This is a genomic window from Rhizobium indicum, assembly GCF_005862305.2.
In the GTDB taxonomy this organism is placed as follows: domain Bacteria; phylum Pseudomonadota; class Alphaproteobacteria; order Rhizobiales; family Rhizobiaceae; genus Rhizobium; species Rhizobium indicum.
The window spans coordinates 2,247,291-2,303,217 of sequence record NZ_CP054021.1; the positions used below are offsets into that span (position 1 = coordinate 2,247,291).

The following is a 55,927-nucleotide window of genomic DNA, read 5'->3' on the forward strand; positions in this document are numbered from 1 at the left end:
GGGAGGCCGACGCGCTTGCCCGTATTCCGCAGCAGGGCCGCGCCGATTCACTGAACCTCGCCGTCGCCACCGCCGTCATGCTTTTCGAGGCACGCCGCCATCTCCTCTCACTTGCCGAGGGCAAATGACCGAACAGACGCATGCACGCCCGGCGCTGTTTTCGCGGCCGGCACCGATCCTCTTCTTCATCGTCGTCGCCGTTCTCATCGACCAGGTCGTCAAGATCGCCGTCGATCACTACCTGCCGCTGCAGGAGGTTGTGCCGGTCATTCCGATGCTGGCGCTCTACCGCACCTACAATCTCGGCGTCGCCTTTTCGATGCTATCAGGCATGGACGGCTGGTTCATCGTCGGCATGCGGCTCGTCATCGTCGCCTTCGTCATCTGGCTGTGGTACCGCACGGCGAAGGATCGCTGGATCGCCCATCTCGGTTATGCGTTGATCATCGCCGGCGCGATCGGCAATCTCGTCGACCGCTTCGCCTATGGGCATGTGATCGATTACATTCTTTTCTACACCGAGAGCTGGTCCTTCGCCGTCTTCAATCTCGCCGACAGTTTCATCACCATCGGGGCCGGCTGCGTCATTCTCGACGAGCTGCTGTTGCCGAAAAAGGCCGGCCGCTAAAATCTTATCGAAATCCTGAAGGCATTCGGAACGGGCCTCATGTTAGCTAGATAGCATGCAGAACCTGGGACAGTTGCAGGAAAGATTGTCCGCCGCCTTCGGTGGACCCGCCGCCAAGCCGCTTGAGAAGCGGATGGAGGTGTTTTCCCCACGGCCGAACGCAGCGGCACCCCGGGGCGCCGATGACCGCCAGGGCGGGCCTGCACCGACACGGCGCCTGCTGTTCTACTGGCTGGGCGGCGCCGGCCTTCTGGCCGCAACAATCCTGATGCTGCTAGCCCATGCCGGCGATCCGCTGCTGCTTTCGGGCGGTCTCGTCGTTCTTGGCCTTGCCGTCATCGCCAGTTATGCCCTGCTGATGGTTCGCTCGCGCAGGGCCGGGCAGCGCCCCGGTCAACCCATGCCGGATTGGAACGCCGGCGCAAAGCTGTTCGCCGACGTGCACGACGTGCTCGGCGACATCACGGTCAGCCGCACCATGGACCGGCGCATCATCTCCGCCAACGACACTTTTCGCCGCCTGACCGGACGGTTGCGTCCGGAAGGACGCAGCTGCGAGGAGATCGGGCTTGCTTTCCGCCCCGGTCCGATACCGCATTGCTACGATGTCGAGATCTCGACACCGGAGGGCCAGCGCATCTTCCTCTGGCGCGATGTCGTCACCCGCGACCCGGCGAACGGCCGTCTGCTGCTGCAGAGCGTTGCCCGCGACGTGACCGATGAGCGGCTGATCGCGCAGGGCCGCGAGGAGGCCCGCCAGAAGGCCGAATATAACAGCGCCGCCAAATCGAGGTTGCTTGCCACCGTCAGCCACGAGGTGCGCACGCCGCTTTCCGGCATCCTCGGCATGACGCATCTGATCGCCGAGACACGGCTGACGCAGGAACAGCAGAACTATCTTGCGAGCATCCGCCAGTCCGGTCATGCATTGACGCAGCTCGTCGAGGATCTGCTCGATTTCTCCACCATCGAGGTCGGCCGCTTCGCGCTGCACCCGCGCTCGGAATCGCTGCGCAAGCTTCTCGAAAGCGTCGTCGAGATGCTCGCCCACCGGGCGCATGAAAAGGGTATCGAGATCGGCGCCACCGTGTCATCCGACGTGCCCGAAAATATGAGCTTCGACCCGGCGCGGCTGCGCCAGGTTCTGTTCAACGTTATCGGCAACGCCGTGAAGTTCACCCAGGTCGGCGGCGTCTTCATCCGCGTGTCGCTCGACGGCGACGACCTCTCGATCACCGTGACCGACAGCGGTCCCGGCATGACGGCGGAGGAGCAGGCGCGCGTCTTCGGCGAGTTCGAGCAGGGCGGGAGCGTTGCCGACAAGAGCAGCGGGACCGGGCTCGGCCTTGCCATCTCCGCCCGCATCATGCGCGAATTCAACGGCGCGCTGACGGTTGCCAGCGAAAAGGGCAGAGGCAGCGAATTCACCATCCGCTTCCCTGTCGATATCGCCAGCGAGCGCCCAGACCGGCGAAACACGCTGCTTGCCGGCAACAGCGTCGTGTTGCTGGCGCCGGCAGGTGCGGCGCGCACTGCTATCGCCGAAACGATCACTACGCTCGGCGGCCTCTGCCATCTCGTCGGCGACGGCGAGACGGCGCGGGCAACACTGCTCGAGCTGGCAAAGGGCGGACGGCGGCCGACCGACATCATCATCGACCATCGCATGTCCGCGGAATTTTCTGCCCATCTTGCCGACCGCACCGAAATCGCCGCACTTGGCCTGCGCAAGGTGCTGCTCGTCAATCCGGAAGAGCGCAGCGCCCATCCGCTCGACCTCTTCGATGCCTGGCTGATCCGGCCGCTGCGCGAACAGTCGCTGATCGACGTGCTGCGCGGGCGCATGCGCGGCATGGAGAAACGCGACGCGCTGAACGACAACCAGCCGGGCTTCGGCCTTTCGGTGGCTGAGACGCTGGTTGCCGCCAGCGGGCTCAGCATCCTGCTCGGCGAAGACGATCCGATCAATGCCATGCTGGTGCGTGTCGTTCTGGAAAAGGGCGGACATAAGGTGCGCCATGTCGAGGATTTCGAGACCCTGCTCGACTACGCGCTCTGCGAGGCGAATGATCGGCCCGATATCATCATCAGCGACCTCTCGATGCCCGGCGGCAACGGCATCGACATGCTGGGACGCCTGCGCGGCCACGAGCGGCGGCTCGATCTCGCCTCGGTGCCAGTGATCGTGCTCACCGCCGACAAGAGCGACGAATCGCGCCGCCAAGTCTTGCTCAACGGCGCCAACCGCGTCATGATAAAGCCGGTCGATCCGGTGCGGCTGCTGACCGAAGTTCAGGCGGTGGCCGCCCTTTCCGCCCGTCGGGCAGAGGCGCGGTGAGCGCCTCAGAAACCGGCACGCTTCTTGCGCCTGGAAATTCAAAATGTCACTTTCCTGTCGTAGAGAAGTGTTTTATGGCGTCGATAAGCCGGCAACGGGAGAATCGTCATGTCCGCCATCGACATCCTGAATCGTGACACCACGGCGGAGGCTGCACGGCCCTCGACGGCTGCCGTGCAGAAGGACGGCGATATCCTCGGCCGCATCGGCAATCTGGAGACCCGCCTTGCCCGCACGGCACGCGAGATCGATGCCGCCCAGGCCGTGCGCTACCGCGTCTTCGTCGACGAAATGAAGGCGCAGCTGCCGCTGGACGCCATGCGCCGGCAGCGCGATGTCGACGCCTATGACGCCGTCTGCGATCATCTTCTCGTTCTCGACCGCTCGATCGAGGGCGACCCGGAAGACCAGATCGTCGGCACCTATCGTCTGCTGCGTCAGGATGTCGCTATCGCCAATGGCGGTTTTTACTCGGCTTCCGAATTCGAAATCGAGGGCCTCATCGCCAAACATCCGGACAAGCGTTTCATGGAGCTCGGCCGCTCCTGCGTGCTGCCGGAATACCGCACCAAGCGCACCGTCGAGCTCCTGTGGCAGGGCAACTGGGCCTACGCGCTGAAGCACGGCGTCAGCGCCATGTTCGGCTGCGCCTCTTTCCCCGGCGTCTACCTCGAAAGCCACGCGCTGGCGCTGTCCTTCCTCTACCACAATGTGCTGGCGAAGAACGAATGGGCCGTCGGCGCCCTGCCGCATCTTGCCCGCAACATGGACCTGATGCCGGTCGAAGCCATCAATCCGAAGCGGGCGCTGATGGCCCTGCCGCCGCTGATCAAGGGCTATCTGCGCCTCGGTGCGATGGTCGGCTCCCACGCGGTCGTCGATCATGCCTTCAACACGACCGACGTGCTGATCGTGCTGCCGATCTCCAGCATTTCGGACCGTTATCTGAATTATTACGGCGCCGACGCCGGCCGCTTCGCGAGCTAAACGCCGAGGATCGTCGGCAATTCAAAGTGTTGCAGCGTCCTTTTGCGCGTCTGAAAAAACGCGCGGCGCTGTAAGGCTTGACGATCCCCCGCCATCCCTTCATCCTGACATCGCGTTTTCCGTGGGGCGCATCGGCATTGTGCCGGCTGGGCTATGCCCGCCCACACATCTCAACCATGCGCCATGTCGAATTTCGAAAACCTCCGCAAGAGAGCCAAGCTCTATAAACGTTGGCATCAGAACAGGTATCATCCTGTCGCCGCCGAAATCCGGCGGTGGCTCCCCCGTTACAGCGGCCTGAACGATCGGCAGATTCTCGACTGCGCGTTCAAGCTCGCAGATGCGCAGGAGCTCGTTGCGGCAAAGGAAGGTTTCGAAAGCTGGACGGCGCTGAAACAGGGACTGACCTTGATGAACACGCCTCAACAATCGAAAGCTTCGACACCGGCATTCATCGACGCGCAACCGCAACTCTTCGTCCGGGATATTGGCAGCTCCTGCGATTTCTATATCGGCAAGCTCGGCTTTGAGCTTGCCTTCACCTATGGCGAGCCAGCCTTCTACGCTCAGGTCTTCCGGGGTGCGGCGCGGCTCAATCTTCGCTCAGTCGACATGCCTTTTCTCCATCCGGATTTCCGGCTTCATGAGGAAGACGCGCTTTCGGCGACCATCACGCTTGACGACGCCAAAGCACTGTTCCTGGAATATGCGAGAGCTGAAGTTCCGCTCCATCAGGGCTTGAGAATCGAGCCATGGGGTGCCCAGACCTTCATTGTTCGCGACCTCGACGGCAACCTGATCGCCTTCGCCAGCTAGCGCCGCGCCGTCCGGCCGGACTGGACGGGCGCTAACGGAAGAGCCGGATCGAACCGGGATAGAGCGCGACGGTCTCATCCGTCGTCAGCAGTTGGATGCCTTCGACGATCGACTGTGCGACGAGGATCCGATCGAAGGGGTCGGCGTGGATCGCCGGCAACCGATCCACCGCCAGCGTATGCATGACGGTGATCGGCAATTCGCTATAATCGTTGTCGATGAGGGCACGGTAGAAGAGCGGCGGATCGAGATTGAAATCGTCGCGGCCGACGGCGTGCTTGGCGCTGAGTTCGCCAAAGCTTGCGGGACTGAAGAACAGCTGGTTGAGCGGATCGGCGACCAGCTCCCTTGCCACGGCCGGCAGTTTCGGCGAATCCTCCGCAAGCCAGATCAGCAGCAGCGTGTCGAGAAGGAGCTTCATCGCGGCTCTGAAAACCTTGCGACGTCCTGCAGATCCATGCTGTCGAAATCATCCGGCACGGAGATCCGCCCCTTCAGGAAACCGACACGCCGGATCTGCTGCGCACCGCCGGCATCGAGCGGCACCACCTTGACCAGCGGCTTGCCGGCCTTGGCGATCACGAAGACCTCACCGTTCGCCGCGTTTTCGACGAGCCGCGACAGATGAGTCTTTGCCTCATGGATGTTGATGATTCGCATCTCGCTTCGGCATCCATAAACTTAGTTCAATCAACTTAGTTTATGGATGTCGATTTCGCAAGAAACAATAAGGACGCTGAATCACTTCATTATCAGCAGTTTAGCCTAAACCGCCGCTTATGAGAAGCCGGGTAAGGATAATCCACAAAAACCGGTGCCCGGCCGACGCACGGTCGGCCGGGCACAAAATGCCGTTTCACAATGTCGCCCCGGAGGAGTTTACGAACCGCCGTAGGCGGCGATCGCCGCCATGTTGACGATGTCGCTGTCCTTGGCGCCCATCGAAGTGATCTGCACCGGCTTGTCGAGGCCGACGAGGATCGGGCCGATCACCGTGGAGCCGCCGAGCTCCTGCAGCATCTTGGTCGAGATCGAGGCCGAGTGGAAAGCCGGCATGACGAGGACGTTGGCCGGGCCGGAGAGGCGGCAGAAGGGATATTGCTCCATCACCTTGCGGTTCAGAGCGACATCGGCCGCCATCTCGCCGTCATATTCGAAATCGACGCGGCGCTTGTCGAGGATCTTTACCGCCTCGCGCACCCGCTCGGAGCGTTCGCCCGAGGGATGGCCGAAGGTGGAATAGGCAAGCATGGCGACACGCGGCGGATAGCCCATGCGCCTTGCGAGACCGGCGGCCTCCTCGGCGATGTCGGCAAGCTGCTCGGCCGTCGGCATGTCGTGAACCGCCGTATCGGCAACGAAGACGGTGCGGCCGCGGCAGAGCGCCAGGGACACGCCGATGACGCGGTGGCCCGGCTTCTCGTCGATGCAGCGGCGCACATCGTCGAGCGCCGTCGAATAGTTTCGGGTGATGCCCGTCACCATGCCGTCGGCGTCGCCGAGCGCCACCATGGTGGCGGCGAAGTGGTTGCGGTCGTTGTGGATCAGCCGCTGGGCGTCGCGGTGGAGATAACCGTGCCGCTGCAGCCGGGCATAGAGATAGTCGATATAGGCCTCGACCCGCGTCGAAATACGGGCATTGACGATTTCGAGGCCGGGCCGGTTGAGATCGATGCCGGCGCGTTCGGCCGTCGCCCGGATCAGGTCCTCACGGCCGAGCAGGATGGCCGTGCCAAGCTGCTGGTTGGCGTAGGACAGTGCGGCGCGCAGGACCTGTTCTTCCTCGGCCTCGGCAAAGACGATCCGCTTCGGATGCCGGCGGACACGCTCGTAGAGCCTGGCGAGCGTCGAGGCGATCGGATCGCGGCGCGCCGAAAGCTCGCGGGCATAACCGGGCATGTCGGTGATGACCTTGCGGGCGACGCCGCTTTCGATCGCAGCCTGCGCGACCGCGACCGGGATCGCCGAGATCAGCCTGGGATCGAAGGGAACGGGGATGATGTATTGCGATCCGAAACGCGGCCGGTTGCCCTGATAGGCGGCGACCACGTCATCCGGCACGTCCTCGCGGGCCAGGTTTGCCAGCGCGTTGACGGCGGCGATTTTCATCGCGTCGTTGATTGTGGAGGCACGGACATCGAGGGCGCCGCGGAAGATATAAGGAAAGCCGAGGACGTTGTTGACCTGGTTCGGATAGTCCGAACGGCCGGTCGCCATGATGGCGTCGTCGCGGATGCGGGCCACCTCTTCCGGCGTGATCTCGGGATCGGGATTGGCCATGGCGAAGATGATCGGCCGCTCCGCCATCGAGCGGATCATCTTGGCCGAAAACGCGCCCTGCTGCGACAGGCCGAAAACGACGTCCGCGCCTTTCATCGCCTCTTCCAGCGTGCGCGTGTCGGTCTTTGCCGCATGCGCCGACTTCCACTGGTTCATGCCCTCGGTGCGGCCCTGGTAGATGACGCCCTTGGTATCGCAGAGGATGACGTTCTCAGGCGCAAAACCCATCGCCTTGATGAGTTCGACGCAGGCGATCGCCGCAGCACCCGCGCCGTTGCAGACGAGCTTCGTCGTCTTCAGGTCGCGGCCGGTCAGCTCCAGCGCGTTGATCAGGCCGGCGGCGGCGATGATCGCCGTTCCATGCTGGTCGTCATGGAACACCGGAATGTCCATCAGCTCGCGCAGCCGGCTTTCGATGACGAAACAATCCGGCGCCTTGATATCCTCGAGGTTGATGCCGCCGAAGGAAGGACCGAGGAAGCGCACGCAGTTGATGAACTCGTCGACATTTTCCGTATCGATCTCGAGGTCGATGGAATCGACATCGGCAAAGCGTTTGAACAGCACCGCCTTGCCTTCCATGACGGGCTTGGACGCCAGCGCGCCGAGATTGCCGAGGCCGAGGATCGCCGTGCCGTTGGAAATGACGGCAACCATATTGCCGCGTGCCGTATAATCGTAGGCCGTCTGCGGATCGGCGGCGATCGCCTTCACGGGCACGGCAACACCCGGCGAATAGGCAAGCGAGAGGTCGCGTTGCGTCGCCATCGGCTTGGTCGGGTTGATTTCCAGCTTGCCGGGCCGGCCCATTGCGTGAAAATCGAGCGCCTCCTGGTCGGTAACCGAGGTCACCGGCCGGTCCTTCTTATCGATATCGGGCATAAATCCTCCAACGTCCTGTGGGCGACGCTTTGCTCTTCCTCAAATGCTGTTGTCATCTATAGCGGCGCGCGGATAGGGTTGGCACCTGTTTTTTTGGGAAAAACTCCACCTCCGTGAACGCACGAATAGACACAGGGAATGAAGCCTTTTCGGCTGCCGAGCTCGCCACGGCGGAAAGCCGTGCCTCGGCGACGCCGATGATGGAGCAATTTATCGAGATCAAGGCGAACAATCCGGGTTCGCTTCTGTTCTATCGCATGGGCGATTTCTACGAGCTGTTCTTCGAGGATGCGCTGGAAGCCTCACGCGCGCTCGGTATCACGCTGACCAAGCGCGGCCAGCACATGGGCCAGGATATCCCGATGTGCGGCGTTCCGGTGCATGCGGCCGACGATTATCTACAGAAGCTGATTTCACTCGGCTTCCGCGTCGCCGTCTGCGAGCAGATCGAGGATCCGGCGGAAGCAAAAAAACGCGGCGCGAAATCCGTCGTCAAGCGTGACGTCGTTCGCCTCGTCACTCCAGGCACGATCACCGAGGAAAAGCTGCTTTCGCCCTCGGAATCCAACTATCTGATGGCGCTGACCCGCATTCGCGCCAGCGGCGAGGCCTTGCTGGCGCTTGCCTGGATCGATATTTCCACAGGCGTCTTCCGGCTTGCCGAGACCGAAGCCTCCCGATTGCTTGCCGATATCCTGCGCATCGATCCGCGGGAACTCATCCTGCCCGACACGATCTTCCACGATCCGGAACTCAAGCCGGTCTTCGACGTGCTCGGCCGCACAGCCGTGCCCCAGCCTTCCGTGCTCTTCGACAGCGCCAGCGCCGAAGGCCGGATCGCGCGGTATTTCGGCGTCGCGACGCTCGACGGCTTCGGCACCTTCTCACGAGCCGAGCTGGCTGCCGCCGCCGCCGCAGTCGCCTATGTCGAGAAGACGCAGATTGCCGAGCGTCCGCCGCTTGGAAAGCCGGAGCGGGAAAGTGCCGCTTCGACGCTGTTCATCGATCCCGCCACCCGCGCCAATCTCGAACTTGCCCGCACGCTTTCGGGCGATCGCAACGGTTCGCTGTTGAAGGCGATCGACCGCACCGTCACCGGCGGCGGCGCCAGGCTTCTTGCCGAGCGGCTGATGTCGCCGCTAACCGACCCCGCCCGCATCAATGCGCGGCTCGATTCGATCGGCTTCCTGATCGACGAACCCCTGCTCTGCGGCAATCTGCGCGACACGCTGAAACATGTGCCCGACATGCCGCGCGCCCTGTCGCGCCTGGCGCTCGACCGCGGCGGCCCGCGCGATCTCTGGGCGATCCGCCAAGGCCTTGACGCGGCGGGCGGAGTTGCCGCCATGCTCGGCAAGGCGATGCTGCCCGAAGAGCTCGGCCAGGCGCTATCAGGGCTGCAGGCCCTTCCCGCCGCACTGGAAAAGCTGCTTGCCGAGATGCTTGCCGACGAATTGCCGCTGTTGAAACGCGATGGCGGCTTCCTGCGCGACGGCGCCAACGCCGAGCTCGACGAGGTCCGGGCACTGCGCGACCAGTCGCGTCGCGTCATCGCCGGCCTGCAATTGCAATATGCCGAGGAAACCGGCATCCGGTCGCTGAAGATCAAGCACAACAACGTCCTCGGTTATTTCATCGAAGTGACCGCCGGCAATGCCTCGCCGATGACAGAGACGGCGGACGCGAAGGCCCGCTTCATCCACCGCCAGACGATGGCGAACGCCATGCGCTTCACAACGACCGAACTTGCCGACCTCGAAAGCCGCATCGCCAATGCCGCCGACCAGGCGCTTACGATCGAACTCGAAGCCTTCGACAGGATGACGGCGGCCGTCGTTGCGGAAGCCGAGGCGATCAAGTCGGGCGCCCGGGCGCTTGCCGTCATCGACGTCGCCGCAGGCCTGGCGCTTCTCGCCGAGGAGCAGGCCTATTGCCGCCCGCAGGTCGACGGTTCGAAGATGTTTGCCATCGAGGGCGGGCGCCATCCGGTCGTCGAGCAGGCGCTGCGGCGGCAGGCGGGCGGCCCCTTCGTCGCCAATCATTGTGATCTCTCGCCGAGGACCGGCGACCGGGACGGTGCTATCTGGCTGCTGACCGGCCCGAACATGGGCGGCAAGTCGACCTTCCTGCGCCAGAACGCGCTGATATCAATCCTGGCGCAGATGGGCTCCTTCGTGCCGGCGACATCGGCCCATATCGGCATCGTCGACCGGCTTTTCTCGCGCGTGGGCGCCTCAGACGACCTGGCGCGCGGGCGCTCGACCTTCATGGTCGAGATGGTGGAAACGGCGGCGATCCTCAACCAGGCAAGCGACCGTTCCCTCGTCATCCTCGACGAGATCGGTCGCGGCACCGCCACGTTCGACGGTCTATCGATCGCCTGGGCCGCCGTCGAGCACCTGCATGAGGCCAATCGCTGCCGCGGCCTCTTCGCCACGCATTTCCACGAGCTGACCGTGCTTTCGGAAAAGCTTGGCCGGCTGTCGAACGCGACGATGCGCGTCAAGGAATGGGACGGCGACGTCATTTTCCTGCACGAGGTCGGGCCGGGTGCGGCGGACCGCTCCTACGGCATCCAGGTCGCGCGCCTTGCCGGGCTTCCGGCCTCGGTCGTGGCGCGCGCCCGCGACGTGCTCACCCGCCTGGAAGATGCCGACCGCAAGAACCCGGCGAGCCAGCTGATCGACGACCTGCCGCTTTTCCAGGTGGCGGTGCGCCGCGAGGAAACCGCCCGCGGGGCCTCCAAGGTCGAGGAGGCGCTGAAGGCGATGAGCCTTGACGACATGACGCCGCGCGAGGCAATGGATGCGCTTTACGACCTCAAGAAAAAGCTGAAATAGGAGCGGCGTGCCATGTTCATGGAAAAACTGGTTCGCGAAACCGAGCGCCTCTCGCTCATCTGTTCCATGCTCGACACGATGCGGCGCGCCGATAAGGACCGCAATGCCCGCGGCTGGACTTCGCCGATCGGCATGCTGAAAATCACCCGCTGCTGCGCTGTGATCTCGGAACTCGGAACCTCGATCGCCAAGGCCGGCTATCGCGAATGCGACAGGCAGGCGCTCGAGGAGATCATGCGCGAGACACGGCAGGTGCTGCATTTGCTGAATGCGCGGGCCGCCGGCTGAGGATTCCGGGAAAGCCGGCGCCTTGCGTCAAGCGCTCTCGTCTCATGCGGCGAACCAACACCATTTCGCCAAATTTAAAGGTTCTTGCAGTATGAAAGCCCGTGTCAATCGCCGGGCAAAGGGGCTATAGCGCATGCAGACGAAACAAGCGGCAGGCCGTGAACCGGCAGTCCGGCATGAACAGGAAACCGCCCCGGCGACAGCGATGCGCGACCTCGATTTCTCCAATATCCTCGACGTCGAGCTCTTGCAGAAGCAGTGTGACGCCGTTGCCGAGGCCAACCGGAACCGGCCAGACGTCCTGCGCGCCGATCTTCTGGCGGTGCTGAAGAAGGCGAGCACCGAAGGCCGGCAGAAGGCGCGCGAGGCACTGATGGCCGACGGCGGCGGGCTCAATTGCGCCTACCGGATTTCCTGGCTGCAGGACCAGATCACCACCGTCCTCTACAATTTCGCCACCGCCCATATCTTTCCGCAGCAGAAGGACAAGTTCGCGGTCACCGCCGTCGGCGGCTACGGCCGCGACACGCTGGCGCCGGGCTCGGATATCGACCTGCTGTTCCTCTTCCTGCCGAGGCCGGCGGAAGAGACGCACAAGGCGGTCGAATTCATGCTCTACGTGCTCTGGGATATGGGCTTCAAGGTCGGTCACGCCACCCGCACGGTGGAGGAATGCATTGCGCTTTCCAAGTCCGACATGACGATCCGCACCGCCATCCTGGAGATGCGCTATATCTGCGGCCTGCAGCGGCTGGAGACCGAGCTCGAGACCCGCTTCGACAAGGAGATCGTCACCGGCACCGGTCCCGAATTCATCGCCGCCAAGCTTGCCGAGCGCGACGAGCGCCACCGCAAGGCGGGCGACACGCGTTATCTCGTCGAACCGAACGTCAAGGAAGGCAAGGGCGGGCTTCGCGACCTGCATACGCTGTTCTGGATCTCGAAATATTATTATCACGTGCGCGACCAGGCGGAGCTGGTCAAGCTCGGCGTGCTCTCCAAGCACGAATACCGCCTGCTCGAGAAAGCCGACGGTTTTCTCTGGGCAGTGCGCTGCCATATGCACTTCCTGACCGGCAAGGCCGAGGAGCGCCTGTCCTTCGATATCCAGCGCGAGATCGCCGAAGCCTTCGGCTATCACACCCGCCCGGGCCTTTCGGCCGTCGAGCGCTTCATGAAGCACTATTTCCTTGTCGCGAAGGATGTCGGCGATCTCACGCGCATCCTCTGTGCCGCACTTGAAGACCAGCAGGCGAAGTCGATCCCCGGCCTCACCGGCGTCATCAGCCGCTTCACCCATCGCAACCGCAAGATCGCCGGCAGCGTCGAATTCGTTGAAGACCGCGGCCGCATTGCGCTGGCCGACCCTGACGTCTTCAAGCGTGATCCGGTCAACATCATCCGGCTCTTCCACGTCGCCGACATCAACGGGCTGGAATTCCATCCGGACGCGCTGAAACGCGTTACCCGTTCCCTTGCCTTGATCGATAACAGCCTGCGGGAAAACGACGAGGCCAACCGGCTGTTCATGTCGATCCTGACGTCGAAGCGGGATCCGGCGCTCATCCTGCGCCGGATGAACGAGGCCGGCGTGCTCGGCCGCTTCATCCCCGAATTCGGCAAGATCGTCGCGATGATGCAGTTCAACATGTACCACCACTATACGGTCGACGAACATCTGATCCGCACCGTCGACATTCTCTCCGAGATCGACAAGGGGCGCGCCGAGGATCTGCATCCGCTCGCCAACAAGCTGATGCCCGGCATCGAGGACCGCGAGGCGCTTTATGTCGCCGTTCTCCTCCACGACATCGCCAAAGGCCGCCAGGAGGATCATTCGATCGCCGGCGCCCGCGTCGCCCGCAAGCTCTGCGCCCGCTTCGGCCTGTCGCAGAAGCAGACGGAAATCGTCGTCTGGCTGATCGAAGAACATCTGACCATGTCGATGGTGGCGCAGACCCGCGACCTCACCGACCGCAAGACGATCACCGATTTCGCCGACCGCGTGCAGTCGCTGGACCGGCTGAAGATGCTGTTGATCCTGACGATCTGCGATATCCGCGCCGTCGGTCCGGGTGTGTGGAACGGCTGGAAGGGCCAGCTTCTGCGCACGCTCTATTACGAAACCGAGCTGCTGCTTGCCGGCGGCTTTTCGGAGGTCTCCCGCAAGGAGCGGGCCAATGCCGCCGCCGAGGCGCTGCATTCAGCACTCGCCGACTGGAGCCAGAAGGACCGCAATACCTATACCAAGCTGCACTACCAGCCCTACCTGCTCTCCGTGCCGCTGGAAGACCAGATCCGCCACGCTGATTTCATCCGCCAGGCGGATAAGGCGGGCCAGGCGCTCGCCACCACGGTGCGCACCGACAGTTTCCACGCGATCACCGAGATCACCGTGCTGTCGCCCGACCATCCGCGGCTGCTTGCCGTCATTGCCGGCGCCTGTGCCGCGGCCGGTGCCAACATCGTCGACGCGCAGATCTTCACGACATCGGACGGGCGGGCGCTCGACACCATCCATGTCAGCCGCGAATTTACCGACGATGCCGACGAACTGCGCCGGGCTGCGACGATCGGCCGGATGATCGAGGACGTGCTGTCCGGCCGCAAGCGCCTGCCCGAGGTCATCGCCACACGCGCGCGCAACCGCAAGAAGAGCAAGGCCTTCGTCATTCCGCCGTCGGTCAACATCACCAACAGCCTGTCGAACAAGTTCACGGTCATCGAAGTCGAATGCCTCGACCGGCCGGGGCTGCTGTCGGAGATCACCGCCGTCCTTTCCGATCTGTCGCTCGACATCCAGTCGGCCCGCATCACCACCTTCGGCGAAAAGGTGATCGACACCTTCTACGTCACCGATCTGGTCGGCCAGAAAATTTCCGGCGACAGCAAGCGCGCCAACATCACCGCCCGGATGAAGGCCGTCATGGCCGAGGAAGAAGACGAGCTGCGCGAGCGTATGCCCTCCGGCATCATCGCACCGGCCGCCACCGCCCGAACCCCGCCCGCCAGCGAAAAGAAGGCCGGTTCCCCCATATGAGCTTGAACGCATGAGTCCCCACGCATGAGCCCAAACGCATGAGCCTCGTCAAGAAATTCGCGACCGTCGGCGGCGCCACCCTCGGCAGCCGCATCTTCGGCTTCGCCCGCGAAACGCTGATGGCTGCGGCGCTCGGCACCGGACCGATGGCCGATGTCTTCTACGCCGCCTTCCGCTTTCCGAATCTCTTCCGCCGGCTGTTTGCCGAAGGCGCCTTCAACGCCGCCTTCGTGCCGCTCTTTGCCAAGGAGATCGAGGCGAACGGCACAGATGGCGCCAAGCGCTTTTCCGAAGAAGTCTTCGGCGTGCTGTTTTCGGTGCTGCTCCTCATCACCATCGTGATGGAGCTTGCCATGCCGCTCTTGGTGCGCTTCGTCATCGCGCCGGGCTTTGCCGACGATCCCGAAAAATTCTCGATCACCATCCGCATGGCGGCGGTGATGTTTCCCTATCTGATGTGCATGTCGCTGACGGCGATGATGAGCGGCATGCTGAATTCGCTGCATCATTTCTTCGCCGCCGCCATCGCGCCCGTCTTCCTCAACGTGGTGATGATCGGGGCGTTGTTTTATGCGCTTTACACCGGCGCCGATCCCCTGGCGACCGCCTGGTACCTCTCCTGGGGCGTTCTTGCCGCCGGCGTCCTGCAGCTTGCCGTCGTCTATGTCGGCGTGCTTGCGGCCGGCATGAGCATCGGCTTCCGTTTCCCGAAGATGACGCCGAACGTCAAGCGGCTGCTGATCCTGGCGGTGCCGGCGGCGGTGACCGGCGGCATCACCCAGATCAACCAGCTGATCGGCCAGGCGATTGCGTCGTCCCGCGACGGCGCGATCGCAGCACTGCAATATGCCGACCGCATCTATCAGCTGCCGCTCGGCGTCGTCGGCGTCGCCGTCGGCGTGGTGCTTCTGCCGGAACTTGCCCGGGCGCTGAAGGGCGGCAACCTGCGCGAGGCCGGAAACCTGCAGAACCGCTCGATCGAATTCGTGCTGTTCCTGACGATCCCCGCCGCCTTCGCGCTCTGGATCCTCTCTGACGAGATCATCCGCGTGCTCTACGAGCGCGGCGCCTTCCATCAGGAAAACACCGCCGTCGTCGGCTCGATCCTGGCGATTTACGGCATCGGCCTGCCGGCCTTCGTGCTGATCAAGGCGCTGCAGCCCGGTTTCTATGCCCGCGAGGACACCAAGACGCCGATGCGTTTTTCGGCCATTGCGGTTGCGACCAACTGCGCCACGGCGCTGACGCTCTTCCCCTATATGGGCGCGCCCGGCATCGCGGTTGCCGAAGCCACGGCCGGCTGGATCAGCACCGTACTGCTGTTCGCCACGCTTTTGCACCGTGGCCACCTGACATGGGAATGGGCGCTGGCAAAGCGCACCGCCCTGCTGATCGTCGCCGCGGCCGTCATGGGTGCGGCCATCGTCTTCCTCAAGCAATATTGGGCGCCGTGGCTTGCTTCCGGCGCGCCGCTTCTCACCAAGATCGGCACCCTCGGGCTGCTGATTGCAATCGCCATGCTGATTTATTTCGCCGCCGCCTTCCTGGTCGGCGGGGCAAATCTCGGCATGATCCGACGCAATCTGAACCGCAAGCAGGCGCCGGCTAAGGACGGGTGAGGCCGGTCGTAACCACCGTGACGCTGGCTACTTTATGGCTGTGGCTTGCGACCAGACAACCATCCATCGTTCGTCATGCCGCTCATACGTGTCAGTGTGCCAGTAATCGTTGAGAGCGACTTTGTGGCCACCGAAGACAACCTCCAGCTGAGCACGATACCGAAGAACGGCGACCCCGTCATAAAGGCGCACGGCAATGTCAGCGGGCCGCCAGATCAGGTATTTGATCTGCCCGGAGGCGATCGCACCGAGATATTCTTCCTTTGAAAGCGTGGTACCGATCGGCGTTATCAACTGGAAGTCCGGAGCGTGAAGCTGTTGTGCCCGAACAATATCGGCGTTGACCAGGGCGCGCAGCCTCGCGTGCTCCGTTTCGCGAAGAAGGTTGGCCTCACTGGCCGGTGAGGATGCGTCGGCGGTCGGGATGGTCATGTCCGTTCTCCAATTGAAAGCTAAGGATCAATCGATTCTCCCGGGATAGGCGGCGACGTGGCATCATAGTCACGGGTATCTCCTGACTGCGCACCGATGTGCTCTCATCGATTTAGACAGATAAACACTATTTGTCTACTCGTCTTTTGACAGAATGGTCACGAAATGCCAGTCTGTCCAAATGATGCAGAATGATCGGAAAATCGCCCAAATCCTGGATGCTGCCCTGCCGGTGTTCGTGCGTTTCGGCTTTCGAAAAACTTCCATGGCCGACATTGCGCGCGCCGCAGGAATTTCGCGAGCATCGCTCTATCTGAGCTTCAACAGTAAGGAAGAGCTTTTCCGAGCCGGTTCCATGCGAGCGCATACTCGCGCGCTGGATGAGGTGGGAGCGGCCCTGGCAGGACAGGGGAACACCTTTGACCGCATGGAAAAGGCCATAGCGGTGTTTCAGCGGGAGTTAATCGCCCCTTTTGGCGGCAGTTCCGATGCGGAAGAACTGTTTGCCGCCAATATGGCCTTGGCTGCGGATATCACGCTCGACGCGCGGACACGGCTATCGACGATGCTGACACAGACGCTGAATGCCGCCGCGGCAACCAGGGAAATTGATCTCGAACCGCTGCAGGCCTCGCCTGTTCAACTGGCCAGTATCATGATGGCTGCAATGGATGGGATCAAACACGCGCAATGGAATGGTTCCAGCCTCGATGACGATACAAAACTATTCATGCGTCTCCTGCGGGTGGCGGTGACGCCGCGGAGCGGCCAATAGAGGTGGTCGCGGTAGGTCTTTTCGCCGCCACTGAATCGGCGATCCTTAAACCGGAATGGGAAAAGGCGGACCGGATGATTCCTCAGCAATCCACCCATCGTCGCTGCGGTCCGACGTCGACATGGATGATGCCGTTGCAATAGCTGCCGATGCCGCCGATGCCCGGCGCGCTTCTTGCGGCAGCAATGATCGTGCGCTCCGACAGGCCGGGCATCCTGATATCGGCCGCCAGACATTTCCCATGCAGGGACCCATGGCGGCGGGGATGCGGCCTGTGGCCCGAGGTTATCACAGGGCGTCGGCCGGTCTTCGCAGCAATATGCGACAGGATCGCTCGCAGGCGCCCCGGAAAGCAGCTGGCACGAACGCTGACGGTCTGGACCGTGTAGGCGAGACGTGCCTGATGTTTTGCAAGATGAACGGCATGCCTTTTCATGTCTTGACCGACGGCACCCGTTGCTGATTGAAAGGCGAAAAGGCCTGCCATGGCGAGCAAAATTGCGTTCTGCATGGTCGTTCCGATCGGCTATCCCAGCGACCCCAACGGCGCCGGCACCATGCGCAGGATTTTCGGTTCAAAAAAAGCTTTTTTGTGAAATTTTATACTCAATTATGAGTAAGTCGATTGATCAATTCGGCTTAAAATCCGGGAATTGCCGCCCAAAACTGGAATAAACATCTCAAACGCGAGGCAACACATGGTGATCCAGTCTCTTTTCCTCGTCACCCTCGTGGTCGACGACTACGACCGCGCCAAGGCTTTTTATTGCGATAGTCTCGGTTTCGATTGCCTTCAGGACGAGCTGCAGCCGGAGGGCAAGCGCTGGGTGGTGGTGAAGCCGAGGGGTGGGGATGGAGCCGCCTTTTTGCTGGCGCAGGCGGCAGACGAGACGCAGCGCGCGGCCGTCGGCAATCAGACCGGCGGGCGTGTCGGCTTCTTTCTGAAGACCGACGATTTCGCCCGCGACCATGGCGCGATGCTGGCAGCCGGCGTGCGTTTTCTGGAAGAGCCGCGTCACGAGGTTTACGGCACGGTGGCGGTGTTTGCGGATCCCTACGGCAACACTTTCGATCTGATCCAGCACACGGCCGCCTGAACCCCTTGATTGCGACCGGTTGCCCGTGCATAAGCCGCGGCGTTAACAACATGGGCGAAAAGCCCTGCTGCATTCTGCAGCAATTTAAACTGTGACAGCGTGGGCCCTCCACCAGCCTATTGAGGACGACATGAGCGAATTCAAGAAACTCGTATTCTCCGGTGTGCAGCCGACCGGCAATCTGCATCTCGGCAATTATCTCGGCGCGATCCGCCGGTTTGTGGCGCTGCAGGAAGGCAATGACTGCATCTACTGCGTCGTCGACATGCACGCGCTCACCGCCCAACTCGTGCATGAGGACATGCCGAGCCAGACGCGCTCGATCGCCGCCGCCTTCATCGCCGCCGGCATCGATCCGGAAAAGCATATCGTCTTCAATCAGTCGGCCGTGCCGCAGCATGCTGAACTCGCCTGGATCTTCAACTGCGTCGCCCGCATCGGCTGGATGAACCGGATGACCCAGTTCAAGGACAAGGCCGGCAAGGACCGCGAGCAGGCCTCGCTCGGGCTCTATGCCTATCCGAGCCTGATGGCCGCCGACATTCTCGTCTATCGCGCGACCCATGTGCCTGTTGGTGAGGACCAGAAGCAGCATCTGGAGCTTGCCCGCGACATCGCGATGAAGTTCAACCTCGACTATGCCGAGCATATCAGCAGGACCGGTTACGGCGTCGACATCACCGTCGGCAACGAGCCGGTGCATGCCTATTTCCCGATGGTCGAGCCGCTGATCGGCGGGCCGGCGCCGCGCGTCATGTCGCTGCGCGACGGCACCAAGAAAATGTCGAAGTCGGACCCCTCCGATCTCTCGCGCATCAACCTGATGGACGATGAGGACGCGATCTCGAAGAAGATCCGCAAGGCCAAGACCGATCCGGACGGCTTGCCGAGCGAGATCGACGGGTTGCAGGGCCGTCCGGAAGCCGACAATCTGGTGGCGATCTATGCCGCACTCGCCGACAAATCGAAGGCGGACGTGCTTGCCGAATTCGGCGGCCAGCAATTCTCCGTCTTCAAGCCGGCGCTGGTCGACCTGGCAATCAACGTGCTGGCGCCGATCACCGGCGAAATGCGCCGGCTGATGGACGATACCAGCCATATCGACGCTATCCTGCGCAAGGGCGGCGAACGCGCAAGGGCCCGCGCCGAGGTGACGATGCAACAAGTGCGCGACGTCATCGGCTTCCTCTATTGAGATAGATCTCCCCTTTTTCCCGCCAGGGGAGAAGGGGACCTTCCCCTGGAGAGAAGGGGATTTCTTCTCGGGCATCAGGGCAAAAACTGGGCTTGCAAATTTTCCGCTTCGGGTGTCAGAGTCCGCGCCATGGTATCGAAGCGACTCTCACGGCTCGAAGGTCACCGCCGCAAATTCATGGCGGTAATCGACGGTACACCCGAATGCCAACGCGCCGTTCATTATGCCGGCCGGCGCGCGAAGAATTCCAATGGCGGGCTGGTGCTGCTCTACGTGATCCCGGATGGGGATTTCCAGCAATGGCTCGGCGTCGAAGAAATCATGCGGGCCGAAGCGCGTGAGGAGGCCGAGGCGGTGGTTGCCAAGATCGCCCAGATCGTGCGCGAGACCATCGGCATCGAGCCTGAGGTCGTCATCCGCGAGGGCGGTGCTGCCGAACAGATCAACGCCGTGATCGAGGAAGACCGCGATGTGGCGATCCTGGTTCTGGCCGCCGGTTCGGCAAAGGAAGGTCCAGGGCCGCTGGTCTCCTCGGTCGCCGGTCGCGCGGCGGCGTTTCCGATACCGGTCACCGTGCTGCCGGATACGTTGACCAACGAGGAAATCGATGCTCTCTGCTAGAGCATGATGCCGAAAACTGTGAGCGGTTTTCGGACGACATCATGCTCTAACTGTAGCATTTCTTGAGTACAAGTCTCTTGATTAGAGCCGTCAATCGGCTTATCTTCTTTTGAAGAATTCTAAAGACGGCCGAGACCATAGGCCGGCCGCATGGAGAACCAGATGTTCATTCAGACCGAAGCCACGCCGAACCCCGCCACGCAGAAGTTCCTGCCGGGCAAGGTGGTGATGGAAAACGGCACGGCCGAGTTCCGCAGCACTGAGGAGGCTCAAGCCTCGCCGCTCGCTGCCCGCCTGTTCGAAATATCAGGCGTTACCGGCGTCTATTTCGGCTATGATTTCATTTCCGTCTCCAAGGATAATGCCGACTGGCAGCATCTTAAGCCGGCTATATTAGGCTCGATCATGGAGCATTTCATGTCCGGCAAGCCGGTCATGGGCGATGCCTCCATCCTTTCCGAAGACGCCGATGCCGGCGACGAATTCTTCGACGAAGGCGATGAATCGATCGTGCTGACCATCAAGGAGCTTCTGGAGACGCGCGTGCGCCCGGCCGTTGCCCAGGATGGCGGCGACATCACCTTCCGCGGCTTCAAGGATGGCAAGGTCTATCTGAACATGAAGGGTTCCTGCGCCGGCTGCCCGTCTTCGACGGCAACGCTGAAGCACGGCGTCCAGAACCTGCTGCGCCATTTCGTTCCGGAAGTGCAGGAAGTGATTGCCGCTTAAAAATCCTGAATTCGTCCCGCCGTTCATCTCAGGTTCGGCCGAACGGATTTATCGATAGGCGACACTGGTTTATTCGGAAATTGATGGCATGATCATTCTGGCGCTCGACACGGCGGGTGTGGACTGCGCTGCCGCTGTCTATGACAGCGGCAGGGATACGGTGCTGGGGGAGGCATCGGACATGATCGGCAAGGGGCATGCTGAACATCTGATTGGTATCGTCGATCGCGCGCTCGATCAGGCGGGAGTGGCCCTTTCGGATATCGACCGCCTTGCCGTCACCATCGGTCCCGGCTCCTTTACCGGTATCCGCGTCGGCGTTGCCGCAGCCCGCGGTTTCGCGCTTTCCCTCAATGTGCCGGCCGTCGGCGTCACCACGCTCGAAGTCATGGCATCAGCCCAGCGCGACAAGACGCCTCATCGCGCCGTGTTGGCGGCGATGGATGCCAAGCGGGACGAAATCTACCTCCAATCCTTCGCGGCCGACGGTTCGCCCCTCGACGCGCCACGGGCAGTCGGCGTTGCGGAAGCGCAGGCATATGCTGCCGGCTTCGACGGCGAGATTATCGGTTCGGCGACGCCCCTCCTCAAGGCCGACGCCGGCGACGATCACACCAACAGATTCCCGATCTCCGTCGTGGCGCGCCTGGGCGCTGCCGCCTCCCCCGATGCCGGAAAGCCGAAGCCCCTTTATCTGCGCGGACCCGATGCCAAGCCGCAGGCCGGGTACGCGATTGCGCGACGAGTATGACGATGCTGGAAGCCTATCTGACGCTGAAACCGGAATTCGAGATCATCGCCATGGAGCGCGAGGATTGCCGCGATGTCGCCGTCCTGCACGGCGAGCGCTTCGCCCGGCCCTGGGGCGACGGTGAATTTCACGGCCTGCTGATGCAGGATACCGTCTTCGGCTTCGTCGCGCGCCAGACCAATGCCATCCTGAAAAAGCCGCTTCCGGGGTTCATCCTCGCCCGCCATGTCGCCGGCGAGGCGGAGATCCTGACCATTGCCGTGCAGGCGAAGGTCGCCCGTGCCGGGCTTGGCTGGCGGCTGATGCAGGCGGCGATGCGGGAAGCGCGGTCGCGCGGCGGCGAGAGCATGTTTCTCGAGGTCGACAACGGCAATACGGCAGCGCTTGGCCTCTACCGCAAGCTCGGCTTCGAAAAGGTCGGCGAACGTCAGGGTTACTACAAACAAGAAAACGGCGCCCTCTCCACGGCGCTTGTCATGAAGCGCGTTCTTCGGTAGTTCCCTGGCAGCGAGATAACATGCAGGCCGGCGCAAATGCCGTGCGGCGTTGTCGAAACACGAATATCTCTATAGGCCGGCGATGACTGATGTAGCCAAGACCCTTGAGGAGCTTTGCACCGAACGCGGCATGCGCATGACCGAGCAGCGCCGCGTGATCGCGCGCATCCTGGAAGACTCGGAAGATCATCCCGACGTCGAAGAACTCTACCGCCGCTCGGTGAAAGTCGATGCGAAGATCTCGATCTCGACCGTCTATCGCACCGTGAAACTGTTCGAGGATGCCGGCATTATCGCCCGCCACGACTTCCGCGACGGGCGCTCGCGCTACGAAACGGTGCCGGAAGAACATCACGACCATCTCATCGACCTGAAGACCGGCACGGTCATCGAATTCCGCTCGCCGGAGATCGAGGCGCTGCAGGAGCGCATCGCCCGCGAGCACGGCTTCCGACTGGTCGACCACCGGCTGGAGCTCTATGGCGTTCCGCTGAAGAAAGAAGATCTCTGACGCAATGGCAGCCCGGGAGACCAGCATTTGATCGCCTGGTTGCGCATCGCCTTCGCCGCGGTCGTCATCCTTGCCGTCAGCATCGTATTCATGCCGCTGCAGGTGCTGGCGTTGCGTTTCGACTGGCGGCTGCGGCGCCGGCTTCCGCGCGTCTGGCACCGGATCGTCTGCTATTGTCTCGGCATCCGCGTCCGCGTCATGGGCAAGCTCGAAGACCGCCGGCCGCTGATGCTCTGCTCCAACCATTCCTCCTGGCTTGACATCATGGTGCTGTCGGCCGTTGCCGACGTCGCCTTCATCGCCAAGATCGAGGTCAGCGACTGGCCGATCTTCGGCACGCTTGCCAAGCTGCAGAAGAGCGTCTTCGTCGTGCGCGAGGAGCGGCGCAAGACCGGTCACCAGGCAAACGAGATCGCCGGGCGCATGGCAGACGGCGAGATCGTCGTGCTCTTCCCGGAAGGGACGACCTCGGACGGCAACCGGTTGCTCGAGGTCAAGTCCTCGCTGTTCGGCGCCGCGGCGATGGCGGTGCCTTATTCGCCGACGGGAACCGTCGTGGTGCAGCCGGTGGCGGTTGCCTATACCAGGGTGCACGGCATCGCCATGGGGCGCTATCACCGGCCGCTCGCCGCCTGGCCGGGTGATATCGAGCTGCTGCCGCACCTCCTCGACATCGTGCGCTGCGGCGCCATCGACGCCGAGGTTTCCTTCGGCGAGGCGGTCGATTATCGCGCCAAGACCAGCCGCAAGGAGGTGAGCGCGACAATCGCCTTGCGCATCCGCAACCTCCTGAACAGCCGCTTGCGCGGGCGAGAAATCTCCTGAAACAAGATTTCGATTTTCTCCGGCGGCAAAAACCACTAAATAGCGCGCCATGACACAGGACAGCGCCCTTCTCCAGGCCCCGGCGGCAATTCCCAGCGAGAGCCTCCGCGACGGCAGCAACAGCCGCAAGGTTTTCATCAAGACCTACGGCTGTCAGATGAACGTCTACGATTCCATGCGTATGAGCGATGCGCTCGCCCGCGACGGCTATGAGCCGACGGAAGATATGGAAGAGGCGGACCTCGTTCTCCTCAACACCTGCCATATCCGCGAGAAGGCGGCCGAGAAGGTCTATTCGGCGCTCGGGCGGCTGCGCGATATGAAAAAGAAGAAGGCGGCGGACGGACGGGAGATGATGATCGGCGTTGCCGGCTGCGTCGCCCAGGCCGAAGGCGAGGAGATCCTGCGCCGCGCGCCCGCCGTCGACGTCGTCATCGGCCCGCAGACCTATCATCGCCTGCCGGAGGCGCTACGCCTGGCCAAACAAGGCCAGCGCGTCGTCGACACCGAATATGCGATCGAGGACAAGTTCGAGCATCTGCCGATCGCCGAGAGCCGGAGGATCCGCGCCCGCGGCGTCACCGCCTTCCTGACGGTGCAGGAAGGCTGCGACAAATTCTGCACCTTCTGCGTCGTGCCCTATACACGCGGCTCGGAAGTGTCGCGGCCGGTTTCCCAGATCGTCGAGGAAGCCGAAAAGCTCGCCGACAGCGGGGTGCGCGAGATCACCCTGCTCGGGCAGAACGTCAACGCCTGGCACGGCGCCGGGAGCCATGGCGAGGCATGGAGCCTCGGCGACCTGCTCTACCGGCTGGCCGAGATCCCCGGCCTTGCGCGGCTGCGCTATACCACAAGCCATCCGCGCGACATGGACGACCGGCTGATCAATGCCCATCGCGACCTCAGCGCACTGATGCCCTATCTGCACCTGCCGGTGCAATCGGGCTCGGACCGCATCCTGAAAGCGATGAACCGGCGCCACACGGCGGCCGAATATCTGGCGCTGATCGAGCGCATCCGCACGGTGCGGCCCGACATTGCGCTGTCGGGCGATTTCATCACCGGCTTTCCGGGGGAGACAGATGAGGATTTTAAGGATACATTGAGACTTGTGGAGGAGGTCCGTTATGCACAGGCCTTCTCGTTCAAATACTCGACACGGCCGGGCACGCCCGGCGCGGAGCTGAAGGATCAGGTGCCGGAAGAGATCAAGGCAGAACGGCTGGAACGCCTGCAAATGCTTCTTCTGAAGCAGCAGCAGGAATTTGCCGAATCCTGCATCGGCAAAGAGATCGACCTGTTGCTCGAAAAGCCCGGTCGCATGCCGGAACAACTAATCGGACGTTCTCCCTGGCTTCAATCAGTGAATGTTGATGCAAAAGCATCGCAAATCGGTGACATTATTAAAGTGCGAATCACAGGGACCGGAACAAACAGCCTGTTTGCCGAACGCGCAGAGGCTGCGGTCTAACCCAAGGAGCCCGACCGCTTGAACGGACAAGAATTGGTTTCTTCTTCACCGCGCCACCCCCGCACGCCGAGCGATACCAATCACTTCGTCCTGACGTTCGAGAACAACCGGTTCGCCAGCGAGCTCTTTGGTCAATTCGACCAAAACCTCAAGCTGCTCGAGCAACGGCTGAACATCGATGCGCGGGCACGCGGCAATTCGGTCGTCATCACCGGCGATATCGTGACCACCAATCAGGCGCGGCGCACGCTCGACTATCTCTATGAAAAACTTCAGAAAGGCGGCAGCGTGGAACGATCCGACGTCGAGGGTGCAATCCGCATGGCGGTCGCCGCCGACGATCAGCTCAGCCTGCCGACCATGGAGCGCAAGGCCAAGCTGACGATGGCGCAGGTTTCCACCCGCAAGAAGACGATCATCGCCCGCACGCCAACCCAGGACGCCTATATCAGGGCGCTGGAACGCGCCGAGCTTGTCTTCGGCGTCGGCCCGGCCGGTACCGGCAAGACCTATCTCGCCGTCGCCCATGCCGCCCAGCTCTTGGAGCGCGGCGCGGTCGAAAAGATCATCCTGTCGCGCCCGGCCGTCGAGGCCGGCGAGCGCCTCGGCTTCCTGCCCGGGGACATGAAGGAAAAGGTCGATCCCTATCTTCGCCCGCTTTATGATGCGCTCTACGACATGATCCCTGCCGACAAAGTCGACCGGGCGATCACTGCCGGCGTCATCGAAATCGCGCCGCTCGCCTTCATGCGCGGCCGCACGCTCGCCAATGCCGCCATCATCCTCGACGAAGCGCAGAACACGACGTCGATGCAGATGAAGATGTTCCTGACGCGTCTCGGCGAAAATGCGCGGATGATCGTCACCGGCGACCCGAGCCAGATCGATCTGCCGCGCGGCGTCAAATCCGGCCTCGTCGAGGCCTTGCAGCTTCTGAACGGCGTCGAAGGCATCTCGATCGTGCGCTTCACGGATACCGACGTCGTCCGCCACCCGCTGGTCGGGCGCATCGTCAGGGCCTATGATTCCACGTATGCCGTCGCCGAAGACGTCAGCCGGCAGGGCTAATGGCCGAACTCGACATCCAGATCAGCGTCGAGGACATCGGCTGGCCCGGCGAAGAGACGCTGCTGTCGTTTTGCGAACGCGTGCTCGGCGCAGCAGTGGTCTATCTCCGCGACAGCGAGAAGCAGCCCTTCCCGACGATGCCGCCCGAGGTTTCGCTTGTTTTCACCGACGATGCCTCGATCCAGGACATCAACGCCGAATGGCGCGGCAAGGACAAGGCGACCAACGTGCTCTCCTTTCCGGCCTTTCCGGTTCAGCCCGGCAAGATGCCCGGCCCGATGCTCGGCGACATCATCATCGCCCGGGAGACGCTGGAGCGGGAAGCGGCCGAGCTCGAAAAGAGTTTCGACGACCACCTGACCCATCTTCTGGTGCACGGTTTCTTGCATCTTCTCGGCTACGACCATATGAATAGTGCCGAAGCCGAAATTATGGAGGGGCTGGAGACTCGCATTTTGGCCCAGCTCGGCCTATCTGATCCCTACGAGGGTCAAGACCTTAAAATGGAACCATGAGCGACTTTACGACGAAGCCGGCGGCAGACGCCAAGGACTCCGAGCCATCCTCCTCTTCGGACGAGGCAGGCAGTAGTAGTCGGCCATCCGGCCGATCGCAATCCTTCTGGTCGCGCGCCGCGCGCATCCTTCGCCCGCAGCAGGGCTCGCGACTGCGCGAGGATCTCGCCGACGCGCTGATGACCGATGCGGCCGGCGACGACGCCTTTTCGCCCGACGAACGGGCGATGCTCAACAACATCCTGCGCTTTCGCGAGGTTCGCGTCGCCGACGTGATGGTGCCGCGCGCCGATATCGAGGCGGTCGATCAGAACATCACCATCGGCGAACTGATGATCCTCTTCGAGGAATCCGGCCGCTCGCGCATGCCTGTCTATGCCGATACGCTCGACGATCCGCGCGGCATGGTCCATATCCGCGACCTGCTCTCCTATGTCGCCAAGCAGGCGCGCAACAAGCGCCGCGGCCCGACGAAACCGGCCGCTGTCGTGCCGGCGATCGAGGTTGCGCCCGAAAACATCCAGAAGACCACGCGTTCGGCCAAGCAGAATTTCGATCTCGGCCGCGTCGACCTGCAAAAGACGCTGGCCGAGGCCGGTATCATCCGCAAGATCCTGTTCGTGCCGCCGTCAATGCTGGCGTCCGACCTGTTGCGCCGGATGCAGGTGAACCGCACGCAGATGGCGCTCGTCATCGACGAATATGGCGGCACCGACGGGCTTGCCTCGCATGAAGACATCGTCGAAATGGTGGTCGGCGACATCGACGACGAACATGACGACGAAGAGGTGATGTTCAAGCGCGTCGCCGAGGACATGTTCATCGCCGACGCCCGCGTCGAGTTGGAAGAGATCGCCCAAGCGATCGGGCCGGATTTCGACATCAGCGAGCAAGTCGACGAGGTCGATACGCTGGGCGGCTTGATCTTCTCCGCACTCGGCCGCATCCCGGTGCGCGGCGAGGTCGTCCAGGCGTTGCCGGGCTTCGAATTCCACATCCTCGACGCCGACCCGCGCCGCATCAAGCGGCTGCGCATCACCCGCAAGCGCCACGCGATCCGCCGCCGCGCCAAGGCGGATGGCGGCTCCGAGACCGGCGACGATCGGCCGGCGAAATCGACCGCCAACTGACGGGACCCAACTGACGGGACAAAGAGCCGCTTTTTTGAAAGACTGCGAATGGGTTGATTCGCGGTTTGATGGGAGTGCGCATGGAGCGGCTTGCGGACAGGGTTATCCTCGTCTGGGGTTTCAAACGGTCGCTGCTGGCCATCGCCGCCGGGGCATTCGCGGTTCTGGCGCTGCCGCCTGTCGGCTTTTTCGCGGCGATGTTCGTTTCCTTCACGCTGCTCGTCTGGCTGATCGACGGGGCGGCGGCTTCGCCTGAAAGCGGCCTGATCGGCAGGCTGTGGCCGGCGTTTGCCACCGGCTGGCTTTTCGGCTTCGGCTATTTCGTCGCCGGCCTCTGGTGGCTCGGCCATGCGCTGCTGGTCGATCAGGAAGAATTCGCCTGGGCGCTGCCGCTGGCAATCCTCGGGCTGCCGGCCTGTCTTGCGATCTTCTACGGGCTGGCGGCCGCTCTTGCCCGCATCGTTTGGTCTGATGGCATGGGGCGGATCGCCGCGCTTGCGGCAGGCTTCGGGCTGATGGAATGGCTTCGAAGCGTGATCCTCACCGGCTTTCCCTGGAACGCCATCGGCTACGGCATCATGCCGGTTCCGCTGATGATGCAGTCGGCGCATGTGATCGGGGCGATGGGCGTGACGGCCCTTGCCGTCTTCGTCTTTTCTGCGCCTGCCCTTGCCGGGACGCGGCAAGGGGCACGGACGGGTATCGCGCTCGCCGTCCTGCTCTTTGCTGCCCATCTCGGTTATGGCGCTTATGCTCTCCATCTCGCGCCGCGGCCGGACGCATTGCCTGAGGACAAGCGGCAGGTGGTGCGGCTGGTGCAGCCGGCGATCGACCAGACAGAGAAAATGGATAACGACGTCGACCGCGCCGCGATCTTCGAGACGCATCTGAAGCTGTCGGCCGAAGCGCCGAAGAATGGCGGGCGCAAGCCCGATATCATCGTCTGGCCGGAAACTGCAATCCCCTTCATCCTGACCGACAATCAGGATGCGCTGACGCGGATTGCCGATACGCTCGACGACAATCAGATCCTGATCGCCGGCGCCGTTCGCGCCGAGGAGATGGGACCAGGCACGCCGCCGCGCTACTATAATTCCATCTACGTGATCGATGGCCGCGGGCAGATCATCGCCGCCTCCGACAAGGTGCATCTGGTGCCCTTCGGCGAATATCTGCCCTTCGAGGACGTGCTCACCGAATTCGGCATCCAGAACGTCGTCGAGATTCCGGGCGGCTTTTCGGCCGCGGCAAGCCGGCACTTGCTGACGCTGCCCGGCGGGCTCAATCTCTATCCGCTGATCTGCTACGAGATCATTTTTCCCGGCGAAATGACCGGTGACATAAAAGACGCCAACGCGATCCTCAATATCACCAATGATGCCTGGTTCGGCACGACGCCCGGCCCCTACCAGCATTTCCAGCAGGCGCGGGTACGGGCTGTTGAAACCGGCCTGCCGCTGATTCGCGACGCCAATAGCGGCATTTCAGCGCTGGTGAATGCGCATGGGGAAATTATTGCGGGCCTCGATCTTGGAGAAACCGGCTTCGTCGATGCAACGCTCGATAGCATCAGCGATGGAGTCGGAACGACATTTCCCCGGCAAACATACTTCTGGTTGACCGAGGCGCTGCTGATTTTGATTGCGCTAATTTCTCGCAGAGGTTTTATTTCCGGGTTGAATTGACCAAAAACCCCTAAAATTGCATAGTGATGTCAATCGGCGTTCTTAACGTATGTTTGAAGGTGGGTTCCTCACCGCTTGCAACGTGGCGTTTTGGGATGGATCAGGGGCATGCCGGTTAGAAACAGGTTGAAATTCTTAGCTAGGGCACGACCATGATTGAAAACAAGAAGAAGCCAAATCCGATCGACATCCATGTTGGCAGCCGTATTCGCCTCCGCCGTACAATGCTGGGCATGAGCCAGGAAAAGCTTGGCGAAAGCCTTGGCATCACCTTCCAGCAGATCCAGAAATACGAAAAGGGCACCAATCGCGTCGGCGCAAGCCGCCTGCAGAATATCTCGAACATCCTCAATGTTCCGGTGTCGTTTTTCTTCGAGGACGCGCCCGGCGAACATTCCAGTGCCGGCGGCGGCATGGAAGCCTCCAGCTCGAATTACGTCGTCGATTTCCTGTCGTCCTCGGAAGGACTGCAGCTCAACCGCGCCTTCGTCAAGATTTCCGATCCCAAGGTTCGCCGCAAGGTCGTGGAGCTGGTGAAAGCCTTGGCCGCTGAAGCCGACGCCGACTGAACCACGACCAATGCAGAATTCGAAAGGCGGTCGAAAGGCCGCCTTTTTTGCGTTTTTGGGGCAAAATTTGTCACTTTGCCGCAGATATAAAGATATATTTATGTCCTTCTGCGCTTGTCATCGGCCCTCGAACTGAGTACCTACTAGGTGGCTTTTATTCTTTGAGGGGAATCCCGAAATGCGCGCGAATTATCTCTTTACCAGCGAGTCCGTTGCCGAAGGTCATCCGGACAAGGTCTGTGACCGCATCTCCGACGAGATCGTCGATCTGGTCTACCGCGAAGCGGCCAAGACCGGCGTCAATCCATGGGGCGTGCGCATTGCCTGCGAAACGCTGGCAACGACCAACCGCGTCGTCATCGCCGGTGAGGTCCGCCTGCCGCCGAGCCTGATGAAGAAGGACAAGGATGGCAAGGACGTCATCAATCCTTCGAAGTTCAAGGCCGCCGCCCGCCGCGCCATCAAGGATATCGGCTATGAGCAGGACGGCTTCCACTGGAAGAAGGCAAAGATCGACGTGCTCTTGCACTCGCAGTCGGCCGACATCGCGCAGGGCGTCGACAGCGCCGCCGACCAGCAGGGCGACGAGGGCGCCGGCGACCAGGGCATCATGTTCGGTTATGCCTGCCGCGAAACGCCGGACCTGATGCCGGCCCCGATCTATTATTCCCATAAGATCCTGCAACTGCTCGCAGTTGCCCGCAAGAAGGGCGACGGCGAAGTCGCCAAGCTCGGCCCCGACGCCAAGAGCCAGGTGACCGTGCGTTACGTCGACGGCAAGCCGTCGGAAGCAACCTCGATCGTGCTTTCGACCCAGCATCTCGACGAGAGCTGGGATTCGAACAAGGTCCGCGCCGTCGTCGAGCCCTATATCCGCGAAGCGCTCGGCGAGCTGAAGATCGCCGACGATTGCAAGTGGTACATCAACCCGACCGGTAAGTTCGTCATCGGCGGACCGGACGGCGATGCGGGCCTGACCGGCCGCAAGATCATCGTCGATACCTACGGCGGTGCCGCTCCGCATGGCGGCGGCGCATTCTCCGGCAAGGACACGACGAAGGTCGACCGTTCGGCCGCCTATGCCGCCCGCTATCTTGCCAAGAACGTCGTCGCCGCCGGTCTTGCCGACCGCTGCACGATCCAGATCTCCTACGCGATCGGCGTCGCCCAGCCGCTGTCGATCTATGTCGATCTGCATGGCACCGGCAAGGTTACCGAGGATCAGATCGAAGCGGCTATCCGCAAGAACATGGACCTTTCGCCGACCGGTATCCGCCGCCATCTCGACCTCAACAAGCCGATCTATGCCAAGACCTCTGCTTATGGCCATTTCGGCCGCAAGGCCGGCCGCGACGGCTCGTTCTCCTGGGAGCGTACCGACCTCGTGAAGGCGCTCAAGGAAAGCGTGAAGGCCTGAGATAAAGCATGACGGATATGGAACGCCGCGGCCGGGCGACCGAAGCCTTCTTCGGTCGCCGCAAGGGCAAGGCCCTGCGCGAACAGCAGGCCGAGACGCTGAACAGTCTGTTGCCGGCATTCCTGATCGATCTCTCGGCGGCTCCCCCGGAGCCGCTGACTTCCCTCTTCCCGGTTCCGGTCGAAAGATTGCGGCTGGAAATTGGTTTCGGCGGCGGCGAGCACCTGATCCACCGCGCGCTGGAGACGTCTTCGACCGGCTTCATCGGTGTCGAACCCTTCGTCAATTCCATGCAGAAGCTGTTGTCGCGCATCGGCGAGACGGGTGCCTCCAATATCCGCGTCTACAATGACGACGCGACGCAGCTGCTCGACTGGCTGCCGGACGGCTCACTCGATCAGATCGATCTGCTCTATCCCGATCCCTGGCCGAAGCGGAAGCACTGGAAGCGGCGTTTCGTCTCGAAAACCAATCTCGACCGCTTTCATCGCGCGCTGAAGCCCGGCGGCCTGTTCTGCTTCGCCTCCGACATCGACACCTATGTAAACTGGACGCTGATCAAATGCCGCGACCATGGCGGTTTCGACTGGATCGCCGACAATGCTGCCGATTGGCTGACGCCCTATGAGGGCTGGCCGAGCACACGTTACGAGGCCAAGGCGCGGCGCGAGGGCCGGTCTTCGGCCTATCTGACCTTCAGGAAGGTCTGAGGCTGCCGGCAAGTCGGCGAACGCGCACGTGATGTTATTCGGCGCGAGCAATCGCGTGGAACGCTGGCCTGACGGATTTCCGTGCTGAAGGATCTAAGTTTAGCGGTGGTTGGGGCCGTATACAGTCAGATAGCTGGTTGGAACGCGATCGCTGGCAACCCCTGGGCCTTCCATCTCTGCTGGGTCATAAAACAGACCGTTTTCCGCGTCGTAAAGCATGAAGTGATCCCCCTGAACGTGGACGATGGCAACCCCCTGGATATCGCTCCATCGACTGGTTTTGATCGGGGCTTCGTTAGACAATCCGATCTCCGCCAACACGCCGCAAAGATCGTTCCAGGTTGTATAATGCGCCGATCTGTCGCCCCAATCGATCATGGCGGCCACATCGTCGTAGCTCATGCCGGTGAGCATCTGCAGAACAAAGACCCCGCATCCATCGTCTCTCGGGCATTGCGTGTGAAATGGAAATCGATTTGGCTGCGATTGGTTCAACGCAAGCTCCTTTCGTCGCCGACCAAGAACAAGCCAACGCGGAATACATGCACTCGTCGTAGCATGAAAGGCACCCGTCTCGAACAGATGGCCGCTATTGGCGGCGCAAGAAGACGACAACAGGTTGAACTGAAGGATCAGAGCGCCCTCCCTTGCGACGCTTAGAGATCCGCCGTTGGACCGGTTGCCAATAGCGCTCACGCGACTATTTTCTGTGCTGGCCACCCTCCTCTCAATGGAAGAGAGACAATGACCGGGAGCAAGTCATGTGCCGAAATATAAAACCCCTGTTCAATTTCGATCCGCCAGCGACGGACGACGAGATCCACGATGCCGCGCTCCAGTTCGTACGCAAGGTGAGCGGAACGACCAAACCATCGAAGCGCAATGAGGTCGCATTCGAGCACGCGGTCAGTTCGATCGCGGCATGCGCCCGTGAGCTGCTCGATTCGCTGGAAACGTCTCAACCTCCTCGTGATCGCGAAGAGGTAGCGGCAAGGGCGCGCGCGAGAACGGCGGTCCGGTTCGCTTAAGGAAACCCTGTCACGCACAGGAGATCTCAATCAAGGCTCAAATGGCCTTGACGGTCAGTGCAGGCTGACCGTCTTCAATTCGTCCTCGGCAGCCTTGAAGAAGGTGCTGGAGCGGTTGTCCGTCAAAAGGATCGGCGTGCCGTCGGCGCCGAAGAGTGCCCAGAGATCGACGTTCGGATCGATATCCGGCGCCTCGGGAAAGCACTTGGCGACCTCATCGGTGCGCATTTTTCTGATATAGGCGACCTCGCCGTTGCCGATGTGGGCAAGCTCGGATTTGGTCAAGTGAGACGTGGCTTCTTTCATCAACATTCCTGTTCCTCCGGGAGAAGGGACCAACGGTCCGACAAACCGTTGTGCTACTGTGAGACCGAAATGTTAATTTTCTTGACCATGCGCGCGGGTTCCGGACGAATTAGATCAACGGAGAGCAGTCCGTTCTTCAGGCCGGCACCGAGCACCTGCATGCCGTCGGCAAGAACGAAAGTACGCTGGAACTGACGAGCGGCGATACCGCGATAAAGATAGTCCCGTTCACCCTGTTCGACCTGGCGGCCGCGGATCACAAGCTGGTTCTCCTCAATGGAGACATCGAGTTCCTCCTCGCTGAAGCCGGCCACGGCAAGGGTAATGCGCAGACGTTCCGGCGCGCCGGTGTCGGCGGCGATGCGTTCGATATTATAGGGCGGATATCCGTCGCTCGCCTTGGAAATGCGCTCCAGCGTCTTTTCCATGGCATCGAAGCCCAGAAGCAGCGGGCTGGCGAAAGGGGTAATGCGGCTCATCTCTTTTCAAGTCCTTGATGCAAGCGACCATCCCGGACCTTAAGGGCAGCATCCGGATGCCGCTAATATGGGGAGAGGAGCCCGGCGCTGCAAGGCATGGGGCGCGACGTGCCGGCGTCGGCCTCTCAATTTAAGGCGGTGGCGTCAGGCTCTTTCCTTGACAAAGCGTCTGCTGCCTCGCATCAAAACATGCCCGCGCGGAATGTGCTGATTTGTGACGGGACGTGAAGAAATCGGTGCATACCCCGATAACACGCAGTGCGAGGATGGAACGATCGGAATGGCAAGCGCAAGAAAGATCATCATCGACACGGATCCCGGCCAGGACGACGCGGCCGCCATCATGCTTGCCTTCGGCAGTCCCGATGAGCTGGAGGTTCTGGGGATCACCACGGTCGCCGGCAACGTGCCGCTTTCGCTCACCAGCCGCAATGCGCGGATCGTCTGCGAGCTCTGCGGCCGGACGGAGACCAAGGTTTTCGCCGGCGCCGACGCACCGATCGCCCGCAAGCTGGTGACGGCCGAACATGTGCACGGCAAGACCGGCCTCGACGGTCCTGAGCTCAGCGAACCGACGATGGCGCTGCAGCCCGGCCATGCCGTCGACTTCATTATCGAGACGCTGCGCCGCGAGCCGGAAGGCACGGTGACGCTGTGTACGCTCGGGCCGCTCACTAATATCGGCATGGCCTTCCAGAAGGCGCCCGACATCGTCCCCCGCATCCGCGAGCTGGTGATGATGGGCGGCGGCTTCTTCGAGGGCGGCAACATCACGCCGGCAGCCGAATTCAACATCTATGTCGATCCCGAGGCCGCCGATATTGTCTTCCGCTCAGGCGTTCCGATCGTGATGATGCCGCTTGACGTGACGCATCAATTGCTGACCCGCAAGGACCGGGTGAAGCGCATGGCCGAAATCGGCACGGCGCCGGCAAAGGCCATGGTCGAGATGCTGGAATTCTTCGAGCGGTTCGACATCGAGAAATACGGTTCCGACGGCGGACCGCTGCACGACCCGACCGTTGTCGCCTACCTGCTGAAGCAGGAGCTTTTCCAGGGCCGGGACTGCAATGTCGAGATCGAGGTCCAGTCCGAACTTACCGTCGGCATGACGGTCGTCGACTGGTGGCACGTGACCGAGCGCAAGCGCAATGCCAGGGTCATGCGCCATGTCGATGCGGACGGCTTCTTCGATCTGCTGATCGAACGCTTCGCCCGCATCTAAAACTTCGATTTCCCTTCCTCGCGAGGAAGAAGGAAACGATCTCAGGCGTCTTTTTCGTCGAAGACAGAGTTGGTTTCGGCTTCGGCCGGCTTCGGGCCGCCCTTGGCGACACCGACCATGGCCGGGCGCAGCACGCGCTCGCCAATGGTGAAGCCGGCCTGCACGACCTGGACGACCGTGTTATTCGGCACGTCCGGGTTCGGCACCTCGAACATCGCCTGATGGAAATTCGGATCAAACTTCTGGCCGACCGGCTCCAGCTTGCGAACGCCATGGCGCTCGAGAGCCGACAGCATGGCGCGCTCGGTCATCTCGACACCCTCGATCAGCGTGCTCAGGCCGGCATCGGCCGCAGCCCTGGTCTCCGGAGGGATGGCATCGAGCGCGCGACGCAGATTGTCGGACACGGCGAGCATGTCGCGCGCAAAGCCGGCAACGGAATAGGACTTGGCATCCTTCACTTCGCGCTCGGTGCGGCGGCGCAGATTGTCCATCTCGGCAGCAAGGCGCAGATAGCGGTCACGCAGTTCGCCGTTTTCGGCTTTCAGAAGCTCGATTGGGTCCGGCTGGGCGGGCTCTTGCTGCGCAGTTTCGTTCTCGACGTAGGCGGCAGCGTCGGCTGCGGCATCGGCCGCAGTTGCGTCAGGTCCGTTTTTCGTCGTGTCATCGGTCATGACGGTCTCCGGTTGGTGTCTTCAGATGCGCCCGATATCGAGGTTTGACCGAAAAAAATCAAGTCTGCGTGACAAAGAAGCGAAAATTCCGCGTGACTGATAGCTGCGCGTCAAAGCTGATTGCGCGAAAGGCGGGAGACGAGTTGGGCCGTATAGTCCACCATCGGCACGATGCGCGAATAATTGAGCCGCGTCGGGCCGATGACGCCGACGGCACCGACGATGCGATCGTCGTCGTCACGATAGGGCGCGACGATGAGCGACGAGCCGGACAGCGAGAAGAGCTTGTTTTCCGAACCGATGAAGATGCGCACGCCCGAACCGCTTTCGGCGAGATTGAGGATCTCGATCAGACTGTCCTTCTTCTCGAGATCGTCGAACAGCAGGCGCAGCCGGTCGAGATCCTCGGCGCCGGCGAGGCCTTCGAGCAGGTTGGCGCGGCCGCGGATGATCAGCTGCGTGGGCTTTCCCTCGTCCGGGCTGCCGGCCCAGACAGCAATGCCGCGCTCGACCAGATCGCGTGACAGGGCATCGAGCTCGTGACGGACGTCGTCCTTCAACCGGCTTAACTGTTTGCGAAGCTCCGGCAGGGTCTGGCCGGACATATGGGCATTGAGAAAATTTGCAGCTTCCGTCAGCTGCGAGGAGGTGACGCCCGCCGGCAGCTCGATGATGCGATTTTCCACCTGATCATGGTCGCCGACGAGCACGGCCAGCGCCTTTGTCGGTTCGAGCCGGATGAACTCGACATGTTTCAGCACCGGATCGCTTTTCGAGGTGATGACGAGGCCGGCGCCGCGCGAAATGCCGGATAACATGCGGCTTGCCTCGTTCATCATCGATTCGACGGGATTGCCGCCACTTTCGACCCGCACCTGGCGGTCGATGTTGGCGCGCTCCTCGGCCGAGAGATCGCCGACCTGCATGAAGGCGTCGACGAAGAAGCGCAGGCCGATCTGGGTCGGCAACCGGCCGGCGCTGACATGCGGCGAATAGATCAGGCCGAGCTCTTCGAGATCGCTCATGACATTGCGCACCGAGGCCGGCGACAGCGACATCGGCAGGATACGGGACAGGTTGCGTGAACCGAGCGGCTCGCCGCTTTCCAGATAACCTTCGACGATGCGACGAAAAATTTCCCTGGAGCGCTCGTCCAGCGCAGCTACGGCATCCGAAACCGACGTCGACCTGATGCCCATGAAGCTTTCGAACCCGTGCTGATGATACTTCCCGAAAAGTAAGTCAAACTCACACCCGTGGCAAAAGGGAATTTGCAAATGAGCGCCGCCAATCGTAGAAGCGGTCAAATAAACCCCAGGAGATAAGAATGCGGCCTTCAGGCAGAAAAATCGACCAGATGCGCAAGGTCTCGTTCGAGCGCAATTTTTCCAAGCATGCGGAAGGCTCCTGCCTGGTGAAGTTCGGCGACACGCATGTGCTCTGCACGGCGAGCCTCGAAGAAAAGACGCCGCCATGGCTGCGCAATACCGGCAAGGGCTGGGTCACGGCCGAATACGGCATGCTGCCGCGGGCGACCGGCGAACGCATGAAGCGCGAAGCCGCCGCCGGCAAGCAGGGCGGCCGCACCCAGGAAATCCAGCGGCTGATCGGTCGGTCGCTGCGCGCCGTCGTCGACCTGCAGGCGCTCGGCGAGCGGCAGATCACGCTCGATTGCGATGTCATCCAGGCCGATGGCGGCACGCGGACCGCCTCGATCACCGGTGGCTGGATCGCGCTTTACGACTGCCTGAAATGGATGGAAAGCCGCAACATGATCAAGGTCGACCGGGTCCTGAAGGATCACGTCGCCGCCATCTCCTGCGGTATCTTCGCCAGCCAGCCGGTGATCGATCTCGATTACCTCGAGGATTCCTCGGCCGAGACCGATGCGAACTTCGTCATGACAGGCACCGGCGGGATCGTCGAGATCCAGGGCACGGCCGAAGGCACGCCGTTCAGCGAGGGCGAATTCACCTCGCTGATGCAGCTTGCCAGGAACGGCATCGGCGAACTCGTGGCGCTGCAGAAGCAAGCCGTCGAAGGATGAACCCCATGCTGGAAGGCATGTTGGAAACAGCGCTCTATGCGCGGGATCTCGATAAGGCCGAGACGTTCTACGAAGACGTTCTCGGGCTTGAAAAGATCGCCCGCGCCGCCAACCGGCATGTCTTCTTCCGCTGCGGTCCGGGCGTTCTCCTGATCTTCAATCCCGAGGAAACGGTAAAGCCGCCAGCGCCTGAAGCACTGCAGGTGCCGCCGCACGGCACGAGCGGCCAGGGCCATGCCTGTTTCCGGGTGTCCGGCCGCAATATCGATGCCATGGCCGAGCGGCTGACCGCGGCGGGCGTTGCGATCGAATCCGAAGTGCACTGGCCGAACGGCGGCCGTTCGATCTATTTCCGCGATCCTGATGGCAACAGCCTGGAATGCGCGGAGGCTAAAATCTGGGGCATCGAACAGGATATCTGAATGCGCAAGCTTGAAACGAAGACCATCGTCGTCGCCAGCCACAATGCCGGCAAGATCCGCGAGATCCAGGAATTGATCGGGCCGCTCGGCTTCACCGCCAAATCGGCCGCCGAGCTGAATTTCGTCGAACCGGATGAGACGGGCACGAGCTTCGAGGAGAATGCGACGATCAAGGCGGTCGCCTCGGCCAATGCCGCCGGCATGCCGGCGCTGTCGGACGATTCCGGGCTGGTGGTCGATGCACTCGGCGGCGATCCCGGTGTCTACACCGCCAATTGGGCGGAGAGGGCAGACGGCACGCGCGATTTCGACATGGCGATGGCCAAGGTGGAAAAGGCGCTGCAGGACGCGGGCGCGACAAAGCCGGAACAGCGCACGGCGCGTTTCATCAGCGTGCTCTGCCTTGCCTGGCCGGATGGGCATACGGAGCTGTTTCGCGGCGAGGTGGAAGGCAGCGTCGTCTGGCCGCCGCGCGGCACGCAGGGCTTCGGCTACGATCCGGTCTTCCAGCCCGAGGGCTACGACATCACCTTCGGCGAAATGAGCGGCGAGGAAAAACACGGCTGGAACGTCGGCAAGCCGCAAGCGCTGTCGCACCGTGCCCGCGCCTTCAAACTCTTTGTCGAAACCTGCCTGGAGGCATAGAGTCGGTCCGTGGACAATTTCGACACGCCAAGCACCTCGCGCGACGCGGCTCTGCTGCCTGATACCGGCGAGCCGGGCTTCGGCGTCTATGTGCATTGGCCCTTCTGCGCGGCGAAGTGTCCCTATTGCGACTTCAACAGCCATGTGCGCCATCAGCCCGTGGATCAGGAGCGCTTTACATCAGCCTTCCTGACGGAGATGGCGGCGGTCCGGGCGATCAGCGGGCCGAAGACGGTGACGAGCGTCTTTCTCGGCGGCGGCACGCCCTCGCTGATGAAGCCGGAAACGGTCTCGGCCATTCTCGACGGCATTGCGCGGCACTGGCATGTGCCAGATGGCATCGAGATCACCATGGAGGCCAATCCTTCGAGCGTCGAGGCCGAACGGTTCCGCGGCTATCGGGCGGCCGGCGTCAATCGCGTCTCGCTCGGCGTGCAGGCGCTGAACGACCGGGATCTGAAATTCCTCGGCCGGCTGCATGATGTCGCCGACGCGCTGAAGGCGATAAGGCTGGCGCGCGACATCTTCCCGCGCATGTCCTTCGACCTGATCTATGCCCGACCCAATCAGACGGTCGAGGAATGGGAAACGGAACTGAAGGAGGCGATCTCCTACGCGGTCGATCATCTTTCGCTCTATCAGCTGACCATCGAGGAAGGCACGCCCTTCTACGGCCTGCACAAGGCCGGCAAGCTGATCGTGCCGGATGGCGAGCAATCGGCATTGCTCTACGAGGCGACGCAGGAGATCACCGCGCGTGAGGGAATGCCGGCCTATGAGGTTTCCAATCATGCCCGGCCGGGGGCCGAAAGCCGGCATAACCTGACCTACTGGCGCTATGGCGACTATGCCGGCATCGGCCCGGGCGCCCATGGCCGGCTGACGCGTGGCCCGGAGAAGCTCGCGACGGCGACCGAGCGCAAGCCGGAAACCTGGCTCGACATGGTCGAGCGTGATGGGCACGGCATTCTCGACGAGGAGCGGCTCGGCTTCGAGGAGCAGTCCGACGAGCTGCTGCTGATGGGGCTGCGGCTGAGGGAAGGCGTCGATCTTGCCCGCTGGCAGCAGCTTTCGGGCCGCGACCTCGACCCGAAACGCGAGGAATTCCTGCTCGAACACAAATTCATCGAGCGGATCGGCAATTCACGCCTGCGCTGCACGCCATCAGGCATGCTGATCCTCGATTCCGTCGTCGCCGATCTCGCCTGCTGACGCGTCGGGCTGGATTTGCGGCACGGCGGCATCGATATTGCCGCCGCACCTGAGGGCATTTCTCAGCCGTGGCTGGTGGCACCGGCCTTGAAGAGGCTGCCGGTCGGTGTCTTCAAAAACATCTCCAGCGGAATATGCTCCTGGTGCAGGAAGCCGGTCGCCGGCAGCAGACCGTCGCGGACCATCTCGATGACGGCGACGACGGAGGCTGACGTCGTCCAGGCGATCGCCGTGCGGCGCGCCCCGGCAATCTCGATCGGGTAATAGGCGCGCACGAACTCCTTGCGGCGCAGGCTGCCATTCTCGGTGCCCTCGGCGGCGACATGGACATAGACGACATCGTCTTCAACCGGCGGCTTGGCATTGGTCAGGATCTCGCCGGCGAGCTTGCGCTTGTCGCGCATCAACAGCTCGTGGAAGAAGAAGTTCATCAGCTCCATATGGCCGGGATAACGCATGGTCTTGTAGTCGAGATTGTCGATCTTGCCGAGCATCGTATCGCACATGGTGCCAAGGCCGCCCGACGTCGTGAAGGCTTCGAGCTTGACGCCGCCGACATAGACGGTCTCGTGCCATTCCATCGGCGAGACGAGCTTGCGCACACCGCCCTCGATGACCTCGCAGTCGTTCAGATATTCGTTGACGACGCCCTCGGGCGACCAGTTGAAGGCGTAGCCGAGCAGCCCGGTCGGATGCTGCGGCAGGGCGCCGACGCGCATGCGGATCGACCGGCAGCGATCGAAGCCGTCGGCCAGGCTTGCGCCGACGATGCCGACGAAACCCGGCGCCAAGCCGCATTGCGGCGCCATCAGCCCGCGGGCGGTCTTCGACAGTTCGATGATGAAATTGGTTGTGGGAACGTCTTCGGTCAGATCGAAATAATGGATACCGGCAAGATGGGCGGCACGCGCCAGCTCGATGTTCAAATGATAGGGCAGGCAGGAGAGCACCGCCTCGACATTCGCGAGCAGTTCGCCGATCACCTGGGGGTCGGAGATATCGCCGGTGCGGCACTTGAAGGGGACGTCGCTCAGCGGCAATTGCGCGTCGACGCCGATGACATCGAAGCCGCCTTCATGCAACAGCGTCGCCGCCAGCCGTCCGACCTTGCCCAGGCCGAGAACGGCGATCTTTTCGAAACTCATTCATTCCTCCCACGCGCCGTTTTGGCGCTTCAGTCTTTGACATGCACTGGCTGCGCGGGAGGTATAGAATAAAAAACTTATAAAGGAAAACGGCCGGAATCGCTTCCGGCCGTCGATTTTTCGGAAAAACTAGTCGATTATTCGTTGATCAGGCGCTTCAGAAGCTCGACTTCGTGCGAAAGCTTGGTGTCTCCCGAAATCAGCTCCTCAATCTTGCGCACCGCATGCAGCACGGTCGTGTGATCGCGCCCGCCGAACCGGCGGCCGATCTCCGGGAAGGAGCGCGGCGTCAGCGTCTTCGACAGATACATGGCGATCTGGCGCGGCTTGACGATGACGCGGGTGCGGCGGTTCGACACCAGTTCCTGGCGCGAGACATTGTAGTGCCTTGCGACGATGCGCTGGATATCCTCGATGCGCACACGGCGCGGCTCGCCGGAGCCGACCAGATGGGCGAGCAGTTCGTCGACGCGTTCGATCGACAGGTTCGGCTCGAAGGAGCGGCGGAAGACCAACTGGTTGAAGGCGCCTTCGAGTTCGCGGCCGCTGGCCGTGACGTTGCGGGCGACATGCTGGAGCAGTTCGGCCGGAATTTCGAGCGACGGATCTTCGAGCCGGGCGACAGCAAGGCGACGCTTGAGGATTTCGAGACGCATCTCGTAATCCGGCGCGTCGAATTCGATCGCGACACCGCCCTGCAGGCGCGAGCGAACGCGGGGGTCGAGCGACTCCAGCTCCCAGGGCGCACGGTCGGCAGCAACGACGACCTGCTTGGCGCTGTCGAGCAGCATGTTCAGGAGATGGCAGAATTCATGCTGGATCATCTTGCCCTGCAGGAACTGCATGTCGTCGATGATCAGGAGATCGATGTTGCGCAGCGAATCCTTCAGCGTCAGCGCATCATTGTCGCGGATCGCGGTGGCAAAGCGCCACATGAAATATTCGGCCGTCAGATAGACGACACGCAGAGCCCGCGGGTTCTGCACTGCCGCATTGGCGACCGCCTGCAGCAGGTGGGTCTTGCCGAGGCCGACGGTCGAATGGATGAAGAGCGGGTTGAAGCGCACGGCGCCCTGACCAGCTTCTGCGATGGTCTTTGCAGCCGCAAGTGCGACCCGGTTCGAGCTGCCTTCGACGAAGGTGTCGAAGGTGAAGCGGCTATCGAGCGGCGAACCGAAGAGCGGCGAGCCAAAGCTTGCTGGCCTTGCGGCGGCAACAGCCGAAACCGCCTGCTGGACGGCCTGACCGGCCGGCTGCGCGCTTGTCGGGCGACGCATCTGCGTGGGGGCGGCTGGTTCCGGCGCGACCGCCTCATCGAGCGCCTTGGTGCCGTGGCGCGTTGCCGTGCGCACCAGGACTTCGATTTTCAGAATTTCCGGATCCTCGGCCTGGAACAGACCGGTGATGAGATCGAGATAACGATTGTTGATCCATGACTTCAGGAAGGTCGTGGGAACCGAAAGGCGAACCACGCTCTTCGAGACCGAATGCAGCTTCAGCCTGGCAAACCAGCTGGCATAGACGTCAGGGCCGACCTGGGCCTTCAAGCGCGCGCTGACGCGCTCAAACAATACGTTCTGCTTCATTTCCGCCTTTGCTTCGCCCACTTCGAGGCGAATGGAGCCGAACGTCTGCGGTGCCGCATCCCCATTGTCGAGCCCGCCCGTCGTCATCGTATTCATCTGCATAATGCCGCCTTTCAATTCCACCGGGCGGCATCCGCTAAAACGGCCGCCCGATCATTCCCCGCTTTGGCGGGCTGACGGATCCTCATGAGCCGCTCGCCTGCCGGTTCACTCAAAACACTGGCCCCTCAATGGGACCGACGCAGAACTCCGTTGCAGGGGCCGCATTCATGCGGCAACCTTCATCGGCTTTCCGTGTCAGGCTGGCGGTCGAACCTCGTTTTCGGCCGACCAGCCCGAACGCAATATTACTTTACCTTCTCCGGCGGCCTCGCCTTAAACGTGCGGCCACTGAAGGCACAAAACATCCCCGCTCCGTAACAGCCACGTTACGGCTCAAATCCGTCGAGTGCTTGAAAAAACGGAAGCGCAGGGCTCCGTAACAAAAGGCACAAACTCATCGCCCTGCCGACGTGGCAGTTAAAACTGAGCCTCTGCAGGTGATGTCCGCGCCCTTTGTTGAAAGCCATTTAGGCAGGATCAAACGGCAATATCAACGATGAATTTTACGCAAAATTAACAAGCGGCCATTGACTCCGCCTGCCGTTTTCGGGCGTCACACCAGCGTCAAAAAAGAATCGCAGTTGAATCAAAGAGATTCCCCCGTTCGGGCTATTTTGACACGCATTGAAAGAAAAAAAATAAAATCCTCTTGACTCGCCTGTGGTCCGGGAAGCTTGGGGCAGAGTCGCGCAGTGCAAAAGCATCCTTGCGCAAGTCATTGTTTTTAAACACTTTTTCCTGTCATGGCGCTGACACGAAACAGTCGTGAGATTAACCATGCAGGGGCTGATCGGCGGAATCGAAAAAGCCCGGTAAAATTACCGGGCTAATCATAAAGAAGAAGTCCTTAACGGAAGATTACGCGGTCGTGGTGACCGAAAGAGCCTTCACACGAGCAGCCAGACGCGAGACCTTGCGCGATGCCGTGTTGGAATGCAGCACGCCCTTGCTGGCGGCGCGGGCAAGCTCGGGCTGAGCCGCCAGGAAAGCTTCCTTCGCCTTGGCGGCGTCACCGGATGCGATGGCCTCTTCGACCTGGCGAACGAAAGTACGAACGCGCGAGCGACGAGCCTTATTGACGTCGGTACGGCGGGCGATCTTGCGGGTCGCTTTTTTCGCCGAAGTTGTATTGGCCATGGATGCCTCTCTCAAGAATTCGAACAAACTCCGCCATTACCGCGGGCCCTGCGGCCACAAAATCCAGCAATGCGGGAGCAATCGCGGAAAACCAAACCGGCTTTCCGAACCGTGGGCGGGCATATAACTCTAAAGCCGGCCCACGTCAACGCGGATTTTCAAGCTTTACCACCGGCAAGCACCGAAAAGCATTCAACGGTGCGTAAAAGCAGGTTTGCGCTTCTCGACGAAGGCGGCCATGCCTTCTTTCTGGTCGTCCGTGGCAAAGAGACTGTGAAACAGGCGGCGCTCGAAACGCAAGCCCTCCTCCAGCGTCGTCTCGAATGCACGGTTGACCGCCTCCTTGGCCATCATCACCGAGGGGCGCGACAGCGCAGCGATCTTCTCGGCTGCGGCAAAAGCCTCTTCGAGCAGGCGATCGGGCGCTACCACACGCGAAACGAGTCCCGATCGTTCCGCCTCGGCCGCATCCATCATGCGGCCGGTCAGGATGAGATCCATTGCCTTCGCCTTGCCGACGGCGCGCGTCAGCCGCTGCGAGCCGCCCATGCCGGGAATGACGCCGAGGGTGATTTCCGGCTGGCCGAACTTCGCCGTCTCCGAGGCGATGATGAAATCGCACATCATGGCGAGCTCACAGCCGCCGCCGAGCGCAAAACCGCTGACGGCAGCGATCACCGGCTTGCGCGCCTTGGCGACCTCATCCCAGCCGCTGATGAAATCACTCTTATAGATATCGGCGAACTCAAGCGGCTGCATCTCCTTGATATCGGCGCCGGCAGCAAAGGCGCGCTCGGAACCGGTCAGCACGATCGCTCCGACCGTCTCGTCGGCGTGGAAGGCGGCATAGGCCTCTTTCAGTTCCTTCAGGACAGCGGAGTTCAACGCGTTCAGTGCCTGCGGGCGGTTCAGCGTGACGAGGCCGACATTGCCTCGGGTTTCGACGATCAGGGTTTCATAGGCCATGCTGTTCTCCCGGTTTCTCACTCTTAACTTCTGGCAGGCTTATTTCTGGCAGGTGGCGCAATAGAAGGTAGAGCGACCCGCCTGGACGATGCGGGCGACCGTACCGCCGCAGCCGGGCGTGCGGCAAGCCTGACTTTCGCGATCATAGACGGAGAAGGAATGCTGGAAATAGCCGAGCGATCCGTCGGTCTGGATATGATCGCGCAGCGATGATCCGCCGGCGGCGATCGCGTCGGCGATGACGTCGCGGATCGAAGCGACGAGCAGGTCGAGCTGCGTCTTCGGCCGGCCAGTCGCCGTCACCAGCGTGCCGGCGGCGCGAATCGGCGAAAGATGCGCGCGCCACAATGCTTCGCAGACATATATATTGCCGAGACCGGCAATGTTCTTCTGGTCAAGCAGCGCGCTCTTCAGCGGCTGCGCCTTGTCCCGAAAGCGTTCGGCCAGATAGGCGGCGCTGAGCTCGTTTCCCGTCGGCTCTGGGCCGAGATCGCGGAAGAAGGGATGGGCGGCGAGATCGGCGCGTCCCACCATATCCATGAAGCCGAAACGGCGCGGATCGTTGTAGACGACGCGGCGGGGGCCGCTGGCCGCTTGCAGATGGAAGACAACGTGATCGTGCTTCTCGTCCTTCGAGCGGGCATGGTGGAATTCGCCCGGCACGCCGGAGGCAGCCCCCTCGTCGATATGGCCCTCCTCAATGCGAAAAGAACCGGACATGCCGAGATGCGAAATCAGCGTGTTGCCGTCGTCGAGATCGACCAGCAGATATTTGGCGCGGCGGCCAAGGCCGACGATGGTGCGGCCGGAAACCCTGTCCGCGAAAGCGTCGGGAAAGGGAAAGCGCAGGTCGCCGCGGCGCAGCTCCAGCCTGGTGACGCGGGTGCCCTCCATCGCCGGCGTCAGGCCGCGTTTCACCGTTTCGACTTCTGGCAATTCCGGCATCTTAACCCATCTATCTCTAACGTGTTTCAACCGGCGACGATGTGCGCTATAGCGCCATTGTGCCGCGGAGAATGCGGCCCATAGATAACGTCGCGCGCGGTCTTTCGCTATGGCCGCCGCGCCCGAATCTTCAGGAACGGAGCAGTCTGATGTCAGAAAGCCGCACTTCCGCCGACGGCGGTATGGAGACCTCCTACGGCTTCCGCGAAGTGCCTGATGGCCAGAAGCAGGGCCTGGTCAACCAGGTGTTCCATAAGGTCGCCAAGCGCTACGACATCATGAACGACGTCATGTCGATGGGCATGCACCGCGCCTGGAAGGATGCGATGATCTCGGCGCTGAACCCGCGCAAGGAGCCTGGCTACAAGATACTCGACGTTGCCGGCGGCACTGGTGATATCGCCTTCCGCATCGTCGAGGCCTCGGGCAGACAGGCGCATGCCACGGTGCTCGACATCAACGGTTCGATGCTCGGCGTCGGCGCCGAGCGGGCGGAAAAGAAGAAGCTTTCCGGCAATCTTACCTTCGTCGAGGCGAATGCCGAGGAACTGCCTTTCGAGGCAGGCAGCTTCGACGCCTATACGATCGCCTTCGGCATTCGCAACGTGCCGAGGATCGATGCGGCGCTGTCTGAGGCCTATCGCGTCCTGAAGCGCGGCGGACGGTTGCTGGTGCTGGAATTTTCCGAAGTCGATATGCCGCTTCTCGACAAGATCTACGACGCCTGGTCGTTCAACGCCATTCCGCAGTTCGGCAAGGCGATCACCGGCGATGCCGAACCCTACCAGTATCTGGTGGAATCGATCCGCAAGTTCCCGAACCAGGAGAATTTCGCGGCAATGATCCGCCAGGCCGGCTTTTCGCGCGTCACCTTCACCAATTATACCGGCGGCATCGCCGCACTCCATTCCGGCTGGAAGCTCTGACGCATGACGCAGGCCACGCGCTTTCCCTCATTCCTGTGCTCGTCACAGGAATCCAGCGCGTCCAAGTCCTTGGGCGCGAAAGACACTTCACACCTTATTGAGTCAATCACCGCGCAGACGCGCGGTGGCTGGATTCCTGTGACAAGCACAGGAATGAGGGTGGAGAGATTGGCCGCGTATTTGCAAGCAGGCCAGCCTGCATGAGTACTTTCGGCGCATATTTCCGCCTTTGGCGCGTCGGCTGGGTGCTCGTGCGTGAGGGTGTCGTGTCCGCCCTTCCTTCCGAAGGGCTGCCGCCTCCGGTGGCGCTCGCCAAATCCTTCGTCACGATTTTCGAGCGAAGCAAGGCGCGGCATCAGAAGCGCAGCGACCGGCTGGCCCAGGCTGTCGAGCGGCTCGGTCCCTCCTATGTGAAGATCGGCCAGTTCCTGGCGACGCGGCCGGATGTCGTCGGCGTCGAATTCGCCAACGACCTGTCGCAGCTTCAGGACCGGATGGCCTTCTTTCCCTCGGCAGCCGCCAAGGCCAATATCGAAGGCTCGCTCGGACGGCCGATCGGCGAGCTCTATGCGAGCTTCGGCGATCCGATCGCCGCCGCCTCGATCGCGCAGGTGCATCCGGCCGAGGTCGATAGCGCCGAGGGCCGGAAGAAGGTCGCCGTCAAGATCGTGCGGCCCGGCGTGCGCCAGCGCTTTGCCCATGACATCGAGGCAATGTATCTCGTTGCCCATATGCAGGAGCGTTTCCTGCCGTCCAGCCGGCGGCTGCGGCCGGTCGAAGTGACGAAGACGCTCGAGCAGACGACCAAGGTGGAGATGGATCTCCGCCTGGAGGCGGCAGCCCTTTCCGAGATCGCCGAAAATACCGAAAAGGACCCGGGTTTCCGCGTGCCGAAGGTCGACTGGGAGCGCACCGGGCGCGACGTCATCACCATGGAGTGGATCGACGGCACGAGAATGTCCGATGTCGAGGGCCTGCGCGCGGCGGGCCACGATCTCAACCTGCTTGCCGATACGCTGATCCAGTCGTTCCTGCGCCACACGCTGCGCGACGGCTTCTTCCATGCCGACATGCATCCGGGCAATCTCTTCGTCGATGCGGGCGGCATGATCGTCGCCGTCGACATGGGCATCGTCGGGAGGCTGGGCAAGAAGGAGCGGCGGTTCCTCGCCGAAATCCTTTATGGCTTCATCACCCGTGACTATATCCGCGTCGCCGAGGTGCATTTCGAGGCCGGCTATGTGCCCGGCCACCACAATGTCGAAAGCTTCGCCCAGGCGATCCGGGCGATCGGCGAGCCGATCCATGGACAGCCGGCCGAGACGATCTCGATGGGCAAGCTGCTGACGCTGCTGTTCGAAGTGACCGAACTCTTCGACATGGCGACGCGGCCGGAGCTGGTGATGCTGCAGAAGACCATGGTCGTGGTCGAAGGCGTGTCGCGCATGCTCAATCCACGCTTCAACATGTGGAAAGCCTCCGAGCCTGTCGTCGGCGACTGGATCCGTACCAATCTCGGGCCGAAGCGGATCGCCACCGATATCAAGGACGGGCTGAAGGCGGCAGTGAAGCTCGCCGAAGCCGTGCCGGAAATCGCGGCAAAAACCGAAAAATTCCACCACCAGCTTCTGCATATGAGTGAGCACGGCTTACGTTTCGATGCTGAGACGGCGGAGGCGATCGGTAAGGCCGAAGCGCGGCACAACCGTTCGGCCAAGATTGCGCTGTGGGTCATCGCATTGACGCTTCTCTATATTGCCTGGATGCTGAGCTGACCGCGTGCCAAAAACATGCGGTGTTCGGCATTTGGGATATCCCATATGACGGAGGGCTCGCTTAGTCTCACTTTTAAGGAGATAGGCACATGAAGCACGAACGCCTTGGCATCGAACTTTCCGGACGACCGCTCGGTTTTGCCGAGATGGTGACGATTGGCGCGGGCAAGGCTGTGATTTCGGCTTCGGCGACAGGCATGGCCCGCATCGCGATCGCCCGCGAGGTCGTCGAGGATGCGATTGCCTCCGGCATGCCCGTCTACGGCTCGACGACAGGCGTCGGCGCCATGAAAGATGTGGAGTGGTCGGCCGACGAACTCGACACCTTCAATCTCGGCCTGGTGCGCGCCCATCATTTCGGCACCGGCACACCCTTTTCCTGCAATATCGTGCGCAATGCCATGGCGATCCGCATCAACACGGCGCTGACCGGCCAGGTCGGCTGCACGCCGGAGCTGATCCAGGCCTATATCAGAATGCTCGAGGCCGATCTCATCCCGGTCGTGCGCCGCACCGGCTCGATCGGCTGTGCGGATATCGGCCTGATGGGACAGATCGGCGCGGTGCTGACCGGCGTCGGCGAAGCGATCTATCGCGGCAACCGGATGCAGGCGGCCGAGGCTTTCCAGGCGGCCGGGCTGGAACCGATGCGTATGGCGCCGCGCGACAGCCTCGCCTCGCTCAGCATCAATGCGGTGAGCTTTGCCTCGGCGGCGGAAACGACCCGCAACGCCGCGGCCTCGATCCGCGTCCTGCTGGCGACGGCGATGATGGCGGCCGGCGCGCTTGGCGCCTCCCGCGATCCCTGGAAGGCGGTCCGGCATGTCGGAACGGCGCGCGAAGCGCTGATCGGCGCCTGGCTCTGCAATGCCTCCGACGAATGGAACTGGCCTGTGGCCACGCATGTGCAGGATCCGCTCAGCCTGCGCATGATCGCCCAGGTGTTCGGCGCAGTGATCGAAAACCTCTTATCGACCGGCCACAAGATCCTTGCCGCCACCGGGCGCTCGGACGACAATCCCGTCGTGGTCGAAGGCCGGGTGATGACGTCGGGGGGCTCGCTGCCGCTCGATGTGACGATCCTGCTCGAATCGGCAGCACTCTGCATGGCGCATGCGGCGCGCAACGCCTTCAACCGCTGCGTCATTCTCGGCAACGGCCAGCGGCGCGACCTGCCGGTTAATCTCGTGCCGCCGGGGCGGATCGCCACCGGTTTCGGGCCGATCATCAAACTTGCCGGCGAGATTTTCTCGCGCGTGCTGTCGATGTCCAATCCCGTGTCGGCCCAGTCGCTGGTCGTCGCAGCCGGGCTGGAGGACGAGGCAGCCTTCCTGCCGCTCGTCATCGAACGCTTCGACCGGCAGATGCGGGCGCTGAAGCGCCTCGCAGCCCTCGAGGCGCTACTGTCTGCCCAGGCGATCGATATTCTCGGCGATGAACCGAAGGGTGTCGCCGCCATGCTCTACGCGGTCGTGCGCAAACATGCGGATTTCTATACGGTCGACCGGCCGCTTTCGGCTGAAGTGGAGGCGATCGAGGAGGAACTTGGTTCGGACGAATTCGTTACGAAGCTGACCGAGCAGGTTCCGATCGCCTCCTTCGACGATTTCTTCGCCCTCGGCTCGCTGGAGCGCATCGAGGAACGGCTGACCCATCACGAGCCGGCAGCAGTCTGATTTCCAGTTACGGAGGAAGCAGCATGGACTTCGATCTCGTTCTGCAGGGCACAGTGGTGCTGCCGGACCGCATTGTCGAAGAGGGCTATGTCGCCGTGCGCGACGGCAAAATCGCCGAGGTCGGCCTCGGCGTACCGCCGGCGGGCCGCGAACGGCATCTGCTCGGAAAAGCGCTGATCCTGCCCGGTGCGATCGACGCGCAGGTGCATTCGCTTTCCCAGAAAGACCAGGAGGATTTCATCTGGTCGACGCGCTCGGCGGCGGCCGGCGGGGTGACTGTCATTGTCGACATGCCCTATGACGAAGGCAATCTCGTCTGCTCGGCAGCGGCGGTGAAGCGGAAGATCGGCCATGCCGGTCCGCAGGCGCGGGTCGATTTCGCGCTTTACGGCACCGTCGATCCGGAAGAAGGCCCGGCGCGCATCCGTGAAATGGTGGAGGCAGGCGTTGCGGCCTTCAAGTTTTCGACCTTCGGCACCGACCCCAAGCGCTTTCCGCGCATTCCGCCGGCCCTGCTCGACGCCTGCTTTGCGGCAATCGCGCCGACGGGACTGACGGTGGGCGTGCACAATGAAGACGACGAGGCGGTGCGCACTTACATGGAACAGGTGAAGGCGAGCGGCATCACGGACTGGCGGGCGCACGGCCTGTCGCGGCCGCCGATCACCGAACTGCTGGCGATGCATACGATCTTCGAGACCGGCGCCAATACCGGCTGCCCGGCGCATGTGGTGCACTGCTCGCTCGGGCGCGGCTACGATATCGCGCGCGCCTATCGCCGCGATGGCTTTGCGGCAACGGTCGAATGCTGCATCCACTACCTGACGCTCGACGAGGAAAACGACGTGAAGCGCCTCGGCGGCAAGGCGAAGATCAATCCGCCTGTGCGGCCGCGCGCCGAGGTGGAGAGGCTCTGGCGGAAGGTGGCGGAGGGTGACGTCTGGCTGGTCTCGACCGATCACGTCAGCTGGTCGGAAAACCGCAAGACCAATCCCGACATGCTCGCCAACGCCTCGGGCGTTCCCGGCCTCGAGGTGATGGTGCCGCTTTTCGTCAAAGGTGCCGTGGAACGCGGCATTCCGCTGACATGGGCCGCCAGGCTGATGGCAGAGAACCCGGCGAAGCATTTCCGGCTCGACCATATCAAGGGCGCGCTGACCCCGGGCAAGGATGCCGATATCGTCGTGCTGGAGCCGCGCGACAGTGTCTATGATGCCGCAGCCAGCGGCAACAACGTCGTCGGCTGGAGCCCCTATAACGGCATCCGCCTGCCCTGGACCGTTTCCGCCACCTATCTCAGGGGCGAAAAGATCGCCGAGGGCGCGAAGGTGCTGGCCAAGCCCGGCAATGGGCGCTTCGTGCGACCGCTGCCGCGCCAGGTCATTGCGGGAGCTGAAGCATGAGCCGCAATCTTCCCGTCAATGCCAGCCAGATCGCTGAAGATATCGAGACGCTGGCCGGGATCACCGAGCCGGGGCATCCCTGGACACGGCGGGCTTTCTCGCCGCTCTTTCTCGATGGCCGGGCCTATATCGAGGTACGGATGAAGGCGGCGGGGCTGGAAACGCGGATCGATGCCGCCGGCAATCTGATCGGACGACGGACAGGCCGGAAACCGTGGCTCGGCACGATCATGGTCGGCTCGCATTCCGACACGGTGCCGGACGGCGGCCGCTTTGACGGCATTGCCGGGGTCATCTCGGCGCTGGAGGTGGCGCGGGCGTTGCGCGACCAGGACATCGAGCTCGATCACGATCTCGAAATCGTCGATTTTCTTGCCGAAGAGGTCAGCATCTTCGGCGTGTCCTGTATCGGCAGCCGCGGCATGACCGGCCAACTGCCGGAGGCCTGGCTTTCGCGCGTCAGCGACGGGCGCGACCTGGCCGAGGGCATCGCTCAGGTCGGTGGCAGACCCGATGTGCTGATGCAGCAGAACAGGCCCGATATAGCAGGTTTTCTCGAGCTTCATATCGAACAAGGTCCGGTGCTCGAAGCCGAAAAGCAGGATATCGGCATCGTCACCGCGATATCAGGCATCACCCGCATCGAGATCACCGTCGAAGGGCGGGCCGACCATGCCGGCACGACGCCGATGGACCGGCGGGCGGATGCGCTGGTGGCGGCGTCACAGCTGGTGCTCGACATCCGCAACGCCGCTGCAGAGCTTGCCAAAACACCGGGCCATTTTGCAGCAACGGTCGGCGAATTCCGCATCGAGCCTAATGCCGCCAATGTCGTGCCGTCAAAGGTGGTGCTGCTGATCGATGGACGCGCGGAAATCCGCGCCGACATGGAGGCATTCTGCCGCTGGCTCGACGGCCATGTCGAAAAGCTGGCAGGGGCCTACAGCGTGACGATCAAGGCGCCGAACCGGATTTCCGACAATCTGCCGACGCCTGGCGATGCCGGGCTGCTGTCGACGTTGGAGGCTGCCTGCGAGCGGGTCGGCGCGAAGCACAGGCGAATGGCCTCCGGCGCGGGGCACGATACGGCCTGGATCGCCAAGGTGGCACCGGCAGCGATGATCTTCGTGCCCTGCCGGGAAGGCCGCAGCCATTCGGCCGACGAGTGGGCTGACAATGACGATATCGCGCTCGGCGCCGCCGTGCTTTTCGAAGCGGTGCGCGAAATGGACAAGAGCTTGAATCAGGAGAAGGCGAATGGGACGCATACTGGTTGAGAAGGACGTGGAAGCCGCCGTCAAAGGCGGCTCCGTCTATGCCGCCGGCGGCGGCGGCTGGGCCGATCACGGGCGGATGCTTGGGCTTGCCGCTGTCAATGTCGGCAAGCCGGAGCTGGTCTCGATCGACGAGCTGAAGGACGAGGAGTGGATCGCAACCGCGGCCGCGATCGGCGCACCGGCCTCCACAACCCCCTGGGAAATGCAGGGCATCGACTATGTGAAGGCGGTGCAATTGCTGCAGGAGACGCTGGGCGAAAGGCTGTCCGGGCTGATCATCGGCCAGAACGGCAAGTCCTCGACGCTGAACGGCTGGCTGCCATCGGCGATCCTCGGCACCAAGGTGGTCGACGCCGTCGGCGATATCCGCGCACATCCGACGGGCGACATGGGCTCGATCGGCATGGCCGGATCGCCCGAGCCGATGATCCAGACCGCTGTCGGCGGCAATCGGGCCGAAAACCGTTATATCGAACTGGTGGTGAAGGGTGCGACGGCGAAGATCTCGCCGGTGCTGCGGGCTGCGGCCGACCAATCCGGCGGCTTCATCGCCAGCTGCCGCAATCCGCTCCGAGCCTCCTATGTCCGCACCCATGCGGCGCTCGGCGGCATCTCGATGGCGCTTGCGCTCGGCGAAGCGATCATCGCGGCGGAGAAGCGCGGCGGATCTGCCGTCATCGACGCGATCTGCAAGACGACGGGTGGCCATATCCTTGCCGAAGGCGTCATCACCCGCAAGGACGTCGTCTACACCAAGGAAGCCTTCGACATCGGCACGATCATCGTCGGCTCGGGCGGAACATCGGTGACGCTGCATGTGATGAACGAATATATGGCGGTGGACGACGCGGGTGGCGGGCGGCTAGCGACTTTCCCCGCCGTCATCACCACGCTTTCACCGGAGGGCGAGCCGCTTAGCGTCGGCCAGCTACAGGAGGGCATGCATGTCTTCATCCTGCATGTGCCGATGGAGATCATTCCGCTGTCGGCAAGCGTGCTCGATCCGACCGTCTATCCCGTCGTCGAAAAGGCGATGGGGATCGAGATCGCACGTTATGCACTGGCGACGAAGGCCTGAGCCCGTGGCGCGCGATCCCGGCCTCGAAGAACTGATGCGTGAGGAACTCGGCGATCGGCCGGGCCTTGCCGAAAAATCCATGTTCGGCGGCTGGGCCTTCATGCTGAATGGCAATCTTCTCTGCTGCGCGCGCCATGACGGCATGCTGATCCGCCTCGGCAAGGGCGATGACGGCTGGGCGCTGGCTCTGCCGGGCGTGATCCAGATGCTGTCGGGCGAGCGGGTGATGCATGGCTGGGTGCGCGGCAATGCCGAAGTTTACGGCGACGATGCTCTGAGACGGCGTCTGCTCGATGCAGCACTTGCCTATGTGGAATCGCTGCCGAGCAAATAGAAAAACGAGGAACCCACGATGCCGAAGGCCAATCCACGTCATCCGAAATTTCCGATTCCCGGCGGGCCGGAACTGCGGGCCAAAGGCTGGCGGCAGGAGGCGCTGCTGCGGCTGCTCGAAAACGTGCTCTCCGTCGGTGAGGATCCCGACAATCTGATCGTCTATGCCGCGCTCGGCAAGGCGGCCCGCAACTGGGCGGCGCACAGAGGCATCGTCAAGGCGCTGACCGAGATGGAAGAGAACCAGACGCTGCTCATCCAGTCCGGCAAGCCGATCGGGCTCGTTCGAACGCATGCCAAGGCGCCGCTCGTCATCATGGCGAACTGCAATATTGTCGGGCAATGGGCAAAGGCCGAAGTGTTCTACGAGCTGCAGCGCAATGGACTGATCTGCTGGGGCGGGCTGACGGCCGGCGCCTGGCAATATATCGGCAGCCAAGGCGTCATCCAGGGCACGTACGAGATCTTCATGCGCATTGCCGAGCGGCGCTTCGGCGGCGATCTCCTCGGCCGGTTCGTGCTAACGGCCGGTCTTGGCGGCATGGGCGGAGCGCAGCCGCTCGCCGGCCGCATGGCGGGGGCTGCGATCCTCTGTGTCGACATCGATCCGGAGCGTGCCCGCAAGCGCCAGCAGATCGGTTATCTCCAGGAAATCGCGCCCGATCTCGACACCGCCCTTCAGATGATCGATGCGGCGGTGAAGGATAAGCGGGCGCTTTCCGTCGGGCTCGTCGGCAATGCGGCGGAAGTCTATCCCGAGATCGCCCGGCGCGGCATCGTGCCCGATATCGTCACCGACCAGACCTCGGCGCATGACCTCGTCTATGGCTACGTGCCGAAAGGCATGAACCTCGCTCAGGTCAAGGGCCTGCGCGACGATGGCCAGGGGCAATTGATGGCGGCAAGCCGCGCCTCGATCGTCGACCATGTGACGGCGATGCTGGAATTCCAGAAACGTGGCTCGGAAGTCTTCGATAATGGCAACCTGATCCGCACGCAGGCCAAGGAGGGCGGCGTTGCCAATGCCTTCGACATTCCGATCTTCACCGAAGCCTATCTCAGGCCGCTGTTTGCCCGGGCGATTGGCCCATTCCGCTGGATGGCGCTATCGGGCGAGGAGAGCGATATCGCCCGGATTGACGACCTGCTGCTCGAGATGTTCCCCGACAACAAGATCATAACCAACTGGATCCGGCTGGCGCGCGAGCATGTGCCCTTCGAAGGGCTGCCGGCCCGCATCGCCTGGCTCGGCCACGGCGAACGCACGGCACTCGCAAGGCGCGTCAACGCGCTGGTTGCGAGCGGCGAACTCAAAGGCCCGGTCGCCTTCTCCCGCGACCATCTCGACGCCGGCGCCATGGCGCATCCGAATATCATGACTGAGGGGATGAAGGACGGCTCGGATGCGATCGCCGACTGGCCGCTGATCGATGCGATGATGCTCTGCTCGTCGATGGCCGATCTGGTCGTCATCCATTCCGGCGGCGGCGGTTATGCGGGCTATATGACGAGCTGCGGCGTCACCGTCATCGCCGACGGCACGGATGCCGCAGACGAACGGCTCGACCATGCACTGACCAACGATACGGCGCTTGGCGTCATGCGTTACGCCGATGCCGGTTATGAGGAGGCGCTGGACGAGGTGGCGAAGAAGGATGTGCCCTATATCCGGCTTGGTTGATCAAAAATTGCTGTATATCGTTGTCACATCTCATCGGGAGTCATGACATGGAAACAGCAAAGATCTTCTGGTCGGGGTGTTCTCAAGCCGTCCTGCTCCCCAAGGAATTCCGTTTCGACGGCGACAGCGTCGCCATTCGACGG

At 62.3% G+C, this 55,927-nt stretch carries 56 protein-coding genes (2 of these 56 only partly in view); 41 read left to right on the top strand and 15 right to left on the bottom strand.

The window, feature by feature from the left end; all coding sequences use genetic code 11:
- The 5 genes from FFM53_RS11175 to FFM53_RS11195 form a co-directional block, all read left to right on the top strand.
- Positions 1-128: the 3' end of a TrmH family RNA methyltransferase gene (locus FFM53_RS11175; protein WP_138388338.1), read on the top strand. 733 nt of this gene lie to the left of the window's left edge; only the last 128 of its 861 coding nucleotides appear in the window; its start codon lies beyond the left edge, outside the window; it ends in the stop codon at positions 126-128.
- On the top strand, positions 125-628 hold the full coding sequence (gene lspA, locus FFM53_RS11180; RefSeq protein ID WP_138332308.1) for a signal peptidase II: 504 nt from the start codon (positions 125-127) through the stop codon (positions 626-628). The genes FFM53_RS11175 and lspA overlap by 4 nt, the downstream gene beginning before the upstream one ends.
- Positions 629-683: 55 nt before the next feature.
- Entirely contained in the window at positions 684-2,966 is a 2,283-nt protein-coding gene (locus FFM53_RS11185; RefSeq protein WP_138388339.1) for a PAS domain-containing hybrid sensor histidine kinase/response regulator, read from the top strand.
- Positions 2,967-3,074: 108 nt separating this feature from the next.
- Positions 3,075-3,953: a l-ornithine N(alpha)-acyltransferase gene (gene olsB / locus FFM53_RS11190; protein ID WP_017958720.1), complete on the top strand. Its 879-nt coding sequence runs from the start codon at positions 3,075-3,077 to the stop codon at positions 3,951-3,953.
- A 183-nt stretch (positions 3,954-4,136) separates the two neighbouring features.
- Entirely contained in the window at positions 4,137-4,769 is a 633-nt protein-coding gene (locus FFM53_RS11195; RefSeq protein WP_138388340.1) for a bleomycin resistance protein, read from the top strand.
- A 31-nt stretch (positions 4,770-4,800) separates the two neighbouring features.
- On the opposite strand, the gene FFM53_RS11200 is transcribed toward FFM53_RS11195, so the two are convergent.
- From FFM53_RS11200 to FFM53_RS11210, 3 genes are all read right to left on the bottom strand, one after another.
- Entirely contained in the window at positions 4,801-5,190 is a 390-nt protein-coding gene (locus FFM53_RS11200; protein ID WP_138332305.1) for a type II toxin-antitoxin system VapC family toxin, read from the bottom strand.
- Positions 5,187-5,429: a type II toxin-antitoxin system Phd/YefM family antitoxin gene (locus tag FFM53_RS11205; RefSeq protein ID WP_062943825.1), complete on the bottom strand. Its 243-nt coding sequence runs from the start codon at positions 5,427-5,429 to the stop codon at positions 5,187-5,189. The genes FFM53_RS11200 and FFM53_RS11205 overlap by 4 nt, the downstream gene beginning before the upstream one ends.
- A gap of 219 nt (positions 5,430-5,648) precedes the next feature.
- Positions 5,649-7,931 carry an NADP-dependent malic enzyme gene (locus tag FFM53_RS11210; protein WP_138332304.1) on the bottom strand — a complete coding sequence of 761 codons (2,283 nt, stop codon included), beginning with the start codon at positions 7,929-7,931 and terminating at the stop codon, positions 5,649-5,651.
- 113 nt (positions 7,932-8,044) lie between these two features.
- Here FFM53_RS11210 and mutS point away from each other — a divergent pair, with 113 nt between their 5' ends.
- The 4 genes from mutS to murJ all read left to right on the top strand — a co-directional run bounded on the left by mutS (position 8,045) and on the right by murJ (position 15,718).
- Complete coding sequence (gene mutS, locus FFM53_RS11215) at positions 8,045-10,771, top strand: DNA mismatch repair protein MutS (protein WP_138388341.1); 2,727 nt, start codon at positions 8,045-8,047, stop codon at positions 10,769-10,771.
- Positions 10,772-10,783: 12 nt separating this feature from the next.
- Positions 10,784-11,059 (top strand): hypothetical protein, encoded by a 276-nt coding sequence (locus tag FFM53_RS11220; RefSeq protein ID WP_003544896.1) that lies wholly within the window; start codon positions 10,784-10,786, stop codon positions 11,057-11,059.
- 133 nt (positions 11,060-11,192) lie between these two features.
- Complete coding sequence (locus FFM53_RS11225; RefSeq protein ID WP_138388342.1) at positions 11,193-14,099, top strand: [protein-PII] uridylyltransferase; 2,907 nt, start codon at positions 11,193-11,195, stop codon at positions 14,097-14,099.
- A 38-nt stretch (positions 14,100-14,137) separates the two neighbouring features.
- Positions 14,138-15,718 (top strand): murein biosynthesis integral membrane protein MurJ, encoded by a 1,581-nt coding sequence (gene murJ / locus FFM53_RS11230; RefSeq protein WP_138388343.1) that lies wholly within the window; start codon positions 14,138-14,140, stop codon positions 15,716-15,718.
- Positions 15,719-15,745: 27 nt separating this feature from the next.
- Here murJ and FFM53_RS11235 read toward each other — a convergent pair whose 3' ends face one another.
- Entirely contained in the window at positions 15,746-16,150 is a 405-nt protein-coding gene (locus FFM53_RS11235) for a nuclear transport factor 2 family protein (protein ID WP_138388344.1), read from the bottom strand.
- 181 nt (positions 16,151-16,331) lie between these two features.
- Here FFM53_RS11235 and FFM53_RS11240 point away from each other — a divergent pair, with 181 nt between their 5' ends.
- Entirely contained in the window at positions 16,332-16,925 is a 594-nt protein-coding gene (locus FFM53_RS11240; RefSeq protein ID WP_246413137.1) for a TetR/AcrR family transcriptional regulator, read from the top strand.
- An 82-nt stretch (positions 16,926-17,007) separates the two neighbouring features.
- Here FFM53_RS11240 and FFM53_RS11245 read toward each other — a convergent pair whose 3' ends face one another.
- The gene (locus FFM53_RS11245; RefSeq protein ID WP_138388346.1) at positions 17,008-17,436 is read right to left on the bottom strand and encodes a YcbK family protein; all 429 of its coding nucleotides are present in this window, start codon (positions 17,434-17,436) and stop codon (positions 17,008-17,010) included.
- A 187-nt stretch (positions 17,437-17,623) separates the two neighbouring features.
- Between FFM53_RS11245 and FFM53_RS11250 the strand changes: the two genes are divergently transcribed.
- The 16 genes from FFM53_RS11250 (at position 17,624) to trmB (ending at position 31,716) form a co-directional block, all read left to right on the top strand.
- Positions 17,624-18,022, top strand: a complete 399-nt coding sequence (locus tag FFM53_RS11250) for a VOC family protein (RefSeq protein ID WP_138332297.1) — start codon at positions 17,624-17,626, stop codon at positions 18,020-18,022.
- 130 nt (positions 18,023-18,152) lie between these two features.
- Positions 18,153-19,217, top strand: a complete 1,065-nt coding sequence (gene trpS, locus FFM53_RS11255; RefSeq protein WP_017995867.1) for a tryptophan--tRNA ligase — start codon at positions 18,153-18,155, stop codon at positions 19,215-19,217.
- 129 nt (positions 19,218-19,346) lie between these two features.
- A complete protein-coding gene (locus FFM53_RS11260) occupies positions 19,347-19,838 on the top strand; it encodes a universal stress protein (protein ID WP_003544884.1) in 492 nt (163 codons plus the stop codon).
- A 162-nt stretch (positions 19,839-20,000) separates the two neighbouring features.
- The gene (locus tag FFM53_RS11265; protein ID WP_012755783.1) at positions 20,001-20,567 is read left to right on the top strand and encodes a NifU family protein; all 567 of its coding nucleotides are present in this window, start codon (positions 20,001-20,003) and stop codon (positions 20,565-20,567) included.
- 88 nt (positions 20,568-20,655) lie between these two features.
- Positions 20,656-21,318, top strand: a complete 663-nt coding sequence (tsaB, locus tag FFM53_RS11270) for a tRNA (adenosine(37)-N6)-threonylcarbamoyltransferase complex dimerization subunit type 1 TsaB (protein ID WP_138332296.1) — start codon at positions 20,656-20,658, stop codon at positions 21,316-21,318.
- The gene (locus tag FFM53_RS11275) at positions 21,315-21,815 is read left to right on the top strand and encodes a GNAT family N-acetyltransferase (protein ID WP_003556053.1); all 501 of its coding nucleotides are present in this window, start codon (positions 21,315-21,317) and stop codon (positions 21,813-21,815) included. Before tsaB ends, FFM53_RS11275 begins: the two co-directional genes overlap by 4 nt.
- 82 nt (positions 21,816-21,897) lie before the next feature.
- Entirely contained in the window at positions 21,898-22,326 is a 429-nt protein-coding gene (locus FFM53_RS11280) for a Fur family transcriptional regulator (protein ID WP_003544875.1), read from the top strand.
- Between the two features lie 27 nt (positions 22,327-22,353).
- The gene (gene olsA / locus FFM53_RS11285) at positions 22,354-23,151 is read left to right on the top strand and encodes a lyso-ornithine lipid O-acyltransferase (protein ID WP_138332295.1); all 798 of its coding nucleotides are present in this window, start codon (positions 22,354-22,356) and stop codon (positions 23,149-23,151) included.
- A gap of 49 nt (positions 23,152-23,200) precedes the next feature.
- Entirely contained in the window at positions 23,201-24,622 is a 1,422-nt protein-coding gene (miaB, locus tag FFM53_RS11290) for a tRNA (N6-isopentenyl adenosine(37)-C2)-methylthiotransferase MiaB (RefSeq protein WP_138388347.1), read from the top strand.
- Positions 24,623-24,640: 18 nt separating this feature from the next.
- Positions 24,641-25,690: a PhoH family protein gene (locus tag FFM53_RS11295; protein WP_003544862.1), complete on the top strand. Its 1,050-nt coding sequence runs from the start codon at positions 24,641-24,643 to the stop codon at positions 25,688-25,690.
- The gene (gene ybeY / locus FFM53_RS11300; protein ID WP_029873916.1) at positions 25,690-26,205 is read left to right on the top strand and encodes an rRNA maturation RNase YbeY; all 516 of its coding nucleotides are present in this window, start codon (positions 25,690-25,692) and stop codon (positions 26,203-26,205) included. The genes FFM53_RS11295 and ybeY overlap by 1 nt, the downstream gene beginning before the upstream one ends.
- Positions 26,202-27,335: a hemolysin family protein gene (locus tag FFM53_RS11305; protein ID WP_138388348.1), complete on the top strand. Its 1,134-nt coding sequence runs from the start codon at positions 26,202-26,204 to the stop codon at positions 27,333-27,335. Before ybeY ends, FFM53_RS11305 begins: the two co-directional genes overlap by 4 nt.
- Before the next feature lie 80 nt (positions 27,336-27,415).
- The gene (lnt, locus tag FFM53_RS11310) at positions 27,416-29,020 is read left to right on the top strand and encodes an apolipoprotein N-acyltransferase (RefSeq protein WP_138388349.1); all 1,605 of its coding nucleotides are present in this window, start codon (positions 27,416-27,418) and stop codon (positions 29,018-29,020) included.
- A gap of 152 nt (positions 29,021-29,172) precedes the next feature.
- The gene (locus FFM53_RS11315; RefSeq protein WP_003544853.1) at positions 29,173-29,589 is read left to right on the top strand and encodes a helix-turn-helix domain-containing protein; all 417 of its coding nucleotides are present in this window, start codon (positions 29,173-29,175) and stop codon (positions 29,587-29,589) included.
- Positions 29,590-29,767: 178 nt separating this feature from the next.
- The gene (gene metK / locus FFM53_RS11320) at positions 29,768-31,006 is read left to right on the top strand and encodes a methionine adenosyltransferase (RefSeq protein WP_018485328.1); all 1,239 of its coding nucleotides are present in this window, start codon (positions 29,768-29,770) and stop codon (positions 31,004-31,006) included.
- 8 nt (positions 31,007-31,014) lie between these two features.
- A complete protein-coding gene (gene trmB / locus FFM53_RS11325) occupies positions 31,015-31,716 on the top strand; it encodes a tRNA (guanine(46)-N(7))-methyltransferase TrmB (RefSeq protein ID WP_138332290.1) in 702 nt (233 codons plus the stop codon).
- A gap of 99 nt (positions 31,717-31,815) precedes the next feature.
- Here the strand turns inward: trmB and FFM53_RS36280 are convergent, their stop codons facing one another.
- Positions 31,816-32,436 carry a hypothetical protein gene (locus tag FFM53_RS36280; protein WP_246413139.1) on the bottom strand — a complete coding sequence of 207 codons (621 nt, stop codon included), beginning with the start codon at positions 32,434-32,436 and terminating at the stop codon, positions 31,816-31,818.
- A gap of 41 nt (positions 32,437-32,477) precedes the next feature.
- Here FFM53_RS36280 and FFM53_RS11335 point away from each other — a divergent pair, with 41 nt between their 5' ends.
- The gene (locus FFM53_RS11335; protein WP_062940652.1) at positions 32,478-32,744 is read left to right on the top strand and encodes a DUF2277 domain-containing protein; all 267 of its coding nucleotides are present in this window, start codon (positions 32,478-32,480) and stop codon (positions 32,742-32,744) included.
- Between the two features lie 54 nt (positions 32,745-32,798).
- On the opposite strand, the gene FFM53_RS11340 is transcribed toward FFM53_RS11335, so the two are convergent.
- Both FFM53_RS11340 and FFM53_RS11345 read right to left on the bottom strand, forming a co-directional pair.
- Positions 32,799-33,056 (bottom strand): BQ00720 family protein, encoded by a 258-nt coding sequence (locus FFM53_RS11340; protein WP_003544838.1) that lies wholly within the window; start codon positions 33,054-33,056, stop codon positions 32,799-32,801.
- 47 nt (positions 33,057-33,103) lie between these two features.
- Positions 33,104-33,529 (bottom strand): Hsp20 family protein, encoded by a 426-nt coding sequence (locus FFM53_RS11345; protein ID WP_003544836.1) that lies wholly within the window; start codon positions 33,527-33,529, stop codon positions 33,104-33,106.
- Positions 33,530-33,809: 280 nt separating this feature from the next.
- On the opposite strand from FFM53_RS11345, the gene FFM53_RS11350 reads away from it, so the two are divergent.
- Positions 33,810-34,754, top strand: a complete 945-nt coding sequence (locus FFM53_RS11350; protein ID WP_138388350.1) for a nucleoside hydrolase — start codon at positions 33,810-33,812, stop codon at positions 34,752-34,754.
- 41 nt (positions 34,755-34,795) lie between these two features.
- Here the strand turns inward: FFM53_RS11350 and grpE are convergent, their stop codons facing one another.
- Both grpE and hrcA read right to left on the bottom strand, forming a co-directional pair.
- Positions 34,796-35,428, bottom strand: coding sequence for a nucleotide exchange factor GrpE (gene grpE, locus FFM53_RS11355; protein WP_065281958.1), 633 nt, complete (start codon positions 35,426-35,428; stop codon positions 34,796-34,798).
- Between the two features lie 110 nt (positions 35,429-35,538).
- The gene (gene hrcA, locus FFM53_RS11360; RefSeq protein ID WP_003544833.1) at positions 35,539-36,627 is read right to left on the bottom strand and encodes a heat-inducible transcriptional repressor HrcA; all 1,089 of its coding nucleotides are present in this window, start codon (positions 36,625-36,627) and stop codon (positions 35,539-35,541) included.
- Between the two features lie 128 nt (positions 36,628-36,755).
- On the opposite strand from hrcA, the gene rph reads away from it, so the two are divergent.
- The 4 genes from rph to hemW are packed head-to-tail and all read left to right on the top strand — an operon-like array spanning position 36,756 to position 39,754.
- Positions 36,756-37,475 carry a ribonuclease PH gene (gene rph / locus FFM53_RS11365; protein ID WP_011650181.1) on the top strand — a complete coding sequence of 240 codons (720 nt, stop codon included), beginning with the start codon at positions 36,756-36,758 and terminating at the stop codon, positions 37,473-37,475.
- Positions 37,472-37,897 (top strand): VOC family protein, encoded by a 426-nt coding sequence (locus tag FFM53_RS11370; protein ID WP_138388351.1) that lies wholly within the window; start codon positions 37,472-37,474, stop codon positions 37,895-37,897. Before rph ends, FFM53_RS11370 begins: the two co-directional genes overlap by 4 nt.
- Positions 37,898-38,542, top strand: coding sequence for an RdgB/HAM1 family non-canonical purine NTP pyrophosphatase (gene rdgB, locus FFM53_RS11375; protein ID WP_129417677.1), 645 nt, complete (start codon positions 37,898-37,900; stop codon positions 38,540-38,542). It begins immediately after the preceding gene.
- 9 nt (positions 38,543-38,551) lie between these two features.
- Complete coding sequence (gene hemW, locus FFM53_RS11380) at positions 38,552-39,754, top strand: radical SAM family heme chaperone HemW (protein WP_138332281.1); 1,203 nt, start codon at positions 38,552-38,554, stop codon at positions 39,752-39,754.
- 62 nt (positions 39,755-39,816) lie between these two features.
- Here hemW and FFM53_RS11385 read toward each other — a convergent pair whose 3' ends face one another.
- The 5 genes from FFM53_RS11385 to mutM all read right to left on the bottom strand — a co-directional run bounded on the left by FFM53_RS11385 (position 39,817) and on the right by mutM (position 45,635).
- Positions 39,817-40,899: a saccharopine dehydrogenase family protein gene (locus FFM53_RS11385; protein ID WP_138332280.1), complete on the bottom strand. Its 1,083-nt coding sequence runs from the start codon at positions 40,897-40,899 to the stop codon at positions 39,817-39,819.
- A gap of 137 nt (positions 40,900-41,036) precedes the next feature.
- The gene (dnaA, locus tag FFM53_RS11390) at positions 41,037-42,587 is read right to left on the bottom strand and encodes a chromosomal replication initiator protein DnaA (protein ID WP_138332279.1); all 1,551 of its coding nucleotides are present in this window, start codon (positions 42,585-42,587) and stop codon (positions 41,037-41,039) included.
- An 858-nt stretch (positions 42,588-43,445) separates the two neighbouring features.
- The gene (gene rpsT, locus FFM53_RS11395; RefSeq protein ID WP_003544819.1) at positions 43,446-43,724 is read right to left on the bottom strand and encodes a 30S ribosomal protein S20; all 279 of its coding nucleotides are present in this window, start codon (positions 43,722-43,724) and stop codon (positions 43,446-43,448) included.
- Between the two features lie 192 nt (positions 43,725-43,916).
- Positions 43,917-44,690 carry an enoyl-CoA hydratase gene (locus FFM53_RS11400; RefSeq protein WP_138332278.1) on the bottom strand — a complete coding sequence of 258 codons (774 nt, stop codon included), beginning with the start codon at positions 44,688-44,690 and terminating at the stop codon, positions 43,917-43,919.
- Positions 44,691-44,729: 39 nt separating this feature from the next.
- The gene (gene mutM / locus FFM53_RS11405) at positions 44,730-45,635 is read right to left on the bottom strand and encodes a bifunctional DNA-formamidopyrimidine glycosylase/DNA-(apurinic or apyrimidinic site) lyase (RefSeq protein WP_138332277.1); all 906 of its coding nucleotides are present in this window, start codon (positions 45,633-45,635) and stop codon (positions 44,730-44,732) included.
- Between the two features lie 149 nt (positions 45,636-45,784).
- Here mutM and ubiE point away from each other — a divergent pair, with 149 nt between their 5' ends.
- The 9 genes from ubiE to FFM53_RS11450 all read left to right on the top strand — a co-directional run.
- On the top strand, positions 45,785-46,561 hold the full coding sequence (gene ubiE, locus FFM53_RS11410) for a bifunctional demethylmenaquinone methyltransferase/2-methoxy-6-polyprenyl-1,4-benzoquinol methylase UbiE (RefSeq protein ID WP_138332276.1): 777 nt from the start codon (positions 45,785-45,787) through the stop codon (positions 46,559-46,561).
- Between the two features lie 200 nt (positions 46,562-46,761).
- Positions 46,762-48,336, top strand: a complete 1,575-nt coding sequence (gene ubiB / locus FFM53_RS11415; RefSeq protein WP_138388352.1) for a 2-polyprenylphenol 6-hydroxylase — start codon at positions 46,762-46,764, stop codon at positions 48,334-48,336.
- Between the two features lie 89 nt (positions 48,337-48,425).
- Positions 48,426-50,012 (top strand): aromatic amino acid lyase, encoded by a 1,587-nt coding sequence (locus FFM53_RS11420; RefSeq protein ID WP_138388353.1) that lies wholly within the window; start codon positions 48,426-48,428, stop codon positions 50,010-50,012.
- A gap of 23 nt (positions 50,013-50,035) precedes the next feature.
- A complete protein-coding gene (locus tag FFM53_RS11425; protein ID WP_138388354.1) occupies positions 50,036-51,415 on the top strand; it encodes a dihydroorotase in 1,380 nt (459 codons plus the stop codon).
- Positions 51,412-52,692, top strand: coding sequence for a Zn-dependent hydrolase (locus FFM53_RS11430; RefSeq protein WP_138388355.1), 1,281 nt, complete (start codon positions 51,412-51,414; stop codon positions 52,690-52,692). Before FFM53_RS11425 ends, FFM53_RS11430 begins: the two co-directional genes overlap by 4 nt.
- Complete coding sequence (locus FFM53_RS11435) at positions 52,673-53,770, top strand: thiohydantoin desulfurase (protein ID WP_138332270.1); 1,098 nt, start codon at positions 52,673-52,675, stop codon at positions 53,768-53,770. The genes FFM53_RS11430 and FFM53_RS11435 overlap by 20 nt, the downstream gene beginning before the upstream one ends.
- 4 nt (positions 53,771-53,774) lie before the next feature.
- On the top strand, positions 53,775-54,104 hold the full coding sequence (locus FFM53_RS11440) for a TfoX/Sxy family protein (RefSeq protein WP_138388356.1): 330 nt from the start codon (positions 53,775-53,777) through the stop codon (positions 54,102-54,104).
- Between the two features lie 18 nt (positions 54,105-54,122).
- Positions 54,123-55,784, top strand: a complete 1,662-nt coding sequence (locus FFM53_RS11445; RefSeq protein ID WP_138388357.1) for a thiourocanate hydratase — start codon at positions 54,123-54,125, stop codon at positions 55,782-55,784.
- 47 nt (positions 55,785-55,831) lie between these two features.
- On the top strand, positions 55,832-55,927 hold the beginning of the coding sequence (locus FFM53_RS11450; RefSeq protein ID WP_138388358.1) for an antitoxin. 123 nt of this gene lie beyond the right edge of the window; the window shows 96 of its 219 coding nt (coding positions 1-96); it begins with the start codon at positions 55,832-55,834; its stop codon lies off the right edge, out of view.

Excerpts from the sequence above, each read along its gene's own strand:
- lspA (WP_138332308.1), top strand. The coding sequence starts at position 125 with ATGACCGAACAGACGCATGCACGCCCGGCGCTGTTTTCGCGGCCGGCA.
- FFM53_RS11185 (WP_138388339.1), top strand. The coding sequence starts at position 684 with ATGCAGAACCTGGGACAGTTGCAGGAAAGATTGTCCGCCGCCTTCGGT.
- olsB (WP_017958720.1), top strand. The coding sequence starts at position 3,075 with ATGTCCGCCATCGACATCCTGAATCGTGACACCACGGCGGAGGCTGCA.
- FFM53_RS11195 (WP_138388340.1), top strand. The coding sequence starts at position 4,137 with ATGTCGAATTTCGAAAACCTCCGCAAGAGAGCCAAGCTCTATAAACGT.
- FFM53_RS11200 (WP_138332305.1), bottom strand. The coding sequence starts at position 5,190 with ATGAAGCTCCTTCTCGACACGCTGCTGCTGATCTGGCTTGCGGAGGAT.
- FFM53_RS11205 (WP_062943825.1), bottom strand. The coding sequence starts at position 5,429 with ATGCGAATCATCAACATCCATGAGGCAAAGACTCATCTGTCGCGGCTC.
- FFM53_RS11210 (WP_138332304.1), bottom strand. The coding sequence starts at position 7,931 with ATGCCCGATATCGATAAGAAGGACCGGCCGGTGACCTCGGTTACCGAC.
- FFM53_RS11220 (WP_003544896.1), top strand. The coding sequence starts at position 10,784 with ATGTTCATGGAAAAACTGGTTCGCGAAACCGAGCGCCTCTCGCTCATC.
- FFM53_RS11225 (WP_138388342.1), top strand. The coding sequence starts at position 11,193 with ATGCAGACGAAACAAGCGGCAGGCCGTGAACCGGCAGTCCGGCATGAA.
- murJ (WP_138388343.1), top strand. The coding sequence starts at position 14,138 with ATGAGCCTCGTCAAGAAATTCGCGACCGTCGGCGGCGCCACCCTCGGC.
- FFM53_RS11235 (WP_138388344.1), bottom strand. The coding sequence starts at position 16,150 with ATGACCATCCCGACCGCCGACGCATCCTCACCGGCCAGTGAGGCCAAC.
- FFM53_RS11240 (WP_246413137.1), top strand. The coding sequence starts at position 16,332 with ATGATGCAGAATGATCGGAAAATCGCCCAAATCCTGGATGCTGCCCTG.
- FFM53_RS11245 (WP_138388346.1), bottom strand. The coding sequence starts at position 17,436 with ATGCAGAACGCAATTTTGCTCGCCATGGCAGGCCTTTTCGCCTTTCAA.
- FFM53_RS11250 (WP_138332297.1), top strand. The coding sequence starts at position 17,624 with ATGGTGATCCAGTCTCTTTTCCTCGTCACCCTCGTGGTCGACGACTAC.
- trpS (WP_017995867.1), top strand. The coding sequence starts at position 18,153 with ATGAGCGAATTCAAGAAACTCGTATTCTCCGGTGTGCAGCCGACCGGC.
- FFM53_RS11260 (WP_003544884.1), top strand. The coding sequence starts at position 19,347 with ATGGTATCGAAGCGACTCTCACGGCTCGAAGGTCACCGCCGCAAATTC.
- FFM53_RS11265 (WP_012755783.1), top strand. The coding sequence starts at position 20,001 with ATGTTCATTCAGACCGAAGCCACGCCGAACCCCGCCACGCAGAAGTTC.
- tsaB (WP_138332296.1), top strand. The coding sequence starts at position 20,656 with ATGATCATTCTGGCGCTCGACACGGCGGGTGTGGACTGCGCTGCCGCT.
- FFM53_RS11275 (WP_003556053.1), top strand. The coding sequence starts at position 21,315 with ATGACGATGCTGGAAGCCTATCTGACGCTGAAACCGGAATTCGAGATC.
- FFM53_RS11280 (WP_003544875.1), top strand. The coding sequence starts at position 21,898 with ATGACTGATGTAGCCAAGACCCTTGAGGAGCTTTGCACCGAACGCGGC.
- miaB (WP_138388347.1), top strand. The coding sequence starts at position 23,201 with ATGACACAGGACAGCGCCCTTCTCCAGGCCCCGGCGGCAATTCCCAGC.
- ybeY (WP_029873916.1), top strand. The coding sequence starts at position 25,690 with ATGGCCGAACTCGACATCCAGATCAGCGTCGAGGACATCGGCTGGCCC.
- FFM53_RS11305 (WP_138388348.1), top strand. The coding sequence starts at position 26,202 with ATGAGCGACTTTACGACGAAGCCGGCGGCAGACGCCAAGGACTCCGAG.
- lnt (WP_138388349.1), top strand. The coding sequence starts at position 27,416 with ATGGAGCGGCTTGCGGACAGGGTTATCCTCGTCTGGGGTTTCAAACGG.
- FFM53_RS11315 (WP_003544853.1), top strand. The coding sequence starts at position 29,173 with ATGATTGAAAACAAGAAGAAGCCAAATCCGATCGACATCCATGTTGGC.
- metK (WP_018485328.1), top strand. The coding sequence starts at position 29,768 with ATGCGCGCGAATTATCTCTTTACCAGCGAGTCCGTTGCCGAAGGTCAT.
- trmB (WP_138332290.1), top strand. The coding sequence starts at position 31,015 with ATGACGGATATGGAACGCCGCGGCCGGGCGACCGAAGCCTTCTTCGGT.
- FFM53_RS11335 (WP_062940652.1), top strand. The coding sequence starts at position 32,478 with ATGTGCCGAAATATAAAACCCCTGTTCAATTTCGATCCGCCAGCGACG.
- FFM53_RS11340 (WP_003544838.1), bottom strand. The coding sequence starts at position 33,056 with ATGTTGATGAAAGAAGCCACGTCTCACTTGACCAAATCCGAGCTTGCC.
- FFM53_RS11345 (WP_003544836.1), bottom strand. The coding sequence starts at position 33,529 with ATGAGCCGCATTACCCCTTTCGCCAGCCCGCTGCTTCTGGGCTTCGAT.
- FFM53_RS11350 (WP_138388350.1), top strand. The coding sequence starts at position 33,810 with ATGGCAAGCGCAAGAAAGATCATCATCGACACGGATCCCGGCCAGGAC.
- grpE (WP_065281958.1), bottom strand. The coding sequence starts at position 35,428 with ATGACCGATGACACGACGAAAAACGGACCTGACGCAACTGCGGCCGAT.
- hrcA (WP_003544833.1), bottom strand. The coding sequence starts at position 36,627 with ATGGGCATCAGGTCGACGTCGGTTTCGGATGCCGTAGCTGCGCTGGAC.
- rph (WP_011650181.1), top strand. The coding sequence starts at position 36,756 with ATGCGGCCTTCAGGCAGAAAAATCGACCAGATGCGCAAGGTCTCGTTC.
- FFM53_RS11370 (WP_138388351.1), top strand. The coding sequence starts at position 37,472 with ATGAACCCCATGCTGGAAGGCATGTTGGAAACAGCGCTCTATGCGCGG.
- rdgB (WP_129417677.1), top strand. The coding sequence starts at position 37,898 with ATGCGCAAGCTTGAAACGAAGACCATCGTCGTCGCCAGCCACAATGCC.
- FFM53_RS11385 (WP_138332280.1), bottom strand. The coding sequence starts at position 40,899 with ATGAGTTTCGAAAAGATCGCCGTTCTCGGCCTGGGCAAGGTCGGACGG.
- dnaA (WP_138332279.1), bottom strand. The coding sequence starts at position 42,587 with ATGCAGATGAATACGATGACGACGGGCGGGCTCGACAATGGGGATGCG.
- rpsT (WP_003544819.1), bottom strand. The coding sequence starts at position 43,724 with ATGGCCAATACAACTTCGGCGAAAAAAGCGACCCGCAAGATCGCCCGC.
- FFM53_RS11400 (WP_138332278.1), bottom strand. The coding sequence starts at position 44,690 with ATGGCCTATGAAACCCTGATCGTCGAAACCCGAGGCAATGTCGGCCTC.
- mutM (WP_138332277.1), bottom strand. The coding sequence starts at position 45,635 with ATGCCGGAATTGCCAGAAGTCGAAACGGTGAAACGCGGCCTGACGCCG.
- ubiE (WP_138332276.1), top strand. The coding sequence starts at position 45,785 with ATGTCAGAAAGCCGCACTTCCGCCGACGGCGGTATGGAGACCTCCTAC.
- ubiB (WP_138388352.1), top strand. The coding sequence starts at position 46,762 with ATGAGTACTTTCGGCGCATATTTCCGCCTTTGGCGCGTCGGCTGGGTG.
- FFM53_RS11420 (WP_138388353.1), top strand. The coding sequence starts at position 48,426 with ATGAAGCACGAACGCCTTGGCATCGAACTTTCCGGACGACCGCTCGGT.
- FFM53_RS11425 (WP_138388354.1), top strand. The coding sequence starts at position 50,036 with ATGGACTTCGATCTCGTTCTGCAGGGCACAGTGGTGCTGCCGGACCGC.
- FFM53_RS11430 (WP_138388355.1), top strand. The coding sequence starts at position 51,412 with ATGAGCCGCAATCTTCCCGTCAATGCCAGCCAGATCGCTGAAGATATC.
- FFM53_RS11435 (WP_138332270.1), top strand. The coding sequence starts at position 52,673 with ATGGGACGCATACTGGTTGAGAAGGACGTGGAAGCCGCCGTCAAAGGC.
- FFM53_RS11445 (WP_138388357.1), top strand. The coding sequence starts at position 54,123 with ATGCCGAAGGCCAATCCACGTCATCCGAAATTTCCGATTCCCGGCGGG.